Origin of the sequence: Inhella proteolytica, from assembly GCF_016093275.1 — a bacterium.
Classification (GTDB): domain Bacteria; phylum Pseudomonadota; class Gammaproteobacteria; order Burkholderiales; family Burkholderiaceae_C; genus Inhella; species Inhella proteolytica.
Window position 1 is genome coordinate 53,041 of the sequence record NZ_JAEDAK010000011.1, and the last position, 55,714, is coordinate 108,754.

General features: G+C 70.0%; 50 protein-coding genes and 1 riboswitch (2 of these 51 running past the window's edge). Of the genes, 28 read left to right on the forward strand and 22 right to left on the reverse strand.

What is annotated here, in order from left to right; all coding sequences use genetic code 11:
• The 5 genes from I7X39_RS15645 to I7X39_RS15665 all read left to right on the forward strand — a co-directional run.
• A protein-coding gene (locus I7X39_RS15645; RefSeq protein WP_198112094.1) for a M3 family oligoendopeptidase crosses the window boundary here: on the forward strand, positions 1–116 show its 3' end. The gene continues 1,744 nt to the left of window position 1, outside the view; the window shows 116 of its 1,860 coding nt (coding positions 1,745–1,860); its start codon lies beyond the left edge, outside the window; its stop codon occupies positions 114–116.
• Positions 113–619 (forward strand): DUF1697 domain-containing protein, encoded by a 507-nt coding sequence (locus I7X39_RS15650; RefSeq protein WP_198112095.1) that lies wholly within the window; start codon positions 113–115, stop codon positions 617–619. Before I7X39_RS15645 ends, I7X39_RS15650 begins: the two co-directional genes overlap by 4 nt.
• Entirely contained in the window at positions 616–1,134 is a 519-nt protein-coding gene (locus tag I7X39_RS15655) for a GNAT family N-acetyltransferase (protein ID WP_198112096.1), read from the forward strand. The genes I7X39_RS15650 and I7X39_RS15655 overlap by 4 nt, the downstream gene beginning before the upstream one ends.
• Before the next feature lie 79 nt (positions 1,135–1,213).
• The gene (locus I7X39_RS15660) at positions 1,214–2,221 is read left to right on the forward strand and encodes an alpha/beta hydrolase family protein (RefSeq protein WP_198112097.1); all 1,008 of its coding nucleotides are present in this window, start codon (positions 1,214–1,216) and stop codon (positions 2,219–2,221) included.
• Positions 2,222–2,238: 17 nt separating this feature from the next.
• Positions 2,239–2,430: riboswitch (yybP-ykoY riboswitch) on the forward strand.
• 4 nt (positions 2,431–2,434) lie between these two features.
• A complete protein-coding gene (locus I7X39_RS15665) occupies positions 2,435–3,001 on the forward strand; it encodes a TMEM165/GDT1 family protein (RefSeq protein WP_198112098.1) in 567 nt (188 codons plus the stop codon).
• Positions 3,002–3,056: 55 nt separating this feature from the next.
• Here the strand turns inward: I7X39_RS15665 and I7X39_RS15670 are convergent, their stop codons facing one another.
• On the reverse strand, positions 3,057–5,228 hold the full coding sequence (locus tag I7X39_RS15670; protein ID WP_198112099.1) for a S8 family serine peptidase: 2,172 nt from the start codon (positions 5,226–5,228) through the stop codon (positions 3,057–3,059).
• Between the two features lie 203 nt (positions 5,229–5,431).
• Here I7X39_RS15670 and I7X39_RS15675 point away from each other — a divergent pair, with 203 nt between their 5' ends.
• From I7X39_RS15675 to I7X39_RS15700, 6 genes are all read left to right on the forward strand, one after another.
• Positions 5,432–6,847 carry a DUF1800 domain-containing protein gene (locus I7X39_RS15675; protein ID WP_198112100.1) on the forward strand — a complete coding sequence of 472 codons (1,416 nt, stop codon included), beginning with the start codon at positions 5,432–5,434 and terminating at the stop codon, positions 6,845–6,847.
• 15 nt (positions 6,848–6,862) lie between these two features.
• Positions 6,863–8,083, forward strand: coding sequence for a DUF1501 domain-containing protein (locus tag I7X39_RS15680; protein WP_198112101.1), 1,221 nt, complete (start codon positions 6,863–6,865; stop codon positions 8,081–8,083).
• A 73-nt stretch (positions 8,084–8,156) separates the two neighbouring features.
• Positions 8,157–8,906, forward strand: coding sequence for a substrate-binding periplasmic protein (locus I7X39_RS15685; protein ID WP_198112102.1), 750 nt, complete (start codon positions 8,157–8,159; stop codon positions 8,904–8,906).
• Positions 8,907–8,940: 34 nt separating this feature from the next.
• Positions 8,941–9,987 carry a tRNA 2-selenouridine(34) synthase MnmH gene (gene mnmH, locus I7X39_RS15690; protein WP_198112103.1) on the forward strand — a complete coding sequence of 349 codons (1,047 nt, stop codon included), beginning with the start codon at positions 8,941–8,943 and terminating at the stop codon, positions 9,985–9,987.
• A 5-nt stretch (positions 9,988–9,992) separates the two neighbouring features.
• Complete coding sequence (locus tag I7X39_RS15695) at positions 9,993–10,463, forward strand: GNAT family N-acetyltransferase (RefSeq protein WP_198112104.1); 471 nt, start codon at positions 9,993–9,995, stop codon at positions 10,461–10,463.
• Between the two features lie 21 nt (positions 10,464–10,484).
• On the forward strand, positions 10,485–11,216 hold the full coding sequence (locus I7X39_RS15700) for a hypothetical protein (protein WP_198112105.1): 732 nt from the start codon (positions 10,485–10,487) through the stop codon (positions 11,214–11,216).
• Here I7X39_RS15700 and I7X39_RS15705 read toward each other — a convergent pair.
• The 3 genes from I7X39_RS15705 to I7X39_RS15715 form a co-directional block, all read right to left on the reverse strand.
• Complete coding sequence (locus I7X39_RS15705; protein ID WP_198112106.1) at positions 11,213–12,517, reverse strand: MFS transporter; 1,305 nt, start codon at positions 12,515–12,517, stop codon at positions 11,213–11,215. The two genes, I7X39_RS15700 and I7X39_RS15705, sit on opposite strands and share 4 nt — an antisense overlap.
• Before the next feature lie 1,468 nt (positions 12,518–13,985).
• Positions 13,986–15,563, reverse strand: a complete 1,578-nt coding sequence (locus tag I7X39_RS15710) for a methyl-accepting chemotaxis protein (protein ID WP_198112107.1) — start codon at positions 15,561–15,563, stop codon at positions 13,986–13,988.
• A gap of 121 nt (positions 15,564–15,684) precedes the next feature.
• Entirely contained in the window at positions 15,685–16,254 is a 570-nt protein-coding gene (locus I7X39_RS15715; protein WP_198112108.1) for an NADPH-dependent FMN reductase, read from the reverse strand.
• A 341-nt stretch (positions 16,255–16,595) separates the two neighbouring features.
• Here I7X39_RS15715 and I7X39_RS15720 point away from each other — a divergent pair, with 341 nt between their 5' ends.
• The 4 genes from I7X39_RS15720 to I7X39_RS15735 all read left to right on the forward strand — a co-directional run bounded on the left by I7X39_RS15720 (position 16,596) and on the right by I7X39_RS15735 (position 19,897).
• Positions 16,596–17,441: a putative selenate ABC transporter substrate-binding protein gene (locus I7X39_RS15720; protein ID WP_198112109.1), complete on the forward strand. Its 846-nt coding sequence runs from the start codon at positions 16,596–16,598 to the stop codon at positions 17,439–17,441.
• A gap of 2 nt (positions 17,442–17,443) precedes the next feature.
• Positions 17,444–18,259: an alpha/beta hydrolase gene (locus I7X39_RS15725; RefSeq protein WP_198112110.1), complete on the forward strand. Its 816-nt coding sequence runs from the start codon at positions 17,444–17,446 to the stop codon at positions 18,257–18,259.
• A 136-nt stretch (positions 18,260–18,395) separates the two neighbouring features.
• Entirely contained in the window at positions 18,396–19,133 is a 738-nt protein-coding gene (locus I7X39_RS15730) for an ABC transporter ATP-binding protein (protein WP_198112111.1), read from the forward strand.
• Complete coding sequence (locus I7X39_RS15735) at positions 19,130–19,897, forward strand: ABC transporter permease (protein WP_198112112.1); 768 nt, start codon at positions 19,130–19,132, stop codon at positions 19,895–19,897. The genes I7X39_RS15730 and I7X39_RS15735 overlap by 4 nt, the downstream gene beginning before the upstream one ends.
• A gap of 52 nt (positions 19,898–19,949) precedes the next feature.
• Here I7X39_RS15735 and I7X39_RS15740 read toward each other — a convergent pair whose 3' ends face one another.
• Positions 19,950–21,143 (reverse strand): NF038122 family metalloprotease, encoded by a 1,194-nt coding sequence (locus I7X39_RS15740; RefSeq protein ID WP_198112113.1) that lies wholly within the window; start codon positions 21,141–21,143, stop codon positions 19,950–19,952.
• 214 nt (positions 21,144–21,357) lie between these two features.
• On the opposite strand from I7X39_RS15740, the gene I7X39_RS15745 reads away from it, so the two are divergent.
• Positions 21,358–22,341, forward strand: coding sequence for an ABC transporter substrate-binding protein (locus I7X39_RS15745; protein WP_198112114.1), 984 nt, complete (start codon positions 21,358–21,360; stop codon positions 22,339–22,341).
• On the opposite strand, the gene I7X39_RS15750 is transcribed toward I7X39_RS15745, so the two are convergent.
• Positions 22,342–24,633, reverse strand: coding sequence for a putative bifunctional diguanylate cyclase/phosphodiesterase (locus I7X39_RS15750; protein ID WP_198112115.1), 2,292 nt, complete (start codon positions 24,631–24,633; stop codon positions 22,342–22,344).
• A gap of 154 nt (positions 24,634–24,787) precedes the next feature.
• Complete coding sequence (locus tag I7X39_RS15755; protein WP_198112116.1) at positions 24,788–25,339, reverse strand: HutD/Ves family protein; 552 nt, start codon at positions 25,337–25,339, stop codon at positions 24,788–24,790.
• A gap of 33 nt (positions 25,340–25,372) precedes the next feature.
• Between I7X39_RS15755 and I7X39_RS15760 the strand changes: the two genes are divergently transcribed.
• Both I7X39_RS15760 and I7X39_RS15765 read left to right on the forward strand, forming a co-directional pair.
• Positions 25,373–27,301, forward strand: a complete 1,929-nt coding sequence (locus tag I7X39_RS15760) for an acyl CoA:acetate/3-ketoacid CoA transferase (protein WP_198112117.1) — start codon at positions 25,373–25,375, stop codon at positions 27,299–27,301.
• A gap of 27 nt (positions 27,302–27,328) precedes the next feature.
• A complete protein-coding gene (locus I7X39_RS15765; protein ID WP_198112118.1) occupies positions 27,329–28,429 on the forward strand; it encodes a 6-carboxytetrahydropterin synthase in 1,101 nt (366 codons plus the stop codon).
• Here I7X39_RS15765 and I7X39_RS15770 read toward each other — a convergent pair whose 3' ends face one another.
• Genes I7X39_RS15770 through I7X39_RS15810 form a run of 9 tightly spaced genes read right to left on the reverse strand, consistent with a single transcriptional unit; the run spans position 28,430 to position 38,117 of the window.
• Positions 28,430–30,841: a putative bifunctional diguanylate cyclase/phosphodiesterase gene (locus I7X39_RS15770; RefSeq protein ID WP_198112119.1), complete on the reverse strand. Its 2,412-nt coding sequence runs from the start codon at positions 30,839–30,841 to the stop codon at positions 28,430–28,432.
• The gene (locus I7X39_RS15775) at positions 30,841–31,416 is read right to left on the reverse strand and encodes a methylamine utilization protein (RefSeq protein WP_198112120.1); all 576 of its coding nucleotides are present in this window, start codon (positions 31,414–31,416) and stop codon (positions 30,841–30,843) included. The genes I7X39_RS15770 and I7X39_RS15775 overlap by 1 nt, the downstream gene beginning before the upstream one ends.
• A gap of 39 nt (positions 31,417–31,455) precedes the next feature.
• Positions 31,456–32,514: a DNA polymerase III subunit delta gene (holA, locus tag I7X39_RS15780; protein WP_198112121.1), complete on the reverse strand. Its 1,059-nt coding sequence runs from the start codon at positions 32,512–32,514 to the stop codon at positions 31,456–31,458.
• Positions 32,514–33,008: an LPS-assembly lipoprotein LptE gene (locus I7X39_RS15785; RefSeq protein ID WP_198112122.1), complete on the reverse strand. Its 495-nt coding sequence runs from the start codon at positions 33,006–33,008 to the stop codon at positions 32,514–32,516. Before I7X39_RS15785 ends, holA begins: the two co-directional genes overlap by 1 nt.
• Positions 33,008–35,662, reverse strand: coding sequence for a leucine--tRNA ligase (gene leuS, locus I7X39_RS15790; protein WP_198112123.1), 2,655 nt, complete (start codon positions 35,660–35,662; stop codon positions 33,008–33,010). Before leuS ends, I7X39_RS15785 begins: the two co-directional genes overlap by 1 nt.
• A gap of 34 nt (positions 35,663–35,696) precedes the next feature.
• Positions 35,697–36,128 (reverse strand): ExbD/TolR family protein, encoded by a 432-nt coding sequence (locus I7X39_RS15795; RefSeq protein ID WP_198112124.1) that lies wholly within the window; start codon positions 36,126–36,128, stop codon positions 35,697–35,699.
• Positions 36,125–36,772 carry a MotA/TolQ/ExbB proton channel family protein gene (locus I7X39_RS15800; RefSeq protein WP_198112125.1) on the reverse strand — a complete coding sequence of 216 codons (648 nt, stop codon included), beginning with the start codon at positions 36,770–36,772 and terminating at the stop codon, positions 36,125–36,127. The genes I7X39_RS15795 and I7X39_RS15800 overlap by 4 nt, the downstream gene beginning before the upstream one ends.
• Positions 36,769–37,578, reverse strand: coding sequence for a 4-hydroxy-tetrahydrodipicolinate reductase (gene dapB / locus I7X39_RS15805; protein WP_198112126.1), 810 nt, complete (start codon positions 37,576–37,578; stop codon positions 36,769–36,771). Before dapB ends, I7X39_RS15800 begins: the two co-directional genes overlap by 4 nt.
• Positions 37,578–38,117 carry an outer membrane protein assembly factor BamE gene (locus I7X39_RS15810; RefSeq protein WP_198112127.1) on the reverse strand — a complete coding sequence of 180 codons (540 nt, stop codon included), beginning with the start codon at positions 38,115–38,117 and terminating at the stop codon, positions 37,578–37,580. Before I7X39_RS15810 ends, dapB begins: the two co-directional genes overlap by 1 nt.
• A gap of 119 nt (positions 38,118–38,236) precedes the next feature.
• On the opposite strand from I7X39_RS15810, the gene fur reads away from it, so the two are divergent.
• Complete coding sequence (gene fur / locus I7X39_RS15815; protein WP_198112128.1) at positions 38,237–38,662, forward strand: ferric iron uptake transcriptional regulator; 426 nt, start codon at positions 38,237–38,239, stop codon at positions 38,660–38,662.
• Positions 38,663–38,664: 2 nt separating this feature from the next.
• On the opposite strand, the gene hprK is transcribed toward fur, so the two are convergent.
• The 3 genes from hprK to hpf all read right to left on the reverse strand — a co-directional run bounded on the left by hprK (position 38,665) and on the right by hpf (position 40,608).
• Complete coding sequence (gene hprK / locus I7X39_RS15820) at positions 38,665–39,627, reverse strand: HPr(Ser) kinase/phosphatase (protein WP_198112129.1); 963 nt, start codon at positions 39,625–39,627, stop codon at positions 38,665–38,667.
• Between the two features lie 31 nt (positions 39,628–39,658).
• Positions 39,659–40,129, reverse strand: a complete 471-nt coding sequence (locus I7X39_RS15825) for a PTS sugar transporter subunit IIA (protein WP_198112130.1) — start codon at positions 40,127–40,129, stop codon at positions 39,659–39,661.
• 134 nt (positions 40,130–40,263) lie between these two features.
• The gene (gene hpf, locus I7X39_RS15830; RefSeq protein WP_198112131.1) at positions 40,264–40,608 is read right to left on the reverse strand and encodes a ribosome hibernation-promoting factor, HPF/YfiA family; all 345 of its coding nucleotides are present in this window, start codon (positions 40,606–40,608) and stop codon (positions 40,264–40,266) included.
• Between the two features lie 450 nt (positions 40,609–41,058).
• Here hpf and corA point away from each other — a divergent pair, with 450 nt between their 5' ends.
• Together corA and I7X39_RS15840 are read left to right on the forward strand one after the other, a co-directional pair.
• Positions 41,059–42,027: a magnesium/cobalt transporter CorA gene (gene corA / locus I7X39_RS15835; RefSeq protein ID WP_198112132.1), complete on the forward strand. Its 969-nt coding sequence runs from the start codon at positions 41,059–41,061 to the stop codon at positions 42,025–42,027.
• Entirely contained in the window at positions 42,024–42,716 is a 693-nt protein-coding gene (locus I7X39_RS15840) for an HAD-IA family hydrolase (protein ID WP_310739934.1), read from the forward strand. Before corA ends, I7X39_RS15840 begins: the two co-directional genes overlap by 4 nt.
• Here I7X39_RS15840 and I7X39_RS15845 read toward each other — a convergent pair.
• Both I7X39_RS15845 and I7X39_RS15850 read right to left on the reverse strand, forming a co-directional pair.
• The gene (locus tag I7X39_RS15845; RefSeq protein ID WP_198112133.1) at positions 42,705–43,589 is read right to left on the reverse strand and encodes an EamA family transporter; all 885 of its coding nucleotides are present in this window, start codon (positions 43,587–43,589) and stop codon (positions 42,705–42,707) included. The two genes, I7X39_RS15840 and I7X39_RS15845, sit on opposite strands and share 12 nt — an antisense overlap.
• Positions 43,586–44,506, reverse strand: coding sequence for a LysR family transcriptional regulator (locus tag I7X39_RS15850; RefSeq protein ID WP_198112134.1), 921 nt, complete (start codon positions 44,504–44,506; stop codon positions 43,586–43,588). Before I7X39_RS15850 ends, I7X39_RS15845 begins: the two co-directional genes overlap by 4 nt.
• A gap of 111 nt (positions 44,507–44,617) precedes the next feature.
• On the opposite strand from I7X39_RS15850, the gene I7X39_RS15855 reads away from it, so the two are divergent.
• Positions 44,618–46,804, forward strand: coding sequence for a malate synthase G (locus I7X39_RS15855; RefSeq protein ID WP_198112135.1), 2,187 nt, complete (start codon positions 44,618–44,620; stop codon positions 46,802–46,804).
• Between the two features lie 30 nt (positions 46,805–46,834).
• On the opposite strand, the gene I7X39_RS15860 is transcribed toward I7X39_RS15855, so the two are convergent.
• Positions 46,835–47,197 carry a TraR/DksA family transcriptional regulator gene (locus tag I7X39_RS15860; RefSeq protein WP_232351988.1) on the reverse strand — a complete coding sequence of 121 codons (363 nt, stop codon included), beginning with the start codon at positions 47,195–47,197 and terminating at the stop codon, positions 46,835–46,837.
• Between the two features lie 358 nt (positions 47,198–47,555).
• Here I7X39_RS15860 and I7X39_RS15865 point away from each other — a divergent pair, with 358 nt between their 5' ends.
• The 6 genes from I7X39_RS15865 to I7X39_RS15890 all read left to right on the forward strand — a co-directional run.
• On the forward strand, positions 47,556–50,324 hold the full coding sequence (locus I7X39_RS15865) for a TonB-dependent receptor (RefSeq protein ID WP_198112136.1): 2,769 nt from the start codon (positions 47,556–47,558) through the stop codon (positions 50,322–50,324).
• Between the two features lie 263 nt (positions 50,325–50,587).
• Complete coding sequence (locus tag I7X39_RS15870; protein ID WP_310739935.1) at positions 50,588–51,793, forward strand: NAD(P)/FAD-dependent oxidoreductase; 1,206 nt, start codon at positions 50,588–50,590, stop codon at positions 51,791–51,793.
• Positions 51,794–51,798: 5 nt separating this feature from the next.
• Complete coding sequence (locus I7X39_RS15875; protein WP_198112138.1) at positions 51,799–52,554, forward strand: class II glutamine amidotransferase; 756 nt, start codon at positions 51,799–51,801, stop codon at positions 52,552–52,554.
• 105 nt (positions 52,555–52,659) lie between these two features.
• A complete protein-coding gene (locus I7X39_RS15880) occupies positions 52,660–53,835 on the forward strand; it encodes a sensor histidine kinase (RefSeq protein ID WP_198112139.1) in 1,176 nt (391 codons plus the stop codon).
• Positions 53,832–54,599: a LytR/AlgR family response regulator transcription factor gene (locus I7X39_RS15885; RefSeq protein ID WP_198112140.1), complete on the forward strand. Its 768-nt coding sequence runs from the start codon at positions 53,832–53,834 to the stop codon at positions 54,597–54,599. Before I7X39_RS15880 ends, I7X39_RS15885 begins: the two co-directional genes overlap by 4 nt.
• A gap of 89 nt (positions 54,600–54,688) precedes the next feature.
• Positions 54,689–55,714, forward strand: partial view of a sensor histidine kinase gene (locus tag I7X39_RS15890; protein ID WP_198112141.1) — the 5' portion only. 45 nt of this gene lie beyond the right edge of the window; 1,026 of the gene's 1,071 nt are visible here — the first part of the coding sequence; the start codon lies at positions 54,689–54,691; its stop codon lies beyond the right edge, outside the window.

A 55,714-nucleotide genomic window follows, 5' to 3' on the forward strand; every position in this document is an offset into this window, starting at 1 on the left:
ACGCCGCACTGAAGCGCGCCGGCCTGGACATGGCCAGCCCCGCGCCTTACCGCACCCTGGTGGCGAAGATGAACGCGATCATGGACGAGATGGAAACGCTCTTGGCCCAGCCTTGAGCACGACCCACATCGCCCTGCTGCGTGCCGTCAACGTCGGCGGCACCGGCAAGCTGCCCATGGCCGAGCTCAAGGCCATGGCCGCTGAGCTCGGCTTCGCGAACCCGCGCACCTACATCGCCAGCGGCAACCTGCTGTTCGAGTCGGCGCTGCCCGCACCGGAGGCCGGCGCGCGGCTGGAAGCGCGCCTGGCCGCCTACGCCGGCAAGCCGGTGGGGGTGCTGATGCGCAGCCCCGCCGAGCTGCGCGAGCTGCTGGCGCGCAACCCCTTTCCGCAGGCGGAAGGCAACCGCCTGCTCATCACCTTCCTGCCCGCCCCGCTGCCCGAGCCCCTGGTGGCCAAACAGGCCAAGGACGAGGCCTGGCGCCTGCTCGGTCGCGAGCTCTGGGTGCATTACCCCAGCGGCATCGGCAGCTCCAAGCTGCGCATCCCGGCAGCCGAAGCCGGCACGGCGCGCAACCTCAACACCGTGCAGGCGCTGCTGGGCCTGGCCGCCCCATGAGCCCGATCGAGACCCCGCGCCTGCGGCTGCAACCAATGGGCCTTCAGCACGCCCCCTTCATGCTGCGTCTGCTCAACGAACCGAGCTGGCTGCAGTTCGTGGGCGACCGCGGCGTGCGCAGCCTGACCGACGCCGAGCGCTACATCCGTGAGGGGCCGATGGCGAGCGTGGAGCGCCACGGCTTCGGCTTCGGCGTGGCCGAGTGCCGCCGCAGCGGCCAGGCTCTGGGGATGTGCGGCCTGACCCAGCGCGACTACCTGGACGCCCCCGACATCGGCTTTGCCTTCCTGCCCGAGCACTGCGGCCAGGGCCTGGCCCACGAGGCCGCCGCGGCCACGCTGCAGCATGGCCTGCAGGTGCTCAAGCTGCCACGCATCCTGGCCACCACGCGCGATGAAAACCTGGCCTCGCAGAAGCTGCTGACCAAGCTGGGCCTGCGCTTCGAGCGCCACTTCCCGCACCCGGACGGCAGCCGGCAGCTGCGCCTGTACGCCATCGCGGGCCCGGCGGATTGAGCCGGGCGGAGGCGTGCGCCTCACGTTTCTTTGCAATCGGGGGGCGCCAGCGCACCAGCGCTGCGCGATGCTGGGCGCCATGCCGAACCGCCGCACCGCCCTGGCCCTGACCCTGTCGCCCCTGCTGGCCGCCGCCCAGCCGCCGCGCGAGCGCATGCCGCCGCTGCGCCGCGTCTTCCCCGATGAAGACACGCTGGAGCTGCGCTGGACCGACCCGGCGCGCGGCCGCGAGATCCCCTTGCGCCTGCGCCTGCCGCCTGGCAGCGGGCCGGTGCCGCTGGTGCTGTTCTCGCACGGCCTGGGCGGTGGACTGGCGGCGGGCAGCCTGTGGGCGCAAGCCTGGGCGGCCGCGGGCATCGCCACCCTGCATCTGCAGCATGGCGGCAGCGACACCGGCGTGCTGCGCCAGGGCCTGAAGGCGCTCAAGCAGGCCGCAAGCCCCGAGCAGTTGCGCGCGCGCGTGCAGGATGTGAAGGCCGTGCTCGACTTGCTGCCCGAGCAGCAGCGCCATGACGAGCGCCTGCAGCGCCTGCGCCTGGACGCCCTCGGCATGGCCGGCCATTCCTTCGGCGCCCACACCACCCTGGCCCTGGCCGGCCAGCGCTTTCGCGGCCGCGCCATGGGGGCGGACGAACGCCTGCGCGCCTTCGCCGCCTTCAGCCCTTCACCCGGCACGGCCGGGGTGGCGCCGGCGGAATCCTTCGGCGGCATCCGCAAACCCATGCTCTGCCTGACCGGCAGCCTGGACGGCGACCCGCTCGGCGACGGCAACAACGACGCCCGCGAAACCCGCGGCGACTGGCGCCGTGCCGTCTACGCCGCGCTGCCGGCTGGCGACAAGGCCGAGCTCTGGCTCGATGGCGCCGACCACATGGTGTTCGGCGGCATGGACCTGCAGCGCCTGCCGACCCGCCTGCGCGAACGCCCGGCCCAGGCCGAGGCGCAGACGGCGCGGCACCAGGCCCTGATCGCCGCGGTGACGACGGATTGGTGGCGCGCGCAGCTGCTGGGCGACGCGGCGGCGCGCGAGCGCCTGGCCCGGCCACCGGCCAGCCTGGGCGCCCAGGACGAATGGCGGCGCGGCTGAGCGCCTACACTGCGCGCCTTTCCGTCATTGGGGAGTAGCCGCCCTGTCAGGTCCAACCGGCAGGGGCACGCGTCAACACACTGGGTTCGATGAGCCCTGGCGCGTGCGGCAGGGGTTTGACACCCGTCTGGCAAGACCTTTGACCGGATGCCTCCGCCGTGGGCCGGGAGGCGTCTGGTCACAAGGCATCCGCCGGCCCCTTGGAGTTCTCGAATGGAAGCCTTTCTCGTCAGCACCGGCCTGGTGGCCCTGGGTGAAATGGGCGACAAGACCCAGCTGCTGGCCATGCTGCTGGCGGCGCGCTTCAAGCGCCCGGCGCTGATCGTGCTGGGCATCCTGGTGGCCACGCTGGCCAACCATGCACTGGCCGGCGCTCTTGGAGCGATGGTGGCCCAGGCCCTGGGGCCGCAGTTGCTGCGCTGGATCATCGGCTTGGGCTTCCTGGCCATGGCCGTGTGGATGCTCGTGCCCGACAAGGCCGACGATGAAGGCGTGGAGGGCAGCGCGCGCCGCATGGGCGTGTTCGCCACCACCGTCATCGCCTTCTTCCTGGCCGAGATGGGCGACAAGACGCAGATCGCCACCGTGGCCTTGGCCGCGCGCTTCGAAGGCGCGCTGGTGGCCGTGGTGGCCGGCACCACGCTGGGCATGCTGATCGCCAACGTGCCGGCGGTCTACCTGGGCCACCGCTTTGCCAGCCGCATCCCGATGCGCTGGGTGCATGGCGTGTCGGCCCTGATCTTTGCGCTGCTGGGCCTGGCCACGCTGCTCTGGGCATGAAAAAGGCCGCCCCAGGGGCGGCCTTTCCGGTCGAGCGCGCTGTCTTGATGCGCGCTTACTTGATGCGCACGTAGAGCATGGCCTGGGCCAGCACCTGGGCGCCGGCCTTGACCTGCAGCACCGCCTGCTTGTTGCCCATGGCCGCGCCCTGCGCCGCGCTCATGCCGATCTGCACCGTGGTGCTGGCCCCCGCCGCCAGGGTGATGGGCGCGTTGCTGACGCTGAAGCCCACGCCGCTGCCCTGCGCCTCGACGATGGCCAGGCTCAGGGTTTGCGCCGCACCGCTGGTGTTGGTGAGCGTCACCGTGCGGCTCATGGCCTGGCCGCTGCCGCTGGGCACGGGGCCGAAGCTCAGGCTGACCGGATCCAGGCTGACCGCCGCGCCCAGGGCTGCGGGCAGGTTGACCCGCCCGGTCCCGACCAGGTTCGCGTTGCTCAGGATCTGCGTGCCCGTCAGGTCCTTGATGACCTTGCGGTCGGCGGTGTTCACCAGCGCGGAACGCACCTGCACCGCGCTCCAGTCCGGCTTGGCTTGGCGCAGCAGCGCGGCGCTGCCGGCCAGATGCGGGGTGGCCATGGAGGTGCCGTTGAAGAAGGCGAAGCAGGGCGCACCGCCGCAGTAGGCGCGCGGGATGGAGGAGACGATGTTGACGCCCGGGGCCATCACGTCGGGCTTGATGCGGAAGTCCACATCGGTCGGGCCCTCGCTGGTGAAGTCGGCCACGAGGTCGTTCTTCGCCGCATTCGCCTGGTAGGTGCCGAACTGCGGCAAGGTGGTGCTCACGCCGTCGGCGGCCTTGAAGGCGGCGACGTCGAGCTGGTCCACCATGTAGGCGGGGATGCTGGGCTGGGGCAGGCCGTCGCCGTTCTGGCCCATCACCATCAGGCCCGGCACGCGGTTCACCACCACCGCGCCCACGCCGCCGGCGGCCTGCACATTGCGCACCTTGACGCTGAAGTCGCAGGTGCCACGGGTGATCAAGGCGATGCGGCCGTTGAGCGAGCCGGCGGCGAAGGGGCTGCAAGCCTCGGAGAGCCCGTTGTATGGGCTGCTGGCGTCGTTCAGCACCGCCAGCGGGGCGGTGGCGGGGCCGGCGCCGAAGTCGCCCTTGGTGCTGGCGTAGGGGGTGGCGTTCAGCTGCACCAGGTGCACGATCTCGTGGCCCACGCTGCTGGCGCCGGCGGTGAGCGCACGCTCGGCCGAGCCGGGCGAACCGACGGTGCGCTCGCCCGGGCCGTCATTGCCGGCCGCCACGGCGACGATCATGTTGGCCTGGTCCAGGTTGTCCACCGCCACGGTCAGCAGGTCCTGCACACCCTGTGCGCCGCCGCCCAGGCTCATGTTGGCCACATCGAAGCCGTCCTGGTAGGCGGCCTCCAGGGCGTTGAGGATGTCCTCACTGCGCGCATTGCCCACATCGGCGGGGAAGACGTTGTAGTTGCCCAGCAGCGCGCGCGGCGCTACGCCGCTCATCGCATAGGGCAGGGCCACGCCGTCCACCGTGGTGGGGGTCTGGTAATTGCAGGCCACGGTGCCGGCCACATGGGTGCCGTGCGAATCGATGGCCTCGGCCGTGTAGCCGCGCGAGCCGGCCTTCATGTTGAAGACCTTGGCGGCGATGACCTTGTTGTTGGTGAAGCGGCGGTCGCCCAGCTGGGCCTGCGCGGCATAGCCGGCGTCGCTGAAGCAGGGGTGGCCGACGTCAATGCCCGAGTCGACGATCGCCACCTTGACGCCCGCACCGGCCTGGTTGCTGCCGCCCAGGCTGGCCCAGGCCTGTTCGGCCCGGATGACGGCGAGGTCCGGGTCGGTACCCACCGGGTAATAGATGCCCTGGTACTGCGCCGTCTTCACCAGCGGGGAAGCCTGCAGCTGGGCCAGGCTGGCGCCGTTGAGCTTCACGGCCACGGCGTTCAGCGCCAGATCGAACTCGCCGCTCACGGCGGCCTGCGGCAGGTTCTGGCGCAGCCAGGCCTTGAAGTCATTGCGCAAGGCCGAGAGCTGGGCGCGGTAGGCCTTGGTGCTGGTGTTGCCGAAGTCGATCTTCTTGCCCTTGGCGGGCTTGGTTTTCACGTACGTGGCCAACGGCTCGCCGTGCAGTTGCACCAGGGCGATGCTGCTGTCCTGGGTCGGGCCCTTGCCACGTTCGGTGTTGGGTGCGGCCTGGGCGGCGGTGCTCAGGGCGACGGCGAGGGACAGGGCGCTGAGGGCAAAAAGACGCGGCATCGAAGCCTCCTGATGGGCGAAGGCCGTGAGATTAGTCACGACTTGTTTCCGCGAACCCCCTGTTCGCGCGGGGCGGAGGCCGTGTTTGCGGGCAAGTCCCGAGCGGGTTGCGGAGCAGGGCTGTCGGGTGCTGGCGGCGCGGTTGACATTTCTTTGCGCGCCAGCGGCATTGACGGCGGGAACAAGGGCGCGATGCTTGCGCCATGAAGCTGCGTCGCCGCCCCCTGCTTGCCGGCCTGGCCGCCGCCCTGGCCCTGCACCCCGCCCGTGCCTCCACCGCGCCCCTTGAAACCCTGCACGCCTGCAACCGCCTGGGCTACGGCCCGCGCCCGGGCGATCTGGCACAAGGGGGCCGCTGGCTCGAACGGCTGGAGCAGCAACTGCAGCCGCAGCCCCTGCCCGCCGCGCTGCAGCAGCGCCTGGATGCCCGCCCCGCCGTGAACCTGGCCGAGCGCGCCGAAGCCTTCCGCCAGCTGCAGCGCCAGCAGCGTGCCGAGGACGAGAACCCGCGCCGCGAGCTGATCCGCCAGGCCCTGCACGAGGCCGCCGAGGCGCGCCTGCTGCGCGCGCTGGCCAGCCCCAACCAGCTCGAAGAGCGCCTGGTGGACTTCTGGTTCAACCACTTCAACGTCTTCTTCGACAAGGGCCTGTGCCGCATGCTGGTGGCGGACTACGAGGCGCGCGCCATCCGCCCCCATGTGTTCGGGCGCTTTCGCGACCTGCTCGGTGCCGTGGCCACCCACCCGGCCATGCTGTTCTACCTGGACAACGCGCAGTCCACCCGCGCCGGCTTCCAGGGGTCGGGCGGTGGAGGGGGGGGCAGCCGCGGCCTGAACGAGAACTACGCGCGCGAGCTGATGGAGCTGCACACCCTGGGCGTGGGTGCGGGCTATGGCCAGCAGGACGTGACCGAGCTGGCGCGCGTGCTCACCGGCTGGACTTTCCGCCCGCGCGACCTGCAATTCGTCTTCGACCCGCGCCGCCACGACGAGAACCCCAAGACCTGGCTGGGCCAGACGGTGCCCGGGCGTGGCCGCGCGCAGGGCGACTGGGTGCTGGACCAACTGGCCCGCCACCCCGCCACCGCGCAGCGCATCGCCTTCAAGCTCGGCCAGCACTTCCTGGCCGACGAACCGCCCGCCGCAGCCGTGGCGGCCGCGCGTGCCGCCTTCCTGGCCAGCGACGGCGACCTGCGCGCCACCGTGGCGGCCTTGCTGCGCCACCCGGAGGCACGCGACCCAGCCCGCTACGGCGCGCAGTTCAAGACGCCGCAGCGCTTCGTGATCTCGATGCTGCGCGCCTGCGCCCTCACGCCCGAGGACTGGACGCCCACGCTGCAGGCCCTGCGCGCCCTGGGCCAGCCGCTGTTCGGCTGCGTCACCCCCGATGGCTACAAGACCGTGCGCAGCGCCTGGCTGGACCCCGAGGCGCTGGCGCGCCGCGCCGAGCTGGCGGCGCGCGTGGCGCAACGTGCGCGCCTGGGTGCGGAGGCGGCGGAACAGCTGCTGGAGACGCTGGGCCCGGCAATCGGCAGCGCCGCACGCGCGGCCATCGCCCAAGAACCGCCGCAGCTGCGCGCCGCGCTGATCCTCGGCTCGCCCGATTTCCAAAACTGCTGAAGGGAAGGTCCGAGCATGAGCCTGCACCGCCGCCATCTGCTGCTCGCCAGCCTGCCCGCCGCCTTGCTGAGCCCGCGCGCGCGCGCCGCCGGTGCGCCCCCCAAGCGCTGGATCGTCGTGCTGCTGCGCGGCGCCATCGACGGCCTCTCCGTCTGCGCGCCGTACGCCGAGCCCGACTACGCGCGCGAGCGCCCCGGCATCGCCCTGCCGCCGCCCGGGCAGGAGGGCGGGCTGCTCGACCTGGATGGCCGCTTCGGCCTGCATCCGGCGCTGGCACCCCTGCAGCCGCTCTGGGCCGCCGGCCAGTTCGGCTTCGTGCAAGCCTGCGGCGCGCCCACCAGCAGCCGCAGCCACTTCGAGGCGCAGGACGAGCTGGAAGCCGGCACCCCGGGCGTGAAGACCACGCCGGACGGCTGGCTGGCGCGCCTGCTGCAGGGCGACGAGGCCGGTGTGCAGGCCGTCTACACCGCCCCCACGCGGCCCAAGCTGCTCAGCGGCCCGGCCAGTGCGCGCGTGGCCGCGCTGCCCGGCGCCACCCGCGCGCCGGAACGCCCGGCTCTGGGCGCGGCACTGGACCGCCTGTACGCACAAGACCCGCAGTACGCCGCCACCTGGCAGGCTGCACAAAGCGGGCGCAGCCAGATGGCCGGCGCGCTGGAAGCCGGCCAGGGCATGAACGGCAGCATGGCCGGCGGCGACCCGACGGCCGACCGCGGCGCCCCCGGCGCCAACACCCTGCCCGCCACCGCCCGCCGCCTGGCCCAGGTGCTGCGCGCCGACCCGACGCTGCGCTTCGCCTGCGTGGAGCTGGGCGGCTGGGACACCCACGCCCGCCAGGGCGCCGCGCAGGGCCAGCTGGCCGGCCGTCTGGCCCCGCTGGGTCAGGGCCTGGCCACGCTGGCGCAGTCCTTGGGCCCGCTGTGGGCCGATACCGTGGTCACCGTCATCAGCGAGTTCGGCCGCACCGTGGCCGAGAACGGCACCGGCGGCACCGACCACGGCCATGGCAACGCGCTCTGGCTGCTGGGCGGCGCCGTGCGGGGCGGCCAGGTGCTGGGCGCCTGGCCGGGGCTGGACAGCGCCGCGCGCTTCCAGGGCCGCGACCTGGCCGTCACCACCGACTACCGCGCCGTGCTGGCCGGCGTGGCCGCGCAGCACCTGGGCCTGCGCGACGCCACGCTGGCCCGGCTCTTCCCCAGCTACGCCGGCGCCCCCATGCCCGTGCTGCGCGCCTGAAGGGCGAACCCGGCTTGACGCCCGCCCGCGCGGGCGTTTCACTGCGGCGCATCGCCTGCCAGGAAGGGTCCGCATGCCGATCAACCGCCGCCACTACTGCCTAGGGATGGCCGCCAGCCTGGGCGGCACGGCGCAGGGGCAGACCACGGTGCAGATCGCCTTCGATTCGCAAAACCCGCCCTTCATGTACCAGGCCAAGGGCGAAGGCGCCGCGCGCGGCGTCTACCCGATGCTGCTGCGCGCCATCTTCAAGCAGCTGGGCGAACCCCTGCAGCTGCTGCCCATGCCCTGGGCGCGCGCCCTGGGCGGGCTGGACCGCGCCGAACATGGCGTGGGCGGCCTGTACGCCAACCGCGAGCGCCTGGCCAAGTTCGACTACGGCCAGCCCATCCTCACCGAGACCGTGCGCATCTACGCCCAGCGCGGCCGGCTCAAACAGTTCAACGGCCTGGACGACCTGCGGGGCCTGCGTGTGGGCGTGCTGCGCGGCTGGAGCTATGGCGACGAGTTCGACACCGCCCGCAAGACCGGGCTGATGAAGGTGGAGGACGTGACCGACGACCGCGCCAATTTCGGCAAGCTGGAGCGCGACTTCCTGGACGTGGTGCTCAGCGTGGAGCAGACCGGCGAGCAGGTCATGGCCAGCGGCGAATTCCCCTCGGTGCGCGTGCTGCCCAACCCGCTGACCGAGAACCCCGCCTATGTGGCCTTTCACAAATCGCGCCAGCAGCAGGGGCTGCTCGCGCGCATCGACGAGGTGGTGGCGCAGCTGCGCCGCAGCGGCGAGCACGCGCGCCTGGTGGCGCAGGGCCTGAAGGACTGACGGGCTTTAGGCCCCAGGCGCGACACTTGCGCCCATGACTGCCCCCGAAGAAGCGCTCGGCATCCGCCCCTTTGCCAGCTACGCCCGCATCATCGATGCGCGCACGCCCAAGGAGTACGCCGAAGACCACATCCCCGGCGCCATCAACCTGCCCATCGTCAGCCAGGATGAGTTCGCCGAGGTCGGCACCCTGCACCGCACCAACCCGCACCAGGCCTACGTGATCGGTGCGCAGTACGCGCTGCGCAATGTGGCGCGCTACATCGGCGAGGTCATCGCCCAGCATGGCCCGAAGGACCGGCTGCTGATCTACTGCTTCCGGGGCGGCAAGCGCAGCCGCGCCTGGGCCGACCCGGTGCGCAACATCGGCTACCCGGTGGACGTGCTGCCCGGCGGCTGGAAGGCCTACCGCGCCTGGGTGCGCGAACAGCTCGATCAATGGCCCGCCAAGCTGCAGCTGCGCGTGCTGGGCGGCAGCACCGCCTGCGGCAAGACGCGGCTGCTGCAGGCTCTGGCCGCCGAGGGCGCGCAGGTGCTGGACCTCGAAGGCATCGCCCGCCATCGCGGCTCGCTGCTCGGCGCCCTGCCCGGCCAGCCCCAGCCCACGCAGAAGAGCTTCGATTCCGAGCTGCTGCAGGCCCTGCAGCGCCTGGACCCGGCGCGCCCGGTGTGGGTCGAGGCCGAGAGCAAGAAGATCGGCAACGTGCAGCTGCCCACGCCCCTGCATGAGGCCCTGCGCGCCGCGCCCACCTGGCGCGTGGCCGCCCCGCTGGCCGCGCGCGTGCAGGTCTGCCGCGAGGACTACGCCCACTTCGCCGCCGCGCCGCTGGAGATGGTGGCCAAGCTCGAACCCCTCAAGCCCCTGGTGGGCGGCGAAACCCTGGCCCACTGGCGCGCGCTGGCCGAAGCCGGCGACAGCGATGCCCTGTTCGCCAGCGTGATGGAGCGCCATTACGACCCCTGCTACGAACGCTCGCTCAAGCGCGAGCACACACTCACGCCGGTGGAACTGGCGGGGGTGGATGAGGCCAGCTTGCGGGCGGCGGCGCGCGCCTTGATCGCGGCCGAGGTGCCCCGCTGACGCGGATGCCCATCGCCCTCAGGGCGGCGCACCCGCAGGACGCCGAAGCGGTGGCACAGGTGCTGTGCGAGTCGCGGCGCGTCTTTCTGCCCTTCGCACCGATGGCGCATCCGCCCGACGAGGTGCAGGCATGGATCGCCTCGGCCCTGATTCCGGGTGGCGGCGTCACCATCGCCACCCGCGCGGGCCAGGCCGTCGCCATGCTCGCGCTGTCAGGCGACGACCCATGCCGCTGGATCAACCAGCTCTGTGTGATGCCGGGCCACACCGGCCTGGGCTTCGGCGCGCAGCTGCTGCGCTTCGCCCATGACACGCTGCCACCGCCCATCCGCCTCTACACCTTCCAGGCCAACAGCGGCGCGCGTCGCTTCTACGAGCGCCACGGCTACCAGGCCATCGCCTCCAGCGACGGCGCCGGCAATGAAGAGCGCAGCCCCGATGTGCTGTACGAGTGGCGCGGCGGCGGCCCAGGATGAAACCGACAAACCATGCATGAGATGAACGATTCCAACCGCCACCCGCAAAGCACCGGGTCCGACTCCTTGCCGCGCCTTAGCGCAGCGCAGCTGAACTTCACGGGCTCGCCCCACTATGTCAACCGCACGGCCCGGTTTGTCCTCGCCGTGCCGGCGCTAGCGGGTGGCGGCGAACCCCTGCTCATTCCGCAGGGCGACCCTCGCGCGGGGCAGGTGCTCAAGAAGGACAGCTCGGGTCGGATCGGGCGCGGCGTGGTGTTCTTCAACGGCACCGACCGCGCGTGGCAGGCCGCGCGCGGCGATGGGCGCGAGGCCATCCTGTTCAACGACATCGGGGCGGATCAAGCCAAGCTCCTGCAAGAGCGCCTGCTTGCGTTGACTCCGCAGGGAGCGCCCTTGACCCTGGCGTCGATCAAATCCTTGCTCCACTACGCACAGCAGGAACTTGGACTGCTCGACTGTTATCACAAGCGCCTGGACTCGGTGCAACGCGACATGGTTGCGATCTCGCCCGCAAACCCGCATTACCTGCAGGTCAGCAAACCGGTTCGCCACCGTGCCCTGTGGGTTCAGCGACCCTTCAGCTTCGATGGACCGGTGCTGCAGCATTACCCCGAAGGCGCCGTGCTGGTGACGGACGAACGCCATGTCTGGGGCGTGGCTGCTGCGGTGTTCCTGCGCAACTACCGGCAGTTGGAAGGCGCCAAGGAGCGCGCACTGGGCTCGGTGACTGAGCTGCGCGCCTGGCCCTAAGCTGCTGCCGCAGCCGCCTGCCCGCGCGCCAGGTTCAAGGGCTTCAGCAACAGCAGCCCCGCCACGAAGAACAGCCCCGTCGACACGATCGCCAGCCGGTGGTTGCCGCCGGCCAGCAGGGTCACCAGCCCGTAGGTCAGCGGGCCCAGGATGGCGGCCAGGCGCACCGCAAAACCCCAGAGCGCGAAGAACTCGGCGCGTCGCGCGGCCGGGGCCAGCAGACCGGCGATCGCTCTTCCAGCCGACTGGCTGCTGCCCATGCACAGGCCGGCCAGCACAGCCGCCACCCAGAACAGGCCCGGCCCCTGCGCCAGCGCGGCCAGCACCGTCATCGCGATCCAGCCCACCAGGGTGATGCCCAGCGCGAGCCGGTGGCCGATGCGGTCCTGCACATGGCCCCAGGCCAGCGCGCCCAGCATCGAGGCGATGTTGACCAGGAACACCAGCATCATGGTCTGCGCCTGCTTGAAGCCCAGCACCTGCTCGGCATACACGGCCGCCAGCGCCACCACCACCGCCACGCCGGCCTGGTAGGCCACGGTGCAGGCCAGCAGCCAGCGGAAGTCGGCAAAGCGGCGCGCCTCCTGCCAGGTGTGGCGCAGGCGCGCGATGGCACCCTGCAAGCCCAGATGCGTCGCCGCCTGCGGCTGCGCGCGCTCGCGCAGCAGCGCGAAGGTGCCCAGCGCGGCGAGCGCAAAGATGCCGGCGGTGATCAGCATCGTCACCGGCACGAAGCGCGCCGCCGGCTCGCCGCGCGCCTGCGCCGAGAGCACATAGGCCAGGCTCAGGCCGAGGGTCAGCATGCCGCCGCAGTAGCCGAAGCTCCAGCCCCAGCCCGACACCTTGCCGTAGCTGCCCGGCCGCGCCAGCTCGGGCAGAAAGGCCGCGATCAGCGCCTCGCCCCAGGCGTAGAACAGGTTCGAGAACAACACCAGCAGCAGGGCCAGCGCCACATCGCCCGGCCCCACCCAGGCCAGCGCCGCGGTGGCCAGCACGCAGGCCGCGGTGCTGATGGCCAGCAGCGGCTTCTTCGCCCCGCGCAAGTCCGCCCAGGCACCGAGCGCCGGCAGCGTCAGCATGGCCAGCAGGCTGGAGAGTGCCAACGCGGCCGTCCACGCAAACGTGGCCCAGCCTGCACCGCCTGCCACGCCGCCGACGAAATAGGCGCTGAACACGGCCGTGAGCACCACGGTGGTGTAGCCCGAGTTGGCGAAGTCGTACATCGCCCAGCCGAGCACTTCGCGGCGGCGGACGCCGGGGTTGAGGGCGGGGTGGGAGGTGCTGGCTGCTGCTTGGCTCATGGCGCGATCGTCGCAGGGGCCGGTTGCCACTCGGTGCAGCCCGTGGGGTCTTCAACCCCACACCCCGACCCGCATTTCTTTGCTGCGTCAAAGAAACGCGGGGCAAAGAAAGACGCTGAATGCACGCAGCCGACCTAGGGTCGGCCGCGACTGCACGGCTGGCTCACATGGCTCCCACACCCCTCCTGGGACTGCGAAAACCTGCCCGCTAAGCTGGCCGGAGTACCGGCCGACTAGACCACCGCAAACCATCGCGGGCTTTCTGCGATGACCGGAGCCCCAATGAGCGAGATGGGATGGGTTGGATCTCAACCAAAAGTAAGTCGCGCGCCTTGTCAACAGATGGCCCCGCCCAGTCAATGGCCATGGGCCTGGCAATCTTGCCCACGAGCGCCTTGGATCCCAGTTGCAGAGCACAAGAGGCCACTATGAACCAATGCAACTTCGTTTGCCTCACTGCCGATGTTTGGGTGATTGATGCAAGGCTTGTACGGAGCGACCGGAGAGGGCTCCTGTTGCAGCCGCCCCCGTTCCCAGAAATCCTGCGCGTCTTGATCGGCTCCGCCAAAGTCCACAACGTTCGGACGGAAGCAAGGCAGGGTCACGCGGGACAGACGCACCAGCCACGGCGTGCAGTCGTTCGGTTCGACGTCTCCTCCTGCTCCTTGGATCTCTTCTTCAACTCGGCTGCCGGCGTCCGGGCCCAGTGCTTACACAGCGTTGAACTTGGCATGCAAGCACTTGATCTCGCCCGAGATGGGTTTCGGGAAAGGGCGCTTGATGCCTTGTGCAACTGGTCCAGCAGTCACATGCAAGCGATGGAAGCCTGCGCCTCCCTCACCGATTCGGCAGCCAAGCTTTGGGTCAGACAAGGACAGTGGGTCAGGACAGCAAAGGTCAATGAACGCCCACTGTGCATTGCGAAGTGGCAAGCGGCACTGCAGCACGCATCGTTGAAGCAAAGACGACTCATTCGGTACGGCAGCAAGATCCCGACCTTGCCAGCACAGTTGGAGTACATCGGCGCCTGGGTCGGGGCGGGCGGGACGACGCCTGGAAAGCCTCCCGAATGCCGCTCCCTCCAGATTCACCGATTCGGGTTCACCTGACTCGCGCCCGAACTGGCGCCGAGGCGAGCGACCCGGCTATGCACAAATCAAGATCAGCCTCTGGGTGCAGCGAGGGCGGCGAGCCGTGCTGATTGGGGCTCCATTCATCGCAGCAAGCCCGTGATGGTTTGCGGTGGTCTAGTCGGCCGGTACTCCGGCCAGCTTAGCGGACAGGTGTTCGCAGTCCCAGGAGGGCTGATGGAGCCATGTGAGCCAGCCGTGCAGTCGCGGCCGGCCCGAGGCCGGCTGCGTGCATTCAGCGCCTTTCTTTGTCCCGCGTTTCTTTGGCGCAGCAAAGAAATGCGGGTCGGGGTTCGGGGGTGAAGCCCCCGAGGGCTGCACCGAACATGCAACAGCCCTTAGCCCTCGGCCACAGTCCTATCCCCAGGATGCAAGCGGAACAGCCGCATCGACCCACTCACCTCATCCACCTGCCCCTGCAGACTCTGCGCCGCCGCCGCAATCTGCTCCACCATCGCCGCGTTCTGCTGCGTGATGCCGTCCAGATGGCCGACGGCGTCATTGATCTGGCGGATGCCGCCCTGCTGCTCTTGCGCCGCGTGGCGGATTTCACCGAGCAGGGTCTTCAGGCCCTGCACCGCCCCCAGCACTTCTTCCATGCGCCCGCGCGCCTCGTTGGTGCGGCCGGTTCCGGCGTCCACGCATTCGTTGCTGGAGTTGATGAGGCTGCGGATCTCGCGCGCGGCGGTCGTCGTGCGCTGGGCCAGCGAACGCACCTCGGCGGCGACGACCGCGAAGCCGCGGCCGGCCTCGCCGGCGCGGGCGGCTTCTACGGCCGCGTTCAGGGCCAGGATGTTGGTCTGGAAGGCCACGCCTTCGACGACCTGGATGATGTCGGCGATGCGGCGCGAGGCCTGGGCGATCTGGTTGACGGAGTCGACCACCGCGTGCACGGCAGCGTCGCTGCGCTCGGCCAGTTCGGCGGTGCGGTCGGCCTGGGTGGCGCCCTGCACGGCCTGGTCGGCCGTCTGCTGCACGGTGGCCTGGATCTGCGCGACCGAGGCCGCGGTTTCCTCCAGGCTGCCGGCCTGGGATTCGGTGCGGGCGGAAAGGTCCAGATTGCCGCTGGCGATCTCGTGCGCGGCGGTCTGCACCTGGTCGATGCCGGCGCGGGTGTCCATCACCACCGCGCGCACATTGGCCGAAAGGCGGCGCAGCGCCAGCTGCAGATGCAGGATGGGCTCCTGCGCGCCCACCGCCACCTTGTAGGACAGGTCGCCCGAGGCGAGGCGGTTGGCATCGTCGGTGACGCGCACCAGCGGGCCGAGCAGCAGGCGCTGCTGCGCCAGCGTCCCCAGGCCCAGGCCGGCCAGCAGGGCCAGACCGGTCCAGAGCGACATCAGCCCGAATGCCTGCGCGCAGCCCAGCGCCGGCAGCAGGGCCAGGCCTTGCAGGAGCGCCAGCTGGCCGCGCAGGCCGGGGCGCAGGGCGCGGCCCAGGCGGCCCCACAGGTCCACGCGCAGGATCTCGCCTTCGGCCAGCGCATGCACGGTGCGGCCCTGCTGCTGCTCTTCCAGCATGCGGCGGTACAGGGGCTCGGACTGGGCGACCGATTCGCGGCTGGGTTCGGTGGCCACGGCCAGGTAGCCGGTGATGCGTTCGCCCTGGCGCATGGGCGTGGCGTTCAGGCGGATCCAGACATGGTCGCCATTGGCCCGCCGGTTCTTCAGGATGCCGCTCCAGGGCTGGCCGGATTGCAGCGTGCGCCACAGGTCCTCGAAGGCCTGGCGCGGCATGTCGGGGTGGCGCAGCAGGCCGTGGGTGGCGCCCAGCAGGCTCTCGCGCGGGTGGCCGCTGAGCTGCACGAAGGCCGGGTTGCAGTAGACGATGCGGCCTTGCGGATCGGTCACCGACACCAGGGTCTGGCCGGCGGGAAACGGGGCCTCGCGCCCACTGGCGGAGACGTTCTTGTGCATGCGCGAACTCCAAAGCGCTGCGGACGGCGAGCAGCCGTCCGCAGGGGAGTCGAGCATAGCGAGGGTGGGCGCGCGCCCGGCTCGGTGCCTGCCCGGGAGCAGCCGGGCGGAGCGTGAAGAATCAGCGCGCGAGCTGATTGGTCAGCGCGGCCAGCGCCTGCAGCACGCCGTCCACCGCTTTTTCCGCGCGCGCGTCCTGCAGCTGGCCTTGCGCATCGAAGGCCTGGTCGGCCCGGCCCAGCGCGAACTGCTGCGGCTGCACCAGCATCTGGAAATTGCCCTGCACGAACAGGCGCAGCTGGTTGAGCGCACGCAGGCCGCCGTACTGGCCGGGCGAGCTGGACATCAGCGCCGTGGGCTTCATGGCGGTGCGGTTCTCGCTCAGGCGGCTCAGCCAGTCCAGGCTGTTGAAGAGCAGCGGCGGCGGGTAGGAGTTGTACTCGGGCGTCACGATCAGCAGTGCCTGGTGCGCCTGGATGGCGTCCTGCAGCTGCTGCACGGCGGCGGGCACGCCCTGCTCGGCCTCGAGGTCGCCGTCGTAGATCGGCAGCTGCAACGCGCGCAGATCGAACACGGTGGCGGCGCCAAAGCCGAGCTGCGTGGCCCGTGCCGCCGCATGGCGGGCCAGGGCGTGCGCATAGGAACCCTGGCGCAGGCTGCCGGGCAGGACGAGGAGTTGGGGGGCGTTCATGACGCGCAGTCTGCACCGAAGGAGGCTGTCGGGCCTGGGGACTACCCCGCGCCGGATGCCAGTCAGGGGCCAGACGAGGCGCCGGCGAGGCCGTGGGGCGGGCCCCACAACGAGGCGGCAACGACATATTGGCCCTGACTGGCTCCGGCCCGGAAGGTTCGGTCGCCAAGGGGCCCGCTGCGGCGTTGCCAGCGCTTGCCGGACGCGAGTCCGGCTGCGCGCCGGCGCCTTGCATCCGGCCCCTTGGCGGCCGAACGCGGGGCAGTCCCCAAGCCCGACAGCCTCCTTAGCGCCTTGCGTTCCAATCCAGGGCTTTCCCCTTTGCCTTTACGGAGCTCTTGATGCTGCGTCGCAACCTGATTGCCCTCTCCCTGCTGGCGGCCCTGGGTGCCGCCCATGCGCAAACCGCGGTGTTCCGCGTCACCGCCATCCCCGACGAATCCCCCACCGAGCTGGCACGCAAGGCCGCGCCCCTGGTGGCCTATCTGGAGAAGCAGCTCGGCCAGAAGGTCGAGTTCACGCCGGTGACCGACTACGCCGCCGCCGTGGAGGCGCTGGTGAACCGCAAGGTCGATCTGGCCTGGTTCGGCGGCTTCACCTTCGTGCAGGCCCACAGCCGCTCGGGTGGCAAGGTCATCCCGCTGGTGCAGCGCGAAGAGGACGAGAAGTTCCGCTCCGTCTTCATCAGCCGCGACCCGGCGGTCAAGACCCTGGCCGACCTGAAGGGCAAGGACCTGAGCTTCGGCTCGCAGAGCAGCACCAGCGGCCACCTGATGCCGCGCCACTTCCTGCTGCAGCAGGGCCTGGAGCCCGAGAAGGCCTTCCGCCGCGTGGCCTACAGCGGCGCGCACGACGCCACCATCGCCGCCGTGGCCAGCGGCAAGGTGGCGGGCGGCGCGCTCAACATCTCGGTGTGGCAGAAGTTCGTCGACGACAAGAAGGTCGACCCCGCCGAGGTGCGCGTGATCTACACCACGCCGCCCTATTACGACTACAACTGGAGCGTGCACGCCGAGCTGCCCAAGTCGGTGCGCGACAAGCTGTCCGCCGCCTTCCTGGCCCTGAAGCCCGGCACGCCGGAGGCCGACGAGATCCTCAAGCTGCAGCGCGCCACCCGCTTCGTGCCCACCCAGGTGCAGAACTACCAGGGCATCGAGGCCGCGGCGAAGAACGCCGGGCTGCTCTGAGCATGCAGCGCCGCGCCTTGCTGGGTCTGCTGCCGGGCGCGGCCTGGGCCCAGACCCGTCTGAGCACCGTGGACCGCAACCGCCTGCAGCTGCTCGGCCCCTGGGCCATGCCCGGTTTGGGGCGCCAGCGCGGCGTGCGCGTCTACCTGCCGCCCAGCTACCTGCTGGACCCGAGCCGACAGTTCCCGGTCATCTACTTCCACGACGGCCAGAACGTCTTCGACGAGGCGACCAGCTACGCCGGTGAGTGGGGCGCCGACGAAACCTTGGACCGGCTGGCCGCGCAGACCGGCTTCGAGGCCATCGCCGTGGCCATCGACCACGGCGGCGAGCAGCGCCTGCGCGAGCTCAACCCCTGGGACCAGCAGGGCCAGGGCGCCGGCGAAGGCTGGGCCTACCTGCGCTTCATCGTCGAGGTCGTCAAGCCGCTGATCGATGCGCGCTTCCGCACCCAGCGCGGCGCGGCGCACACGGCCATGGTCGGCAGCTCGATGGGCGGGCTCATCACCCATGCCGCGCTGCATCGGCACCGCGAGGTGTTCGGCCTGGGCGCGGTGTTCTCGCCCTCGTTCTGGGTCGCCCCAGGGGCCTTCGATTTGCCCGAGCTCATGCCCCTGCGGCCCGGCCAGCGCATCTACCTGTACGCCGGCACCGAGGAGAGCCCCGAGCTGGTGCCGCAGTGCCGCCGCATGGCCGCGCTGCAGCGCGCGCAAGGGGCGGCGGTGCAGTTGCAGGTCACGGCCGGCGCCGGCCACAACGAGGCCGCCTGGCGCAAGGCCTTGCCGATGGCGCTGTACTGGTTGTTCGAGCTGGGCTGAAGCGCTGCCAGCGGAATCCGGTACGCGGCTGCGCGTGGCGGTGGCGCGCGGCGAACGGGTGGGCCCGCGCTCCATGCCAAGGCGAGGCCGAGCCCAGGCCCGACAGCCCCCAGCGGACCCGCACAATCCGGGCCCCATGCTGCTTGAACTCGACGACCTGAGCCTGCGCTTCGGCGCCCTGCCGGTGCTGCAGGGCCTGAGCCTGAAGCTGCAGCCTGGCGAACGCCTGGCCCTCCTGGGGCCCTCGGGCTGCGGCAAGAGCACCGTGCTGCGCGTGCTCAGCGGCCTGCTGGCGCCCGGTGGCGGCCAGCTGAAGCTGGCGCGGCCACTGCGCTTCGGCTCGATGTTCCAGCAGCCCACGCTGCTGCCCTGGGCCCGCGTGCAGGACAACGTGGCCCTGCCCCTGCGCCTGCAGGGCATGGCGAAGGCCGCCGCGCGCGCCCAGGCCCTGCCGCTGCTGGAGCGCGTGGGCCTGGCCGGCTTCGCCCAGGCCCTGCCGCACGAACTGAGCGGCGGCATGCAGATGCGCGCCGCCTTTGCGCGCGCCCTCGTCAACGCGCCCGATGTGCTGCTGCTGGACGAACCCTTCGGCGCGCTCGACGAGATCACCCGCGAGCGCCTGGGCCAGGAGCTGCTGGCCTGGTGCGCGGCGCGACCCGAACTGGCCGTGGTGCTCGTCACGCACTCCGTCTTCGAGGCCGTGGCCCTGGCCGATCGCGTGCTGGTGCTGGGCCCGCGCCCGAGCCGGGTGCTGCTGGAGCTGGACATCCGGAGGGAGCGAACCTCAACGGACTGGACCCGCCAGGACGCCTACTTCGCCCTCGTGCGCCAGGCCCAGCAGGCGCTGGCCGATGCGCTGCGGGAGGCCGCATGAAGCAGGCGCTGAAGCACTGGGCCCCCGCCGCGCTGCTGCTGTTGGGTTTGGGCCTGTTGTGGGAATGGGCCTCGCGCAGCGGCGCCGTGCCGCCCTATCTGCTGCCCGCGCCCAGCCGCATCGCGGCGGTGCTGGCGGAGGACTTCGCCAGCTTCGCGCCCGCCTGGTGGTTCACGCTCAAGGTCACCTTCGGCGCGCTGAGCCTGGCTTGCCTGAGCGGGCTGCTGGGCGCCGCGGCCTTCGCGCTGACGCCGGCCCTGGAGCGCGCGCTGCTGCCGCTGGCGGTGGCGCTGCAGGTCACGCCGCTGGTGGCCATCGCCCCGCTGATCCTGATCTATGTGGACGACCCGCTGGCCGCGTTGCTGGTGTGCGCCTGGGTGGTGGCCTTTTTCCCCATCCTGGCCGGCACCTTGTCCGGCCTGCGCGCGGCCGATGCCGGCCTGCAGGAGCTCTTTCGCCTGTACCGCGCCAGCCCGCTGCAGCGCCTGCGCTGGCTGCTGCTGCCGGGTGCCGCACCCTACTTCCTGGCCGGCCTGCGCGTGGGCGCGGGCCTGGCGCTGATCGGCGCCGTGGTGGCCGAGTTCGCCGCCGGCGCCGCCGGTCACCAGACCGGCCTGGCCTCGCGCCTGCTCGAAGCCATGTTCCGCACCGACATGCCGCGCATGTTCGCCGCGCTCTTTCTGATCATGGTCAGCGGCCTGGGCCTGCAGGCGGCCGTGGCGCTGCTGGAGCGCCTGTGGATCGGGCGCTGGCATGGGCGTTGACCACCAAGAAAAAGGGGCGCCTAGGCGCCCCTTGCGTCGCTGAGGATCCGGTTCAGCCTGCCTTGCGGCGACGCGCAATCCCCATCAGTCCGACCGCAGCCAGGCTCAGGGCCAGCATGCCGGGTTCAGGAACAGCGAAGGTGTCGATGTTCACGAGTTCAGCCGTCGAGAAGCGGCGCTCGTTCAGCCACATCACGTCATAGGCCACGTTCCAACCCATGGCGTCAAAGGCGGCCAGGTCGAGCGAATCGATGTATTGCTGCTGACCGAAGGCCGACGTGGGATCCATCACGCCCAGCTGGGGGTCACCGCTGTGCGCGTCTTTCCAGTGCGAGGCCTGGCGGCCATCACCGAAGTTGCGACCGGTCGCCATGAAGGCGTCGCCGTCGTAAATGCTTTGGCCGCCATCGATCGAGAAGAACGGGTTGCCACCAATCGCCCAGTCGCGCACGCCTTGGTCGGCGCTCTCTTCCGAGTAGCGGAACAGATCCCAGACGGACATGATGGCGAAGTTGCCCAGATTGGCACCCAGATTGGTATTGCCGTCATAGGTGTCGACGCCGCTGCGGAAGCCCAGGGCATGGCCGATCTCGTGGATCGCGACGCCCAGGAAATCCATCTTGCCGGCATCGATGCCGTTGGTGGGGTCGAAGTCGAAGGCGAAGTTGCTGCTGAAGGTGACGATGCCGTCGCGCTGATTGGTGGCCGCAGCACCGGTGTAGGTCGGGGTGATGCCCAGGGCCTTGAGCAAGGAGGTGTTGGCGCTGAAGGCCGAGTTGTTCGCGCCGGCATCGGCATCCAGCACACGGGTCAGCGGGCTGGTGTTCACGCCATTGCCATTGGCTTTCGGGGCGGAAATGAGGGCATCAACTGCCTGGCCGCCGACGAAGCCCGAGGCGCGCGAAGCCACCAGGCTGTCACGGGCAATGGAGTCCAGCTTGGAGTTGCCGGCACTGCGAAGCGCGTCCAGCAGCGGCCCCACATAGGACACATTGGTGGTGCTGCCCGTCGAGCCGATGACGCCTGCACCCAGTGCCGCGTAGTTCACTTCCAAGCGCACCGTCACATCGTTGGTGAGCGCCTTCTCCCAGAAGCGCGCGGCCTGCGTGAAGCCCTTGTGGATGTCGGTGCCAGCGGTCACGCCGCCCACATTGATCAGTTCGATCTTCAGGGCAGCGGCAGGGGCGGCGTACAAGGCCAGGGTGGCGGTGGCGGTCAGCGCCAACAGGTTCTTCTTGAGGGACATGGTGAGCTTCTCTTTTGAGCGATGGGCGCGGCCTGCGCCCGGACGGACCAGAAAGATGGACTCGTTAGCAAAATGCGGACCAGCATTGGCAAATCAATGCCTTAACCCACCTGATTGAGGGGCGTGTAAGGCGCGGCGACACCGGGTTCCCACCAGGCCCATCCGGGAGCGAGGGCAGTGGTTGAATGCGGGCTCTTGCACCTTCCAGCCTGCCATGCTGAACCGCCGTCACCTGCTCGCCAGCCCCCTGCTCGCCGCCCCGGCCTTCATCCGCGCCCAAGGCGCCAGCCAGCCCGAGAAGATCGTCTTCGCCACCAACTGGAAGGCCCAGGCCGCGCATGGCGGCTTCTACCAGGCGCTGGTGGATGGCACGTACGCCAAGGCCGGGCTGCAGGTCGAGATCCGCCAGGGCGGGCCGCAGGTGAACAACCGCCCGCTGCTGCCGGCCAAGAAGATCGACTTCCTGATGACGGGCAATCTGCTGCACGCCTTCGACAACGCCAAGATGGGCGTGCCCACCTTGAGCGTGGCGGCGGTGTTCCAGAAGGACCCGCAGGCGTTGATGGCGCATCCGGGCCAGGGGTATGAATCCTTCGAGGCGTTGAAGAAGGCGCCGCGCATCTGGATTGCCAAGGACGCGCAGTACAGCTGGTGGCAATGGCTGAAGCGCCGCCACGGCTTCCGCGACGAGGCGCTGCGCCCCTACAACTACACGCTCGGCCCCTTTCTGGCGAACAAGCAGTCGGTGCAGCAGGGCTACTCGGTGGCCGAGCCCATCTACGTGAAGCAGCAGGGCGGCTTCGACCCGGTGGTGCACCTGCTGGCCGACCAGGGCTGGAGCACGCCCAGCACCCTGATCGACGCCCATGCCGACACGGTGGCGCAGCGCCCCGACCTGGTGCAGCGCTTCGTGGACGCCAGCCTGGCGGGCTGGCAGGCCTATCTGGCCGGCAGCCCGGCCCAGCGCGCCGCGGCCGACACCCGCATGCGCCAGGACAACCCCGAGATGAACCAGGCCGAGCTGGAGGCCAGCCACGCGCTGATGGTCAAGCAGCAGCTGGCGGGCGCCCGCCCCGGGCCCCTGAGCCTGGCGCGCGCCGACGCCTTCTTGCAGGACATGGTCAAGACCGGGCTCTACAAGGCCGGCGAGGTGGATCTGAAGAAGGTCGTCAGCGAGCGCTTCGCGCCGAAGAGCTGATCAACGGCTTTGCAGCTGGGCGCGCAAGGCGCGCCCAAGTGCCGCCTCGGCGGCCAGGAAGGGCCCGAGCTGGGCCGTCGTCAGGATCTCGCCGCGCTCGCGCGCCTGCAGCAGCCACTCGGCCTGGCGCAGCACCTCGGCATGGCGCTGGCGCAGCGCGTCGATGCGCGGCGTGTCCAGCGTCGGGCTGTGCAGCCACTCGGCCAGGCGGGTGGCGGCCAGAGGCTGCGGGGCCTGCTCGCGCTGGCCCTGCAGGTAGCGTGCCACGGCGCGCACGCAGGCGCGGTGGTCCATGTAGACGCGCAGCAGCGGCAGGTTCTCGCGGCTGACCATCTGCAGGCCCTGCCACTCCAGTGGCGGGTTCCATTGGTCCACCCAGCGCGGCAGCTCGGCGGCCGGCATGGGGCGGGCGATGCCATAGCCCTGCGCCAGCTCGCAGCCCAGCTGCAGCAGCACGGCGCCGTGCTCGGTGCTCTCGACGCCCTCGGCGATCACCTCGCGGCGGAAGGCCGCCGCCAGGCCGATGACGCCATCCAGGATGGCGAGGTCGTCGGCGTCGTCCAGCATGTCGCGCACGAAGCTCTGGTCGATCTTGAGCTGGGCCACCGGCAGGCGCTTCAGGTAGGTCAGCGAGGAGTAGCCGGTGCCGAAGTCGTCGAGCGCGAACACCAGGCCGCCGCCGCGCCCTTCCACCATGGTGCGCGAGACGCCCACCAGGTCTTCCAGCGCGCTGGTTTCCAGCACCTCCAGCTGCAGGTCCTGCGGGTACAGGCCGGGGTGGCGGGCAATGGCGGCCAGCACGCGCGCCACGAAATCGCTCTGCTGCAGCTGGCGCGCCGCCACGTTGACGCTGACGGGCAGGTGCAGGCCCTGCTCGCGCCAGTCGCTCATCTGCTGCAGCGCGGCCTCGATGACCCAGTGGCCGAGATCGCAGATCAGCGGGTGGTCCTCGATCAGCGGCAGGAACTGCCCCGGCGCCAGCAGGCCGCGCTGCGGGTGCTGCCAGCGCACCAGGGCCTCGGCGCCGATGACTTTGCCGGTGCGCAGATTGACCTTGGGCTGGTAGTGCAGGATGAACTCGCGCCGCTCCAGCGCCAGGCGCAGGCTCTCGACCGATTCGAGCTGGCCGCGCACCTGGGCGGCTTCTTCGATGTCGAACACGTGGTAGCGGTTCTTGCCGCTCACCTTGGCCTGGTACATGGCCTGGTCGGCCTGGCGCAGCAGCTGGTCGGCGTCCACGTCCTCCGCCTGCGGATAGAAGGTCACGCCCAGACTGCCGGACACCTGCACGCTCGCGCCGTCGAGCGCAAAGGGCTGGGCGATCTCGCGCAGCATGCGCGTCAGCAGGGCGTCGCAGGTGGGCTCGTCGGGCAGGTCCAGCAGCACCACCACGAACTCGTCGCCACCCAGGCGGGCCAGCGTGTCACCCTCGCGCAGCACCTGGCGCATGCGGGTGGAGAGCTCGACCAGCAGGCGGTCACCGGCGTCGTGGCCATGCTCGTCGTTCACTTCCTTGAAGCCGTCCAGATCCAGATAAGCGATGGCGATGCGGCCGGCATGGCGCGGCGCCATCGCCATGGCGTGCTTGAGCCGATCGGCCAGCAGCACGCGGTTGGGCAGGGCGGTGAGGGCGTCGTAGTGGGCGATGTGCTCGAGCCGCTGGGCCTGTTCCTTCAGCGCCGTGATGTCGGTCATCAGGCTGATGTAGTGGGTGATCTGGCCCTGCTCATTGCGCACCGCACTGATGGTTTCGAGCGAGGCGAACAGCTCACCGCCCTTGCGGCGGTCCCAGATCTCGCCTTGCCACTGGCCCTGCTGCTGCAGGTCCTGCCAGAGGCGCTGGTAGTACTCGGGCGGATGGCGGCCGGAGTCAAGCAGGCGCGGCGAGCGGCCCATCAGCTCGTCGCGCGAGTAGCCGGTGACGCGCGTGAAGGCCTCGTTGACGTCGACGATCAGGCCGGAGGCGTCGGTGATCATGATGCCCTCGCGCGCGTGCGTGAACACGCCGGCGGCCAGCTGCAGGCGCTGCACGGTCTCGCGGCGCTCGCTCTCCAGCCGGTGCAGGCGGCGCTGGGTGTCGAGCAGCCGGCCCATCAGCGAGTCGGGCGGGGGTTCCTCGGCCAGCGGCACATGGCTTTCGAACTCGGCGCGGCTGAGCTCGGCAATCTGCGCCTCCAGCTCATCCAGGCTGCCGCCCATGCGCAGGCGCAGGCGCCGTGCCTGGCGCAGGCGGCGCAGGGCCCCCAGCAGCAGCAGGGCCAGCAGCAGGCCCGGCAGCCAGATCCAGCTCATCGGGTCCGGCTGCGCGCAGCGCGCAGGCTCAGGGGATTGGGGAGACGCCGCATCAGCGATGAGGGTTTTCGCGCAAGGGTGAGAACCGATTTGGGGGGCGTTTGTAACCCGTGGGGCGGGGCGGCCACCCCCGGGGCGGCCCTGGCTTGGTCCCTCAGCCCACTTGGGCGCCGAGCCAGTAGGCCGGCTGCGCGTCGTCAAGCTGCAGGCGCAGCGGGCTGGCGGGCAGGTCCAGCGCCAGGCTCCAGGCCGGCAAGGCGTGCACCGTGCCCGCGGCGTCCAGCAGGCGCGCCGGCGCCACGGTGAAGCAGGCGCGCCAGGGCCAGGGGGCGTCCCACTCGACGTCGCTGCGCACGCGCTGCAGCGTGCCGCTGCGCTCGCGCAGCATCAGGTTGAGGTCGCGCGTGGCGCCGCCCAGCAGGCGGCAGCCAGGGGCGGCGGCGCCATCGAACGCCAGGGCCTCGCTGGCCGGCGTCAGCTGCAGCGCCTGGCCGTCCAGCGTCAGCTCCACGCCCGGGCCTTGCAGCACCGCGAAGTGGCGCTGCACGCCCGGGAAAGACGAGAAGGGCCCGTCCTGCTCGATGTCCGCCAGGCTGACGCGCAGTCGCCAGTCAGCGCCGGCGGGTTCGGCAAAGAGCTCGCGGGTCTGCCCACCGCCATTGCGCCAGGGGGTGGGGGGGATGGAGTCGGCCAGAAGGATCTGCATGGGGCGAAGCGTAGCGGCGCTACGCTTGCGCGCATGAATGCAAGCGCCCGCGAACTGCTGCAAGGCCTGCGCGCCTACGAGCATGGCAAGGTGGTGTCGGCCGACGAGGCCGTGGCCCTGATCCAGGAGGGCGACACCCTGGCCACTTGCGGCTTCGTCGGCATCGGCTTCGCCGAGACCCTGGCACTGGCGCTGGAGCGGCGCTTCGAACGCAGCGCCGCACCGCGCGATCTCACGCTCGTCTACGCTGCCGGCCAGGGCGACGGCAAGACGCGCGGGCTGAACCACCTCGGCCACGAAGGCCTGGTGAAGGCCGTGGTGGGCGGCCACTGGGGCCTGGTGCCGCGCCTGCAGCAGCTGGCGGTGAGCAACCGCATCGAGGCCTGGAACCTGCCCCAGGGCGTCATCACCCATCTGTTCCGCGACATCGCCGCCGGCAAGCCCGGCCATCTGTCGCGCATCGGCCTGGGCACCTTCGTGGACCCGCGCCACGGCGGCGGCCGGCTGAACGAGCGCACGCAGCTGGAGCGCGTGCGGCTGATGGAGATCGACGGCGAGGAATTCCTGTTCTACAAGGCCTTCCCGATCCACGTCGCCTTCGTGCGCGCCAGCACCGCCGACCTGGACGGCAACCTGACGATGGAGCGCGAGGCGCTGACGCTCGAAGGCCTGTCCGTCGCCACGGCCACGCACAACAGCGGCGGCATCGTCATCGCCCAGGTGGAACGACTGGCGGAACGCGGCAGCCTGAACCCGCGCCAGGTCAAGATTCCCGGCGTGCTGGTGGACTGCGTGGTGCTGGCCGAAGCGCCCGAGCAGCATCTGCAGACCTTTGCCACGCCCTATTCGCCCGCCTTCGCCGGCGAGCTGCGCGCGCCGGCCTCGCAGCTCAAGCCCATGCCCCTGAACGAGCGCAAGGTCATCGCCCGGCGCGCCGCATTGGAGCTGCGCGCCGGCCAGGTGGTGAACCTGGGCATCGGCATGCCCGAGGGCGTGGCCGCGGTGGCGGCCGAGGAGCGCGTGATCGACCTCATCACCCTCAGCACCGAACCCGGCGTGATCGGCGGCATCCCCGCCGGCGGGCTGGACTTCGGCGCCGCCGTCAACACCCAGGCCATCATCGACCAGCCCTACCAGTTCGACTTCTACGACGGCGGCGGCCTGGACCTGGCCGTGCTGGGGCTGGCGCAGGCCGATGCCGAAGGGAACGTCAACGTCAGCCGCTTCGGCCCGCGCCTGGCCGGGGCGGGCGGCTTCATCAACATCTCGCAGTCCGCCAAGCGCCTGGTGTTCGCCGGCAGCTTCAGCGCGGAGGGCCTGCGCAAGTTCGTGCGCCAGGTCGAGCACCGCACTTTCAGCGGCCGCCACGCCGCGGCGCGCGGCCAGTCGGTGCTGTACGTGACCGAACGCTGCGTGCTGCGCCTGCGCCCCGAAGGCCTGGAGCTGACGGAGCTGGCCCCCGGCCTGGATCTGGAGCGCGACGTGCTCGCGCAGATGGACTTCCGCCCCCTGCTGCCGCACGACCCCTTGCCGATGGACGCGGCCTTGTTCGGGCCCGCGCCGATTGGCCTGCGCGAGCGCCTGCTGGCCCTGCCGCTGGAGCAGCGCCTGCACTTCGACGCTCAGCACGGCGTGCTCTTCGTCGACCTCTCGCGCCTGCGCCTGCGCACGCCCGCCGAGGTGGCGCAGCTGGCCGGCGTGCTGCAGGCGCGCCTGGAGGCGATTGGGGCGCCGGTCGACGGCGTCATCAACTACGAGCAGTTCGAGCTCGACCCCGAGGTGGCCGACCTGTGGGCCCAGCGCGCCGCCGAGCTGGCGCAGCGCCATTACCGCCGCGTCACACGCTACGGCGGCTCGGCCTTCGTGCGCGCGCGGCTGACGCAGGCGCTGGCGCTGCGCGGCCTGCCGGCGAACCTGGTGGGCACCGCCGATGAGGCCATCGCCCGCCTGCGCCAGAGCTGAAGGCCGCTGAGGCCGACAATCGGCCCCATGCTTTTGACCCTGCACAGCGCCGCCACCGGCTTCGAGGCCGCCTGCCACATCCCCGCCCTGCCCGAAGGCCACCGCGCCCGCAAGCTGCACGGCCACTCCTTCTTCGCCCAGGCGCGCTGCCTGCTGCCGGCGGGCTGGGCGCCGTTCGCGGGCGGAGAGGTGCACGAGCTGCGCGAACGCCTGGAGGCGGCCGCCGCGCCGCTGGACCACGCGCTGCTGAACGAGCACCTGGACAACCCCACCGACGAGAACCTGGCACGCTGGCTGCGCGAGCGCCTGCTGGCCGACAGCCTGCCCGGCCTGCAGCAAATCAGCGTCTACAGCACCAGCCACAGCGGCGTGGACGTGGACGCGCGGGGCCAGGCCCATGTGTGGCGGCGCTACCGCTTCCAGAGCGCGCATTGGCTGCCCAACGTGCCCATGGGCCACAAATGCGGACGCCTGCACGGCCATGGCTTCGAGGTCATCATCCACGCCAACCAGGACCTGGGCGGGCGCGATCTGGCGATCGACTACGACCAGCTCGACGCCCTGTGGGCGCCGCTGCACTTCGAGCTCAACTACCGCTGCCTGAACGAGCTCGAAGGCCTGGAGAACCCGACCAGCGAGATGCTCTCGCGCTGGATCTGGAACCGCCTCAAGCCCCTGCTGCCGGCGCTGAGCTGGGTGACGGTGTTCGAAACGGGCTCCAGCGGTGCCAACTTCGACGGCGCACGCTTTCGCATCTGGAAGGAGTTCACGCTCGATTCCGCCGTGCGCCTGCGCCGCGCCCCCAGCGCCCACCCGCTGGCCGGCGTGCACGGCCACACCTTCACGCTGCGCCTGCATCTGCAGGCCGAGCTGCACCAGCTCTACGGCTGGGCGGTGGACTTCGGCGACGTGAAGGAGCGCTTCAACCCGGTGTTCAAGCGCCTGGACCACCACCCTCTGCACGAGGATCCGGCCTTGCAAGATGGCGACTGCGCCACCCTGGCCGCGCACATCCTGCGCGAGGCGCGCGCCGTGCTGCCGGAGACGGACCGCGTGGACCTGTACGAGACGCGCGGCTGCGGCGCCGTCGTCAGCCTGGGCGACACCAGCGACTTGATCCCCGTCTGATCAGGTCGTCGTCAGCGGCCCGAGTGCGCTGTCGCGGAACTCGGGCGCCCGCCAGGCCTGCCACCAGCCCGGCAGCTGACCGGCCGGCATGGGTTTGGCCAGGTGGTAGCCCTGGGCCTCGTCGCAGCCCCAGTGGGCCAGCAGGGCCAGGGCGGTGGCGGTCTCGATCCCCTCGGCCACCACGGCCAGGCCCAGGTTGTGCGCCAGGTCGATGGTCGAGCGCACGATCTTGCGGTCATCGGCCTCGCGCTCCATCGCCATCACGAAGCTCTGGTCGATCTTGAGCTCCTGCACCGGCAGGTTCTTCAGGTAGGCGAGCGAGGAGTAGCCGGTGCCGAAGTCGTCGATGGCGAGGCGAAAGCCCATCGCGTGCAGCTGCTCGGTGGTGGCCAGGGCGCGCGCCGGGTCGTCCATGATGGCGCTCTCGGTGATCTCCAGGCACAGCTGCTCGGGCCGCGCGCCCTCCTGCTGCAGCATGGTGCGGATCTTGTCGGGCAGCTCGGCGTCCAGCAGGTCGCGCGTGCTCAGGTTGACGCTGATGCGCAGCGGGCAGCCCAGGGCCTCGGCCTCGACGGCAAAGCGCGCGCTGGCGCGCAGCACCCAGGCGGTGAGCTGGCGCACGAAGCCGGTCTGCTCGGCAAAGGGGATGAAGAGCCCGGGCGGCACCAGGCCGCGCGTGGGGTGCTGCCAGCGCACCAGGGCCTCGGCGCTGTGCACCTCGCGGGTGTGCAGGTCCAGCTTGGGCTGCAGAAAGAGGCGCAGCTCCTCCTGCTCCACCGCGCGGCGCAGCTCGGTCAGCAGGCCCAAAGACTGCTGGCTGCCTTCGTCCATGGCCGGGTCGTAAAGCAGCACGCCATGCTGGCCGCGCTTGGCGGCGTACATGGCCAGCTCGGCATGGCCGAGCAGGGCGTCGGCATCGCGCGCGTGGTCGGGAAAGAGCGCGATGCCGATGCCGGCGCTCACATCGATGGTCTGTTCGCCGATGGACAGCGGCCGCTCGAAGCCCTGCGCCATCTCGCGCGCCAGGCCCAGGGCCTGGCTGGCGGCGGCGCCCTCGAACAGCAGCGCGAACTCGTCACCGCCCAGGCGCGCCAGCAGGTTGCGGCTGCCGGCCTGGGCCTGCAGGCGCTCGGCCACGCGCTGCAGCAGCTGGTCGCCCACCGCATGGCCGAGCACGTCGTTGACATGCTTGAAGCGGTCCAGGTCCAGCATCAGCACCGCCATGCGTTCCTGCGGGTGCTCGCGCAGCCAGGTGCGCAGTCGCTCGACGAACTGGGCGCGGTTGGGCAGATCGGTCAGCGGATCCCAGAAGGCCAGGCGGTGCACATCGGCCTCGCGCGCCTTGATGCCCTGGCGCATGGTCTCGAAGGCCTGGGCCAGCTCGCTGACTTCACCGAGATTGCGCGGCGCCTGCACCGGGCAGTCGTAGTCGCCACGGCCCAGGCGTTCGGCGCTGCGCGCCAGCGCACCGATGGGCCCGCTGATGCGCCGCGCCGTCACCACGCTGCCGATGGCAAAGGCCACCACGCCGGCCAGGGTCAGGGCCAGCAGGGTCCAGCGCAGGCTGTTGTAGGGGCCGATGGCCTCGCTCACCGAAGCGGTCAGCAGCGCGCTGAGCTGCACGCCGCTGGCCGCACCGCGCACGCGCAGGTCGAACAGGCGGCCACGGCGCTCGTCGCCATCGGGCAGGTTCAGGCGGCGCGCCTGGTTCTGGCCCATTTCCGCCTGCGCCGCCTGCTCCATCAGCATGGGGGCCTTGTCGGCCTCCAGGCTCAAGGGCTTGCGCCAGGGGCCGCCGCCGCGCACCAGCAGCAGGGCGTCCACATTGGTCAGGCCCTTCAGATCGGCCAGCACGTCTTCATCCAGCGCGAAGCCCATCAGCACCGCCCCCAGCGGCCCGGGCGCGCGCACCGGCACGCGCACCAGCTGGTAGGGCTTTTCGTCCACCAGCACCAGGCGGGAGTCGCCCTCGGCGGGCGCGCCCTCGGGCAGGTCGGCGGCCAGGCCCACGAAGCGCCCGGGCTGCACCCCGGCGCCGGCCACCAGGCGGTGCTCCAGGTCCTCGAAGGCGACCAGCGCCGCGCCCACCCGCTCGGCGTGGTTGGCCAGCGCGTCGCGCAAGGTCTCGGTGCCGGCCTCCTGGTGCATCAGGCCGACGGCGCTGCGGAAGCCGTCGTCGGCGGCCAGCAGCACGGCGATGTCGTGCTGCCGCAGCACGCGCTGGAACAGCAGGCGCTCCAGGCGGTGGCCGGCGGTTTTCAGATCGGCGTCGATCGAAGCCTCGGCATTGGCCTGCACCGAGCGGTTGACGAGCACCACGCTGCCCAGCTGCACCAGCAGCAGCAGGCCCAGAAAGAGGGCGACGATGCGGCCTTCGAGCCGGCGCAGATCCAGGAAGGCGGGGCGTTGCATCACAGGCGCAGGCTCCGCTGCGTGCTGCCCGCCGGCAGGGCCTCACTGCTCAGCACGGGCTCCTTGCGGCTGGGGTGCCAGGCGCGCAGGCGCAGGTTCGCGGCCTTGGCCGGCAGCTCCAGCGTGGCGCGGCCCTGCGCATCGGTGACGGCGAACAGCGGCGTGTCGACGACGACGATGTGGGCGCTCATGCGGTCATGGATGTTGCAGCCCACCGCCACCACGCCGGCCTTGTCGAACAGCACCGGGTTGGCGGTCTCGCCCAGGTAGAGCTTGAGCTCGAAGCTCTTGGCGGCGGAGTAGGAATACACGTGGTGGCGCACCGGGTCCTCGTTCGGGAAGCGCACCTCGGTGCCGGTCTGCACCACCAGCAGCTGCGGGCGGAACTGGCGGTCCTTTTGGGCCAACTCGGCCTGGGTGCCGGCGCGCGCGCGGGTGGGCAGTCCTTCGCCCTCCACCGCCACCACGGCGCCCGCCAGCGGCTGGCCCTGGGCATTGCTGACCTGCACGCTCAGCGGCTCGGCGAGCGCCAGGGGGGTCAGGAAACTTGCTGCAAGGGCCCACAGTCCGCGCATGTCCGCACTCTCCTCCAGAGAGCCAGACGATAGCGGGATTCAGGCGCGCAGGCGCCGCCCGCTCAGGGCTTCCACGGCCTGCAGCACCCATTGACGCAACGCCGCCCAGCCGTCCTGAGGCCAATCGGGTTCGCGCAGGCCCTTGGCGATGCCATCCACCTTGTGGGCGTTCACCAACAAGGCGTCCAGATGGCCCAGACTCAGGCGCGGCAGCGCGCGCTCGAACCACTTTTCCTTCGGGCCCCACACACGCGCCTCGCGCAGCGCCATCGGCAGGGGCTTGCCGTCGGCCATCGCCCGCTTGGCGCGGCGCAGCGCGCGCACCTCGTCGGTCAGCAGCCAGTGCAGGCGCACCACCGCCTCGCCCTCGGCCTCCAGGCCTTCGAGCAGGCGCAGGCAGCGTGCGGCGTCGCCCGCCCACAGGGCCTCGGAGAGCTGGGCAGCTTCGAAGCGGGCCACATCGGTCACCGCGGCCTCGATCAGCTCGGCGCTCAGCACCTGGCCGGGGTGCAGCAGAGCCAGCTTGTCCAACTCCTGCTGGGCGGCGAGCAGATTGCCCTCCACCCGCTCGGCCAGCAGGCTCAGCGCCTGCTGCCCCTCCGGACCTTCGGCCAGCTGCAGGCCGGCCCGGCGCGCGCGCGCCGCCAGCCAGGCCGGCAAGGCGCGGCGCTCGATCGGGTCGGCGCGCAGGCTGATGCCGGCGCCGTCCAGCGCCGTGAACCAGGCGCTGCCCTGCTGCGTCTTGTCCAGGCGCGGCAGGCTCACCAGCACCAGCAGGTCCGGCCCGGCCTGCTGGGCCAGCTGCTGCAGGGCCTCACTGCCTTCCTTGCCTGGCTTGCCGCCGGGGATGCGCAATTCGACGATGCGCCGGCTGGCGAACAGCGAGAGCGCCGCCGATTCACCCAGCACGCCGCTCCAGTCGAAGGCATTGCCCTGCACGGTGAAGACCTGGCGCTCGTCAAAGCCCTGGGCGCGTGCGGCGGCGCGAATGGCATCGAGTGCCTCGTTGGCCAGCAGGATCTCGTCGCCATGCACGAGGTAGACCCCGCGCAGGCCCTTGGCGAGCTGCTTGTCGAGGTCTTCGATGCGGGCTTGCATCAGCGCAAACGGACTGCGGCGAGCCGGCGCAGCAGCAGGTTCACGGCCTCGACCTGCATGGCACGGCGCAGATCGGCCTCCTCGTACTCCTTGGCCAGGGTGGCGGCCTCGGTGGTGCTGAGGTCACGCACCAGGCGCAGCTGGGTGGCGGGCAGCAGCACGTCCTCGGCCGGGGTGATGAGGCGGTAATCCAGCACCAGATGCAGCTGCCATTCGCGCACCTGGCCGGCCGCCGTGCTGGCCACGGCCAGCTTGTGGTGCGACTCCTTCAGCGCTTCCAGCACCACCTGCGCCTGGGCGCGCTGGGCCGTGAGCTGCAGCGGCAGGCGGGGCAGCTGGGCTTCGAGCGCCTCGCGCAGCGGCGAGCGCGCGTCAAAGCCCGCCAGGTGCAGGCGCTCGAAGGCAAAGCTGGGCGCGCCGCGCAGGCGAAACCCACAGCCCGCCAGCCCCGCCCCGACCAGCAGGGCCAGGGCGCCGCGTCGTGGCACTGTCATCAAAGCACCAGGTTGACCAGACGACCTGGCACGATGACGATCTTCTTGGGCGCCGCGCCGTTGCTGAACTTCAGGAAGTCCTCGCTGGCCAGTGCGGCGGCCTCGATGGCGGCCTTATCGGCCCCGGCGGGCACCTTGATGCTGCCGCGCAGCTTGCCGCCCACCTGCAGCATCAGCTCGATCTCGTCCTGCACCAGCGCGGCCTCGTCCACCTTGGGCCAGGGGGCGTCGAGCAGGTCGCCCAGCTCGGCCGCGAAGCCCAGCTCCTCCCACATCACATGGGTGATGTGCGGGCAGGCCGGGTAAAGCGCACGCAGCAGCACCGAGACGCCCTCGCGCACCACCGGCGCGTCGCCGGCCGCGCTGCTCTTGAAGCCTTCCAGGGCGTTGAGCAGCTTCATCGCGCCGCTGACCACGGTGTTGTATTGCAGGCGCTCGTAGTCGTGGCTGACCTGGCGCAGCACCAGGTGCACCTCGCGGCGCAGGGCCTTGGCCTCGGCGGAGAGGGCGCTGAAGTCGCTGCCGGCCGCCTTCAGGGTGGCGCCCTGCTTCTGGCCGAAGTTCCACACCCGTTTCAGGAAACGGTGCGCGCCTTCCACGCCGGCGTCGTTCCACTCCAGCGTCTGCTCGGGCGGACTGGCGAACATCACGAAGAGCCGCGCCGTGTCGGCGCCGTACTGGTCGATCAGCGCCTGCGGGTCGACGCCGTTGTTCTTCGACTTCGACATCGTGCCGATGCCGTTGTACTCGACCATCGAGCCGTCGGATTTCAGCTTGGCGCCGGTGACACGGCCGTCTTCGCCGAACACGTTCTCGACCTCGTGCGGCCAGAAGTACTCGATGCCACCCTTCTCGCCCTTGCGGCTGTAGATGTGGTTGAGCACCATGCCCTGGGTCAGCAGCTTCTTGAAGGGCTCGCTGACCTTGACGAGGCCGAGGTCGCGCATCACCTTGGTCCAGAAGCGCGCGTACAGCAGGTGCAGGATGGCGTGCTCGATGCCACCGATGTACTGGTCCATCGGCATCCAGTACTGCGTGCCGCCAGCCACCATCGCCTCGGTGTTGGTCGGGTCGCAGTAGCGCATGAAGTACCAGGACGAATCCACGAAGGTGTCCATGGTGTCGGTCTCGCGCGTGGCCGGTTTGCCGCACTTCGGGCAGGTGCAGCGCAGGAAGTCCTCGCGGGCCTTCAACGGGTTGCCGCTGCCGTCGGGGATGCAGTCCTCGGGCAACACCACCGGCAGGTCCTTCTCGGGCACCGGTACCGGGCCGCAATCGTCGCAATGGATGATGGGGATCGGCGTGCCCCAGTAGCGCTGGCGGCTGATGCCCCAGTCGCGCAGGCGGAAGGTGGTCTTCTTCTCGCCCAGGCCCTTGGCGGCCACCAGATCGGCCACCTTGGCCACGGCCTCGGCAAAGCCCAGGCCGTTCAGCACGCCCGATTCGATGCAACGGCCGTTCTGCTTGTCGGCGTACCACTCGTGCCAGGTCTTGGCGTCGTAGTCCTGGCCGTTGACGTCGATGACCTGCTTGATGGGCAGGCCGTACTTGTTCGCGAACGCGAAGTCGCGCTCGTCGTGCGCGGGCACGCCCATCACGGCGCCGTCGCCATAGCTCATCAGCACGTAGTTACCGATCCACACCTCGACCTGCGCGCCGGTCAGCGGGTGGGTGACGAACAGGCCCGTGGGCTCGCCCTTTTTCTCCTGCGTGGCCAGCTCGGCCTCGGTGGTGCCACCGGCCTTGCACTCCTCGATGAAAGCGGCCAGCTTGGGGTTCGTGGCGGCGGCGTGGGCGGCCAGCGGGTGTTCGGGCGCCACGGCGCAGAAGGTCACGCCCATGATGGTGTCGGCACGCGTGGTGAAGACGTAGAGCTTGCCGTCCTGGATCAGTTGGCCGTCGGCGCCGCGGATCTCGTGCGGGAAGGCGAAGCGCACGCCCACGCTCTTGCCGATCCAGTTCTCCTGCATCAGGCGCACGCGCTCGGGCCAGCCGCTCAGGTAGTTCGGGTCCTCGGGGTTGGCCACCGCGCTCAGCAGCTCATCGGCGTACTTGACGATGTTCAGGTAGTAGCCGGGGATCTCGCGCTTTTCCACCGGCGCGCCGCTGCGCCAGCCCTTGCCGTCGATGACCTGCTCGTTGGCCAGCACGGTCTGGTCCACCGGGTCCCAGTTGACGACCTGGGTGCGGCGCTCGGCGATGCCGGCTTCCAGCATCTTCAGGAACAGCCACTGGTTCCACTTGTAGTACTTCGGGTCGCAAGTGGCGACCTCGCGGCTCCAGTCGATCGCCAGGCCCATGGCCTGCATCTGGCCCTTCATCACCGCGATGTTGGAGTAGGTCCACTGCGCGGGCGGCACCTTGCTCTTCAGCGCGGCGTTCTCGGCCGGCAGGCCGAAGGCGTCCCAGCCCATCGGCATCAGGACGTTGTAGCCCTGCATGCGCAGCTGGCGCGCCAGCATGTCGTTGATGGTGTAGTTGCGCACATGGCCCATGTGCAGCTTGCCGCTGGGGTAGGGCAGCATGGAGCAGGCGTAGTACTTGGGCTTGCTCTGGTCTTCGACGACCTTGTAGGCGTCGATGGCCGCCCAGTGGGCGTGGGCACGCGCTTCGATGTCGCGCGGCGAGAACTCGGTGGAGGCGGTGGTGCTCATAGGGGCGCGATTGTCCTATGGCACCAACCTTCCCTTAGCGTGGCGCGGAGGCCGCCGTGGCGGTGACGAAGGCCAGGCGGTTCAGCTTGGCCGCCTGCAGCGCGTCCAGCAGCTCGGCCACGCGGCCGTAGGGCACGGCCTGGTCGATGGCGAGCTGCACCTCGGCCTCGGGCTGGGCCTGGGCCAGCTGCAGCAGGCGCGCGCGCAGCTGGGGCAGGTTCAGCACGTCCTGGTTCCAGAGCAGCCGGCCCTGCGCGTCCAGGCTCAGCTGCAGCGGCTGCTCGGTGCGTTCCAGGGCCTGGGCGGCCTCGGCCTTGGGCAGGTCCAGCTGCAGGCCGGAACTCATCAGGGGCGCGGCGATCATGAAGATCACCAGCAGCACCAACATGACGTCGATCAACGGCGTCATGTTGATCTCGCTCATCGGCGCGCCCGGGTCGCGGCGCTCCAGGCGGCCGAAGCTCATGGCCGGCTCTTTAGGAATTCGCGCAGATCGTGCGCAAAGCCTTCCAGCTCGGCCTCGCAGGCGGCCACGCGCTTGCCGAACCAGTTGTAGGCCAGCACGGCGGGAATGGCCACGGCCAGGCCGGCGGCGGTCATCACCAGGGCCTCGCCCACCGGGCCGGCGATGCGGTCGATGCTGGGCAAGCCGCCCGCGCCCAGCCCGAGCAGCGCCTGGTAGACGCCCCAGACGGTGCCGAACAGGCCGACGAAGGGCGCGGTGGCGCCCACCGAGGCCAGCAGCACCTGGCCGAACTGCAGGCGCGCCACGCTCTGGTGCAGGGCGTCGCGCAGCTGGCGCGTCAGGCGCGCCTCGTTGCCGGCGCCTTCGCCCAGCGAACCGGCCGGCAGCGGCGCGCGGCCGGCGTCGATCAGGGGCAGCAGGATGCGCTCGGCATCCAGGGCCTGGGCCTGGCTACGCGCACTGTCCCAGTCGGGTGCGGCCCAGAACAACGGCAGGGCCCGGGCCAGGCTGCGGCGCGCACGCGTGAGCGTCACGCTGCGCCAGAGGATCAGCGTCCAGCTGCTGACCGACATCAGCAACAGCGCCAGGGCCACGGTGCGACCGACGCTGTCGCTGCCCGCCCAGAACTGGAGCCAGCTGCTCATCTCAGCTGCAGCGCGTCGGCCATGCCGTAGAAGCCGGCCGGCTGTTTCGAGAGCCAGCGTGCCGCCAGGAGCGCCCCTTGGGCGTAATGGATGCGGCTGCTGGACTTGTGGGCAATCTCGATGCGCTCACCGGCACCGCAGAACATCACCGTGTGGTCGCCGACGATGTCGCCACCGCGCACGGTGGCGAAACCGATGCGGCCGGCTTCCCGCGCACCGGTGTGGCCCTCGCGGCTGTAGACCGCCACGTCGGCCAGGCGCTGCCCCTGCGCCTGCGCGATCACCTCGCCCATCTGCAGCGCGGTGCCGCTCGGCGCATCGACCTTGTGGCGGTGATGCGCCTCGACGATCTCGACGTCATAGGCACTGCCCAGCTGGCGTGCCGCCTGGGCCAGCAGATTCATCACCACGTTGACGCCCACGCTCGTGTTGGGCGCACACAGCAGGGGGATCTGCGCCCCGGCGGCCTGCAGTTGCGCGCGCTGCTCAGCACTGAAGCCGGTGGTACCGATGACCATGGGCAGACGGCGCTGCACGCACAAGGGCAGCAGTTGCAGGCTGCCCTCGACCCGCGAGTAATCGATCAGGACCTCGGCGTCCTGCAGCGCCTGGCCGGCATCGGCCGTGAAGCGCACGCCGCTGCTGCGGCCCATGAAGGCGGCGGCGTCTTCGCCCAAGCGGGCCGACTGGGCATGCAACAGGGCGCCGCTGAGTTGCAGATCCGGCGCGGCCAGGATCTCCTGCACCAGCATCTGGCCCATGCGGCCGCTGGCACCGGCCAGGGCCACGCGCAAGGGTGCGGCCATCAGCCTTTTTCCAGCGGGGGGAAGGCGCGGGTCGGGCCGCCGGTTTCGGCGCTTGGCGGGGCCGGGCGCACGGGCTTGGGCAGCGCGCTGCGCTCGGCCTCGTTCAGCTCCAGCTTGGGCGCGTTGCCCTTGGGCTTGAAGGTGTTGATCGAGGCGACGAACTCCTTCTCGGTGGGCAGGTCGCCGGGCACTTCGAAGCTCTTGAGCTTGTCGCCCTCGAACAGGGCCACCAGGCGGCGCGCTTGCGGTGCGGCACCCTGGCGGCGGATGGTGAACACGTAGTCCCAGCGGTCGGCGTGGAAGGCGTCGGTCAGCATGGGCGAACCGAGCAGGTCGCGCACCTGGTCGCGGCTCATGCCGGGCTTGACCTTCTCCGCGGCTTCCTTGGTGACCACATTGCCCTGCACGATCTCGACGCGGTAGAGCGGCACCACCGCCATGAAGCGGTCGTCATGCCCGACCCAGGAGCTGCAGGCGGAAAGGCCGGCCAGGGCGGCCAGACCCAGGGTGGGGCGCAGAAGGCGGAACGAAACAGGCATGGGCGTCAATCAAGGGCTTGGACCGGGCAGGGCCTCAGTCCGGGTGCCGGGCGGCCCGGAGGGCTCGCTGGCTATGATCGAACGATTCTAGGCGGCCCCTCCAGCGCCCCCGCCCGGCCATGACGCACAGCGACGAAATCAAGAACAGCGGCCTCAAGGCCACCCTGCCCCGCATCAAGGTGCTGGAGGTCTTCCAGCGCGCCACGCGCCGCCACCTCAGCGCTGAAGATGTCTACAAGGCCCTGCTGGCCGAGGATGCCGACATCGGCCTGGCCACGGTGTACCGGGTGCTGACCCAGTTCGAGCAGGCCGGCCTGCTGACGCGCAACCATTTCGAGGCCGGCAAAGCGGTGTTCGAGCTCAATCAGGGGCACCACCACGACCACCTGGTGTGCCTGAGCTGCGGCAAGGTTGAGGAATTCTTCGACGAAGCGATCGAACAGCGTCAGCACGCCATCGCGCGCGAGCGCGGCTTCGAGCTGCAGGAGCATTCGCTCTCGCTGTACGCGGTCTGCATCCAGAAGGACTGCCCGAACCGCAAATAGCGCTACAGGCTTTCTTCGCCGCCGCGCTCCAGCGCGCGTTGATGGCGCTGGATGAACTCCTGGTAGGTGTCGATGCCGCGCAGTTGCAGGATGGAGTTGCGCACCGCGGCCTCCACCAGCACGGCCAGGTTACGGCCGGCGTCCACGGCGATCACCACCTTGCGGGTGGGCACGCCCAGCACATCCTCGTATAGCGGCTCATAGGGGAGGCGCTCGAACTCGCGCTCCAGGGTCTCGCGCCGCACCAAGTGCACGATGAGCTTGAGGCGCATCTTGCGGCGCACCGCGGTCTCGCCAAAGATGGCCTTGATGTCCAGCAGGCCGATACCGCGCACTTCCAGCAGATTGGCCAACAACTCGGGACAGCGCCCCACGATGACGTCCTGGGCGATGCGGAAAAAGTCCACCGCGTCGTCAGCCACCAGACCGTGGCCGCGCGAGATCAGTTCCAGGCCCAGTTCGCTCTTGCCCAGGCCGGATTCGCCGGTCAGCAGCACGCCCAGGCCGAGGATGTCCATGAACACGCCGTGGCGGGTGGTGCGCACTGCGCAGATCTGCGCCAGGTAACTGCGCACCACGTCGATCACATAGCCGGCCGAGGCCTCGGTGGTGAAGAGCGGAATGTCCGCGCGGTCGCACATGGCGACGAGCTTGGGTGGCGCGGCGCTGCCATCGGCCACGATGATGACCGGCGGCTCCAGCGTGACGATGCGCGAGACGCGGCGCTCCAGCACCTCGTCGCTGGCTTCGGTGAGGTATCTGACCTCGCGCGTACCGACGATCTGCACCCGGTAGGGGTGGATGTAGTTCAGGTAGCCGACCAGATCGGCCGCCGACTGCGCCTCGCGCAGCGCGGCCTCGGCGAAGCGGCGTTCCGGGTGGGCATGGCCAGCCACCCAATGCCAGCGCAAGGCCTCGCGGTGCTCTTCAAACAGCCGGTCGGCGCTGATCGATACGGGTTTCATGCCGCCAGTATCGGCGCGCCAGGAAACGCGTTCAGGCGGCGGAGCGCACCGGCTGCCAGTCGCTGATCAGGCGATGCACCACGGCGGGGTCGGCCTCGGTCTTGAGGCGCTCGCGCAGATCCTTTTCGCTGAGCATCTCGGCGATCTCGGACAGGATTTCCAGATGGCGCTGCGTGGCCGCCTCCGGCACCAGCAGCACGATCAGCAGGCTGACGGGTTCGTCATCCGGGGCGTCAAAGCCGATCGCCTGCTGCACGCGCAGCACAGCCGCCAGAGGGTTCTTCAGGCCCTTGATGCGGCCATGCGGAATGGCCACGCCGTGCCCCAGGCCGGTGGAGCCGAGCCGTTCGCGCGCAAACAGGTTGTCGGTGACCACCGCGCGGGCCACGCCCTGGTGGTTCTCGAACATCAATCCGGCCTGTTCAAACAGACGCTTCTTGCTGGTCGCTTCAACGTCCACCTGCACGTTCTGTGCGGGCAGGATGGCGGCGAGTCGGTTCATGGTCTTGGCTGGGCGGGGTCAGGAATCGACCCAAGAAGGACGCGAATTATAGAAATCACCCCCCGCTGCTGCGTCGAGTGGACTCTCCCAACAAAAAAGCGGCCCGCAGGCCGCTTTTTCGTGCTTGGGTGAATTCAACCCGCAGCCCCCACGTCCATGCGCTTGGCAGAGGCGTGGTTATGGTCTTGCAGCATCTCCTTGTGCCGACAGACTTGGCGATCCAGCTTGTCCATCAGCTGATCGATCGCAGCGTACAGATCCTCGTGAGACTGCTCCACAAAAATGTCCCGACCTTTGACGTGTAGGGTGACTTCGGCGCGTTGCCGACGGTCCTTCTCCTTTTGCTTTTCCACCGTGAGCAGGACGTTGATGTCAACGACCTGATCAAAGTGGCGGGTCACCCGGTCCAGCTTGTTGACCACGTATTCACGCAGTGCTGGCGTCACCTCGAGGTGATGTCCGCTGATCGTCAGGTTCATAAAGGAGCCTCCTTTCAAGGCTTGGGCACAAAAACGCGCTGTGGCGCCGCGGGTCTCGACGCGGCGCGGCACAGCGCGGATAGGCGACCGGAGGGACGGGGCTGCAGCGTTTGGCTTGGCCCGATGCCCAGCCGCCGAGGGGGCTGGGAGAGACGGCGTGACAGCCGTCAAAGAGGGGGCATCGAACTGCAACATGACTCCGGTAGCGAGTCCAGTGTGCCCACATCGGCACGCTGCGGCAAGCCCCAATCACCTTTCGAAACCCCCTAGTTCTGAGCCAAATCAAAGCGGGATTTCGGCCGCCATAATGGCTCGTTTTCCAGCTCGGAGCCCTCTCTTGGACAGCGATCACCCTCGGTGACCGTCCGCCCCGCTGCAGGCGTGTCGGCGTGACGGTGCCCCCTCCCACCCGCCCCCGGTTCGCGCCGAACCCCGTACCCCGCAGCGCCGATGCTGAACATCTTTTCGCTTGAGAACGGCCGCCTGGCCGGCTTGGCCCCGGACAGCTTTGATGCGCCGGATGCCGCGCGCCTCAAACCCATCTGGATCGACCTGGAAGACCCGAGCGCCGACGACAAGCGCTGGGTGGCCGCGCATTTCGGCCTGCTGATCCCCGAGGACGCGATCGACGACGACCTCGAAGAATCCGCCCGCTTCTACGAGGAAGACGACGGCCAGCTGCACATCCGCTCCGACTTCCTGCGCCTGGACGACGAAGGCAATTCGCGCAACGTGCGCGTGGCCTTCATCTTGCACCGCAACACCCTGTTCTCGATCCGCAAGGAAGACCTGCCCGTGTTCCGGCTGCTGCGCTTGCGCGCACGCCGCACGCCGGCGCTGATCGACGACGCCAAGGACGTGCTGCTCAAGCTCTACGACGCCGACGCCGAGTACAGCGCCGATGCGCTCGAGGGCATTTACGACGCGCTCAATGCCATCAGCGCGCGCGTGCTCAAGGAGCAGGTGGACGACCAGACCGCCGGCGAGGTGCTGACGGCGATCGCCCGCGAGGAAGACTTGAACGGCCGCATCCGCCGCAATGTGATGGACACGCGGCGCGCGCTCAGCTTCATGATGCGCAGCCGCATGCTCAGCGCCGAGCAGTTCGAGGATTCGCGCCAGATCCTGCGCGACATCGACTCGCTCGACAGCCACACCGCCTTCCTGTTCGACAAGATCAACTTCCTGATGGATGCGACCGTCGGTTTCATCAACATCAACCAGAACAGGATCATCAAGATCTTCTCGGTGGCCTCGGTGGCCCTGCTGCCGCCCACGCTGATCGCCTCGGTGTACGGCATGAACTTCAAGTTCATGCCGGAACTGGACCAACCCTGGGGCTATCCCTTTGCCCTGGGGCTGATGTTGGTGTCGGTGGCGGCACCGTTCCTGTACTTCCGCCGCAAGGGCTGGTTGTGACGGCCATCCGCGCGCTGACCCTGGATCTGGACGAGACGCTGTGGCCGATCCAGCCCGTGATCGAGCGCGCCGAGGCCGAACTGCATGCCTGGCTTCGGCAGCACGCGGCGGCCACGGCGGCGCGCTTTGACGTCCCGGCCCTGCAGGCCCTGCGCGATGCGGTGGCGCTCGAGTTCCCGGACCGCGCGCACGACTTCACCTGGCTGCGCCGCGAGTCCATCGAGCGTGCGCTGGTGTTGGCGGGCGACGCGCCGGAGCTGGCCGAGCCGGCCTTCGAGCACTTCTTCGAATGGCGGCACCGCGTGGTCCTGTTCGACGACGCGCTGCCGGCGCTCCAGCGCCTCTGCGGCCGCTACCCGATCCTGGCGCTGACGAACGGCAATGCCGAGCTGGCACGCATCGGCCTGGCGCCTTACTTCGTCGGCCGGCTGAGCGCGCGCGAATTCGGGCGCGGCAAGCCGCATGCGGACTTCTTCCATGCCGCCTGCTCGCAGCTGGGCCTGACCCCAGACCAGGTGCTGCATGTGGGCGACGACTGGGCGCTGGACATCGAAGGCGCCCATGGCGCCGGCCAGCCCAGCGCCTGGATCTGCCGCCCGCACCATGCGGCCAAGCCGGCCTGGGCCCAGGCCAAGCCCTGGTTCGAGGGCGCCGACCTGTTGCAGCTTGCCGATCGCCTAGGCGCCTGAAGCCAGCATCGCCACCCCAGCGGCGATGCAAAGCGCGCCGAGCGCGCGCGCGACTCGATCGGACTCCTGTAGCAGATGGCCGCCGATCAGCGCGGCGAACAGCATCGAGCATTCGCGCGCCGGGGCGACGGTGGACAGCGGCGCCGATTGCAGCGCCCACAGCACCAGGATGTAGGCCAGCGGGCTGACGCTGCCGACGATCAGCACCGCCTTCCAGTCGGCCGCCCAGGTGCGCGCCAGCGTGCCGGCCGGGCGCCGCGCCAGAAAGGGCAGCAGCAGCGGCAGGCGCAGCACATTGCAGAGGTAGTCGAGCAGCAGCGGGCTGACGGCGAGCACCTTGACGCCATAGGCGTCGATGACGGTGTAGCCGGCGATCAGCGCCCCGGTCAGCGCACCCCAGCGCAGACCAGCCCGCACCGGGGGCGTGAGCGCGCGCCGGCGCAGCAGGCCGGACAACAGCAACACCCCGAACAGCAGCGTGGCAATACCCGCCCAGCCCCAGGGCCCCGGGCGTTCGCCCAGGAGCAGCACGGCGGCCAGGCTGGACAGCAGCGGGCCGCTGCCGCGCGCCACCGGGTAGACGACGGTCAGGTCGGCCTTGCGGTAGCCGATCAGCAGCGCGCTGAAGTAGCCCAGGTGCACGACCGCACTCAGCGTCACCACGACCCAAGCTTGCCAGCCCCAGGCGCCCAGCTCGCGCCAGGCCACCCACAGGCCCAGCGGCGCCCAAAGCGTGATGACGGCCAGCGCGCACAGGGCCTGGAAGGCGATCTGATCGCCCTCCCCACCGCTGCGCGCCTTTTTGGCGGCGATGTTCCAGCCGGCGTGCAGCAGCGCGGCCAGCAGCACCAGGACCAGGGCCTGCGAGCTCAAGCCGGCGACCCAGTGCGCAGCCAATACTCGCTGCGCGCGTAATGGGCGCGCAGATGCTCGACCCACAGGCGCACCCGCAGCGGCTGCAAGGAGCGCTCGGGGGTCACCGCGTAGATGCCATTGGGCGGCGCCGCGAAGGCATCCAGCACCGAGACGAGGCGGCCGGCCTGGCAGTCGCCCGCCACCTCCCAGCTGCTACGCCAGGCCAGGCCCAGGCCCTGCAGGCACCACTCGTGCAATACCTGGCCATCACTGCAATCCAGCCGGCCGCCCTGGCGGTGGTAGTGCATCTGCCCGTCGATGCGGAAGGCCCAGCCGCGCGTCTGGCTGGCGTCCGAGCTCAGCATCAGGCATTCGTGCTGCAGCAGCTCGCGCGGGTGCTGGGGGGTGCCGGCACGCGCCAGGTAGGCCGGCGCGGCCACCACCAGGCGGCGGTTGTCCGCCAGGCGCTGGCTGACCAGGCTGGAATCGGGCAGATCGCCCACGCGCACGGCGCAGTCGTAGCCCTCGTGCACCAGGTCGATGACGCGATCGGCCAGATTGAGGGACACGCGCAGCTGGGGGTGCTGGGCCAGGAAGCCGGGCAACAGGGGGGCGACATGGCGGCGGCCGAAACCGGCCGGCGCGGTGAGGCGCAGATGGCCGCTGGCCTGCGCGCCGCCAGCACTGACCAGGCTCTCGGCCCCTGCCAGTTCGGCCAGGATGCGCTGGCAGTCTTCCAGGTAGTTCTGCCCCTCGGGCGTGAGCGTGAGCTTGCGCGTGGTGCGGTGCATCAGGCGCACGCCCAGGCGCGCCTCCAGAGCGTCGATGCGCCGGCCGATCACCGCGGGCGCCACATCTTCCAGCGCCGCCGCGGCCGTGAAGCTGCCCCGCGTGGCCACGGCCACAAAGGTCTCGATTTGGGTGAAGCGGTCCATGGCGGGTCGATTATGTGCATCTCAGTCACAAATGAACCGCATGGAAGGGGCTTAATCCCCGCAGCCGATCGCACTAAATTGCGGCCAAGCCCGCTGTTTCGGAGATTTTTCATGACCCACCCCATCGCCATCCACCGCCTGCAAGTGGCCGCCCCGCTGAAGCGCTTCATCGACGAGGAGGTGCTGCCCGGCACCGGCCTGTCCAGCGACCAGTACTGGGCCGGCTTCGACGCCATCGCCCACGAGCTGGCGCCCAAGAACGCCGCCCTGCTGGCGGAGCGTGAGCGCCTGCAGGCCGAGTTGGACGCCTGGCACCGCGCCCACCCTGGCCCCATCCGCGACATGGCGGCTTACCAAGCCTTCCTGAAGCAGATCGGCTACCTGGTGGAACCGCCGGCCAGCGTGCAGGCCGAGACCGCCCATGTGGATGCCGAGCTGGCCCAGCAAGCCGGCCCGCAGCTGGTGGTGCCGGTGATGAACGCCCGCTACGCGCTGAACGCCGCCAATGCGCGCTGGGGCAGCCTGTACGACGCGCTCTACGGCACCGATGCCATTCCCGAGACCGAAGGCCGCGAGAAGGCCGGTGCCTACAACCCGGTGCGCGGCGCCGCCGTGGTGGCCTTCGCGCGCCAGTTCCTGGACGAAGCCGCGCCGCTGGCCGGCGGCAGCCACGGCAGCGCGCGCGCCTATGCGGTGGTGAACGGCCAGCTTCAGGTGGATGGCGTGGGCGCCCTGAAGGACCCGGCGCAGTTCGTCGGCTATCGCGGTGAGCCTGCCGCGCCAACCGCCGTGCTGCTGCGGCACCACGGCCTGCACATCGAGATCCAGATCGACCGCAGCCATCCCATCGGCAAGACCGACGCCGCCGGCGTGGCCGACGTGGTGCTGGAGGCAGCGCTCTCCACCATCCTGGACCTGGAGGACTCGATTGCGGCGGTGGACGCTGAAGACAAGGTGCAGGCCTACCGCAACTACCTCGGCATCCTCAAAGGCACGCTGAAGGAGACCGTGGCCAAGGGCGGCAAGACGATCGAGCGCACGCTCAACCCCGACCGCGTCTACACCGCAGCCCAGGGCGGTGAGCTGGTGCTGCCGGGCCGCTCCCTGCTGTTCGTGCGCAATGTCGGCCACCTGATGACCAACCCTGCCGTGACCCTGGAGGGCGGCCGCGAGATCCCCGAGGGCATCCTGGACGCGCTGGTGACGGTGGCCATTGCGCTGCACGACGGCAAGGGCCCGGTGAAGAACAGCCGCGCCGGCTCAATCTACATCGTCAAGCCCAAGATGCACGGCCCCTCCGAGGTGGCCTTCGCCTGCGAGATCTTCAGCCGCGTGGAGCAGCTGCTCGGCCTGGCGCCCAACACGGTCAAGCTGGGCATCATGGACGAGGAGCGCCGTACCTCGGTCAACCTGGCCGCCTGCATCGCCGCGGCCAAGAGCCGGGTCGCCTTCATCAACACCGGCTTCCTGGACCGCACTGGCGACGAGATGCACACCGCCATGCGCGCCGGCCCGATGCGCCGCAAGGCCGACATGAAGAGCTCGGAGTGGATCCAGGCCTACGAAAAGCTCAACGTCAAGGTGGGCCTGGCCTGCGGTCTGCGCGGTCGCGCCCAGATCGGCAAGGGCATGTGGGCCATGCCGGACCTGATGGCCGCCATGCTGGAGCAGAAGATCGCCCACCCCAAGAGCGGCGCCAACACCGCCTGGGTGCCCAGCCCCACCGCCGCCACCCTGCACGCGCTGCACTATCACCGTGTGGACGTGCCGGCCCTGCAGCGCGAGATCGAAGTCCAGGGCTTCAGCGCCGACGAACGCGCCGCCCTGCAGACCCAGCTGCTGACCGTGCCGGTGGCCGCCGAACCCAACTGGAGTGCGGCCGAGCGCCAGCAGGAGCTGGACAACAACGTGCAGGGCATCCTGGGCTATGTGGTGCGCTGGGTCGAGCAGGGCGTGGGTTGCTCCAAGGTGCCAGACATCCACAACATCGGCCTGATGGAAGACCGCGCCACCTTGCGCATCTCCAGCCAGCACATCGCCAACTGGCTGCTGCACGGCGTGGTGACGGAAGCCCAGGTGCGCGAGACCTTCGCGCGCATGGCGGCCGTGGTGGACGGCCAGAACGCCGGCGACCCGGCCTACGCGCCGATGGCGCCGACGTTGGGCACCGCCCAGGTGTCACCCGCCTACCAGGCGGCGCTGGACCTGGTGTTCAAGGGCGTGGAGCAGCCGAGCGGTTACACCGAACCCCTGCTGCACGCCTGGCGCCTGAAGGTAAAGGCCGCCGCCGCGGCCTGAGGACGACGCCCCCGGCCTCGGCCGGGAGCTTCAAACGGCTTCGCTGCGCTGCTGGCAGGCCACGCAGCGCAGCGCGGCCGGCTGGGCCTTGAGCCGGTCGAAGGGAATGCCGGCACCGCAATCGACGCACTCGCCGTAGCTGCCGGCGCGCAGGCGCAGCAGGGCCTCGCCGAGCTCGCGCTCCTCCACCATCAACCGGTCCGCACGCTCCAGCGCCACCTCCCGGTCGCCCTCATGCTCGCGCGGGGCGTCGGGGTCGTCGCTGAGCAATTCGGCGGCCTGCTGCACCCGGCCGCCCGCATCGGGCGGCGCCCGGCGCTGCAACTCGCGGTGCATCTGCACCAGCTCGGATTCCAGCAGCGCACGCTGGGCGGGGGTCAGACTCGAACTCATGGTGAAGCCTCCTGGTGGGCCGGATGCTCTCAGGGGCAGGAGCGGCCCGTCTTGTGCCAGGTCAAGACCGATGGCTGCGCGTCGCCTTCCCGGCGATAGTTGCGCGCAAACAACAACCCAAGTTCATCGCTTACCAGTTGTTTGGCGATTTTGCCAGCGGTTAAATGCATTATGAGAGCAACTTTTTGCAATTGAATGTGGCCCGGATCGGACGCCAAGAGTCATGGCGTTACTCCCGACACGGGTCCTCCACCCCCTCTCCCAGAATCCGGCCCGCTCGTACGGGCGGCCATGAGCAGCCCTCAGCCAGACCGGAGCACCTCACCCCAGGTGCTCTTTTTGTTTTCTTGGAGATCGCATGTTTAAGCACTCGAAGCTGGCGGTTGCCGCCTTGATCGCCATGGGCAGCCTGTCGGCCCTGGCTCAGTCCGATTCGCCGGCGCAACTGGAACGCATCGAAATCACCGGTTCCAGCATCAAGCGCATCGCCAGCGAAGGCGCATTGCCGGTGCAAACGCTGACGGCCGAGCAGATTCGCGCCACCGGTGCCACCAACGTGGCCGACGTGATCCAGCGCCTGCCGTCGATGCAGGGCTTTCAGGTGGCCGACATCGCCATCGGCACCAACTCGGGCGGCATCTCCACCGCTTCGATCCACGACATCGGCGCTTCGTACACCCTGGTGCTGCTGAACGGCCGCCGCATCGCCCCGACGGGTTCGGGCAGCACCATCAACCTGAACGCCATCCCGATGAGCGCCATCGAGCGCATCGAGATCCTGACCGACGGCGCCTCGGCCCTGTACGGTTCGGACGCCATCGCCGGCGTGGTGAACTTCGTGCTCAAGCGCAATGCCAAGGGCGGTGAGATCACCGTCCAGGCCGACGTGCCCACCGAAGGCGGCGGCGAATCCGCCAACGCCAGCATCAGCTACGGCTTCGGCGACATCGCCCAGGACCGCTTCTCGCTCGTGGCCACCTACCGCCGCGACCAGCAGAAGCAGATGAAGTCGGGCGACCGCGAGTTCGCCAAGTCCGCCTACCTGCCGTTCAATTGGCAGGGCAAGGACTACATCTACGACCGCACCAGCACCTTTGCCATCCCGGCCAATGCGTCGGTCACCTTCAACACGCCGGCTGGCAAGACCGCCCTGCCCACCTACGCCTTCAACCCCTACCAGAAGGCCAATGGCGGCAAGTGCGCCGAGAACAACGTCTACAGCCTGGCCAACGCGGCCAGCGCCACCTCGGTGGCCGAGAACTGCGCGTTCGACTTCGTCAGCACGATCGACATCTACCCCGAGCAGACGCGTGACGCCTTCTTCCTGTCGGGCCAGCTCAAGGTCACCGACAACGTGCGCCTGTTCACCGATGCGGCCTACACCCGCCTGGATCTGATCGCCCGTATCGCGCCGAACCCGATCCCGGTGGCCATCCCCACCAGCTCGCCGCTGTACACCCAGTACGTGCTGCCGTACCTGAACGCCGAGCAGGCCAGTCGCGTGCGCGCCGTCACGGCCAACTACCGCGCGGTCGACTTCGGCACCCGCGACTCCCAGACCATCACCGACTCCAAGCACGTCGTGCTGGGTGCCGACGCCGACATCGGCAACTGGAACATGAGCGGCGCGTTCACCTGGTCGCAGAACTCGATCGACGAGCGCTACATCAACGGCTACTTCAAGGATGCCGAGTTCCGCTCGATGGTGGCGGCCAATGCCTTTGACCCGTTCAAGATGCCGGGTCAGCAGTCGGCTGCCACCAACACCCTGATCGCCAACTCGATCTACAACGGCACCATCCGCACGGCCGACACCACGCTCAAGGCCGCGGACTTCCGCGTCTCCGGCGAGCTGTTTGACCTGCCGGCAGGCCCGGTGGCACTGGGTGCCGGTGGCGACTTCCGCAACCTGCATTACAAGCAGGATCCGTCCGCCGATGCCCTGGCCGGCAAGATCTACAACTACGCACCCTCCACTGCGTACGACATGGACCGTGACAGCTACGGCGTGTTCACCGAGCTGCTGGTGCCCGTCACCAAGAGCTTCGAGCTGACCACCGCCCTGCGTTACGACACCATCAAGGCTGTCAACGACGCCATCAAGAACCGCACGGTGGGCAAGGACGAGAGCTCCAGCACCTACAAGGTGTCGGGCCGCTACCAGTTCAGCAAGGAAGTGCTGCTGCGTGGTTCCTATGGCACGGGCTTCAAGGCGCCCTCGATGCTGGAAATCGCCCAGCCCCTGGTGCCCAACGGCGTGACTGCTGCGAGCTACGAGTGCCCGGCCCCGCTGCGCGGCGAAGACGCGGACGCCTGCAAGGCCGGCAAGCTGCAGTACAGCCAGCTGAGCGGCGGCAACGAGAACCTGAAACCCGAGAAATCCAAGCAGGGCACCTTCGGTGTGCGCTTCGAGCCCACCAGCGACTTCGGCATCGGCTTCGACTTCTGGCAGGTCAAGATCCGTGATGCCGTTTCGGGCGTCAGCGCCAACCTGGCCTTCTCTGACGCGGCCAAGTACCGCAGCCTGTTCACGAAGTACAAGACCCCGGCCGAGACTCAGAACTACTGGACCTTCATCAGTTCGTCCACCAACATCGGCAAGACCATTAACCGTGGTATCGACTGGGACGTGGTGTCGCGCTACAAGACCGATCTGGGCCAGTTGACCCTGGGCCTCACCGGCACCTACATGATCAAGAGTTCGTACACCCGCCCGGGTACGGACAACGATTTCACCGACAGCATGGGCCGCTACGGTGAGAACGCTGCGGTGACCTTCCGCAACATCATGCGCGCGACCGCCAAGCTGGAGTCGGGTGCGTTCAGCAACACCCTGACGCTGAACTACCGCTCGGACTACAAGGACATCACCACCACGGTGCGTGACGTCGCGACCAACCGCAACGTGCTGCTGTCGATCGATGTGCCCGAGTACTACACCTGGGACTGGCAAGGCAGCTACCGCTACAGCAAGGCGCTGGAACTGCGCCTGGGCGTGAAGAACATCGGCAACAAGGCGCCTCCGTTCACCCTGCGCGACTCCTCGGGTCACCAGGTGGGCTACGACCCGCGCTACGCCGATCCGAAGCTGCGCACCGTGCAGTTCACGGGCACCTACAAGTTCTGATCGAGCGATCAGCACACCCCCAAAAGGCCGGCTCTGCCGGCCTTTTTCTTGCTCGCCATGATCGTTCGCCTCGGGCACCCAGGCGCTGGACACCATTCCGGGCTACTACGACGTGTTCGGCCGCTCCTACTTCGCAGGCGCCAACATCAGGTTCTAAGCCGGGACATCTGTCCTTCGAGGGCCGCAGCGCTGCAGGGTGCTGCGGCCCTTTTTCATGCCACCCCTGCGAGAGAATGCCGCCCTTCCGCCTCCTTGCCGCCCCCGTGAACGACTCCGCGCTCGATGTCCTGGTGATCGGCGCCGGCCCTGCCGGCAGCGCCGCCGCGCGCCATCTCGCGCTGGCCGGCCTGCGCGTGCAGATGGTCGACGCGCAGCCGATCGGGCGCGACAAGGTCTGCGGCGACGGCCTGATTCCCGATGCCCACCAGGCGCTCGCGCGCCTGGGCCTGCTGGACGCCGTGATGGCGCGTGCGCAACGGGCGCAGGCAGTGGGCTGCATCGGCCCGCGCGGCGGCCGCATCGATGTGCCCGGCGCCCTGGCCGTGCTGCCACGCCAGCAGCTGGACGAGCTGATGGCGCGCGCCGCGCTCGACGCCGGCGCGCAGTTCCTGCAGGCCCGCTTCGAGGAGCCGCTGCTGGACGCGCAGGGCCAGGTGCTTGGCGCGCGCCTGCGCCAGGGCGATCAGACCCAGGAGCTGCGCGCGCGCTGGACCCTGCTGGCCACCGGCGCCCAGCCCAAGGCGTTGCAGGCGGCCGGTCTGTGCACCCGCCACACGCCCAGCGGCGTGGCCCTGCGCGGGTACGTGCGCGCGCCCGCCCTGGTGGGGCAGATCCGCGCGCTGGAGGTGGTGTGGAACCAGGCCGTGCGGCCCGGCTACGGCTGGATCTTTCCGGCCCCAGGCGGCGTCTTCAACATCGGCGTCGGCGTCACCGATTCGCATTCGGCTCTCCACGGCAAAGGCCAGAAGAAGGACGTCAATCTGCGCGCCATCTTCGACGCCTTCGTCGCCGCGTACCCGCCGGCCCAGCGCCTGCTTGCCGAAGGCGAGTGGGTGGGCGAGCTCAAAGGCGCACCGCTGCGCTGCTCGCTGAGCGGGGCCCAGTTCAGCCGGCCCGGCCTGATGGTGGTGGGCGAGGCCGCGGGCTCAACCTACTCCTTCACCGGCGAGGGCATCGGCAAGGCCATGCAGACGGCGTTGCTGGCGGCCGACGCCATCCTGGCCCGCCACGCGGACGAGGCGGCCACGCGCGCCCAGTACGAGGCCGGCCTGGCCGAGCTGGTGCCGCGCTACCGGCTCTACGAACGCGCCAACCGCGTCAATGCCTTCCCCTGGCTGGCCGACCTGCTGATCTGGCGCGCCCGCAAGAGCCCGCGCCTGCTGCGCCGCATGAGCGGGGTGCTGGAAGAAACCAGCAACCCGGGCAACCTCGTCAGCCTCAAGGGCTTTGCCCGGTTGTTCCTGGAGTAGGGCCGATGTGCCAGCTGATGGGCATGAACGCCAACGTCCCGACGGACGTGATGTTCAGCTTCGCCGGTCTGGCGCAGCGCGCCGAGGAGCACAAGGACGGCTTCGGCATCGCCTTCTTCGAGGACAAGGGCCTGCGTCTGTTCGTCGACCCCGCCAGCGCCCGCCACTCCGTGCTGGCCGAGGCCGTGCAGCGCTATCCCATCCACTCCGAGGTGGTGATCGCGCACATCCGCAAGGCCACCCAGGGCCGCGTGGCGCTGGAGAACACCCATCCCTTCCAGCGCGAGCTCTGGGGTCGTTACTGGGTGGCGGCGCACAACGGCAATCTGGTCGACTACCAGCCGCGCCTGCACGGCGCCTTCCGCCCGGTGGGCGACACCGACAGCGAGCGCGCCTTCTGCTGGCTGATGCAGGAGCTGGCCAAGGCGCACTGCCAGGTGCCTTCCGTCGCCGAGCTGACGCTGACCCTGCGCGAGCTGCTGCCTGAGGTGGCGGCCTTCGGCACCTTCAACCTGCTGCTTTCCAACGGCCAGGCGCTGTGGGCGCATTGCTCGACGCACCTGCACCTGCTGGAACGCCGCCACCCCTTCGGCCCCACCCATCTGGCCGATGCCGACCTCAGCGTGGACTTCGCCGCCCACACGCGCGAGACCGACCGGGTGGCCCTGCTGGCCACCCAGCCGCTGACGCGGGACGAACCCTGGCAGGCCCTGGCACCCGGCGAGCTGGTGGTGCTGCAGGGCGGGGTGCGCGTCGTGTGAACGCCGCGCCGTTCACGCGCGCCTCACCGCTATCCACGCGCCCCGCGGCACCACTCGCGCGCCCCGGCCTGGGCACTCGCCCCGTGGCTTTCTAGAGTGGCCGCCATGACGCAAAGCTCCCCCCCCACCCCCCTGTCGGAAGGCAACCGCCTGCAGCGCGCCTACCACCGCTGGGCCCAGCCGCACTACGCGCGCATGGCGCCCGATCTGCGCGAGCAGGTCGAGGCCATCGACCGCCATCTCTACAGCCGGCAAGGCCTCGGCACCTGGCTTGGCGCGGTGGGCGCACTCGCAGGCACCGTGCTGGGGCTGCACGCCATCGGCGCGTCCTGGCTCACGGCCGGCCTGCTCGCGCTGCTGGGCTGGGGCCTGCTGCTGGCCATGGGCATGAACCTGTGGCTGCAGCCGGACAAGATCTCCAAGGCCTTCGGCTCGGTGCGCCGGGTCGTTCTGATGTTGATCCTGGCGCTGTCCGGCGCGCTGGTCGGCAGCCTGTTCGGGCATGCCCTCAAGCGCGGACACTTCGACTGGGCCGACTACCAGCTGCTGTTCGCCAACAGGCTGACCAGCTTCATTCCAGGTTTGGCCGTGGGCATGCTCGGTGCCTTCCTGGTGCTGTGGAGCGTGGCACGGGTGCGCAGCGGCGTGCTCCAGGGCCAGCGCGACCGCGCCCGTCTCGAGGCCGAACGGGACACCGCCGCCGCCCAGGCCCGCCAGGCCGAGCTGCGCCTGCTGCAGGCACAGATCCACCCCCACTTCGTCTTCAACACCCTGGCCGCCCTGCAGCACTGGGTGGACAAGGGCGACGCCCGCGCCGGCCCGCTGCTGCGCGATCTGACCGGATTCCTGCGCGGCTCCACCGAGATGCTGGGCCGCCCGCTGGTGCCGCTGGGCGAGGAGCTGGCCAGCGTGCGCCATTACCTGGCCATCATGAAGGCCCGCTGGGGCGAACGCCTGCGCTACGAGCTGACGCTCGACCCCGCGCTGGACGCCGAGCCCATCCCGCCGGGCCTGCTGCTGACCCTGGTGGAAAACGCCATCGAGCATGGCCTGGCGCCTTGCCTGGACGGTGGCCACCTGCACGTCCGCAGCCACCGCCTGGCCAGCGGCTGGCAGCTGCAGGTGCACGACGACGGCGCCGGCCTGCCCGCCGCGTGGCAGGAGGGCGTGGGCCTGGCCAATGTGCGCCAGCGCCTGGCGCATCACTACGGGCCCCGTGCCCAACTGCAACTGCAGCCCGCCACGCCCGGCTGCCTGGCCGAACTGACGGTGAACCCATGAACATCCTGATTGCTGACGACGAAGACGCCCCGCGCGAACAGCTGGCCGAGGCCCTGGCGCAGGCCTGGCCCGAGGCCCGCCTCGTGGCCCAGGCCCGCCATGGCGCCGATGCCTGGGACCAGTGGCTGGAGCACGAGCCGGACGTCTGCTTTCTCGACATCCGGATGCCGGGGCTCACGGGCATCGAGGTCGCGCAGCGCATCCACGGGCGCACGCCGGTGATCTTCGTCACCGCCTATGGCGACCACGCCCTCGCGGCCTTCGACGCCGGCGCGGTGGACTACGTGCTCAAGCCGGTGGACCCGGAGCGCCTGGCGCAGGCGGTGGCACGCGTGAAGCAGCGGCTGCAAGCTCCGCCCCCCGCCGCCCAGGCCGAGGCCTTGCAAGGCCTGCTGGCCCGGCTGGCGCAGGATCTGCACCGGCCGCCCCTGCCCGAGCACATCCAGGCCAGCGTGGGCAAGGAGGTGCGGCTGATCCGCCTGGTCGATGTCATCTACTTCGAGGCCGATGCCCGCTACACCCGGGTGGTGTACCGCCACGAGGGCGAGGACGCCGACGCGCTGATCCGCACCCCGCTGAAGGACCTGCTTGCGCAGCTCGATCCGCGTGCGTTCACGCAGGTGCACCGTTCGGTCATCGTGCGCAGCAGCGCCATGGCCAGCGCGGTGCGCGAGGACAACGGCAACATGCACCTGCGCCTGCGAGGCCGCCCCGAAAAGCTGCCGGTCTCGCGCCAGTTCCAGGCCCTGTTCAAGGGCCAGTGATGCGCGGCGGCCCGCCATTCATGCCGGCCGCCCGTGCACCCGCCGCACCGGCCGCCGCCGCAGCGCCCCCGCTGCCTAGACTGCCGTTCATGAACCCACCCGCCAAGCCCTGGTACCGCGACTGGACCCAATGGGTCTGCCCCGGGCCCAGCCGCGTCTTCACGGCAGCCGAGCTGGCCCGTGGCGGCCAACAGCCCTGGCCGCCCGGCATCGACGGCTACATCTACGCCAACGTGCTGGTGCTGGCGCTCCTCAACATCGGCCGCATGCCGCCCTGGGCCCTGCCGCTGGGCCTGGGCGTGCTGCTCGCCCTGTGTTGGGCGGCGCTGCGCATGGCGCGGGCCATTTGGGTGCAACCCACGCGCAAGCGCCTGAACCTGGGCATCGCCGTGGCGGCCTTCAGCTTCGGCCTGGGCGGCTTCACGCTGATGAAGACCCTGGGGCGGGACGACGCGATCCTGCCCTTCATGGGCCTGCTGGCGATGTTCGTACTGGCCACGTCGTCCTGGTGGTTCCTGAGCCTCTACCGCTCGCAGCAGATCGAGGCACGGCTGCAGGAGCTGGATGCACAGGACGAGCAATTGCGCCTCAGTCGCCGGCTCACCACCGCGCAAATCCACCCGCACTTCATCTTCAACACCCTGGCCTCGCTGACCCAGTGGGTCGAGACCCAGGACCCGCGTGCCGCCCCGCTGCTGCAGGACTTCAACGCCTACCTGCGCGCCACGCTGCCGATGTTCGAGCGCGAGGCCCAGCCGCTGCGCGAGGAGCTGGAGTTGGTGCGCCGCTACCTGGCCATCATGCAGGCGCGGCTGGGCGAGCGCCTGGCCTGGACGCTGGACCACGACCCTGCGCTGGACGAACTGCCCCTGCCCCCCGGCAGCCTGCTGACCCTGGTGGAGAACGCCATCACCCACGGCATCGAGCCGGCGCTGCGCGGAGGTCGCATCGAGATCCGGACCCGCCGCCTGGCCGATGGCCGGGCCGAAATGAGCGTGCGCGACAGCGGCGAAGGCCCGCCCGCCGACTTCCAGGAGGGCCTGGGCCTGAGCAACACCCGCGCCCGTCTACAGGCCCTGGCCGGCCCAGTGGCCGAGCTGCGGCTTACCCCCCTG

Excerpts from the sequence above, each read along its gene's own strand:
- I7X39_RS15665 (WP_198112098.1), top strand. The coding sequence starts at position 2,435 with ATGGAAGCCTTTCTCGTCAGCACCGGCCTGGTGGCCCTGGGTGAAATG.
- I7X39_RS15750 (WP_198112115.1), bottom strand. The coding sequence starts at position 24,633 with ATGAGCTGGATCTGGCTGCCGGGCCTGCTGCTGGCCCTGCTGCTGCTG.
- I7X39_RS15705 (WP_198112106.1), bottom strand. The coding sequence starts at position 12,517 with ATGAGCCAAGCAGCAGCCAGCACCTCCCACCCCGCCCTCAACCCCGGC.
- mnmH (WP_198112103.1), top strand. The coding sequence starts at position 8,941 with ATGACTGCCCCCGAAGAAGCGCTCGGCATCCGCCCCTTTGCCAGCTAC.
- I7X39_RS15850 (WP_198112134.1), bottom strand. The coding sequence starts at position 44,506 with ATGGACCGCTTCACCCAAATCGAGACCTTTGTGGCCGTGGCCACGCGG.
- I7X39_RS15765 (WP_198112118.1), top strand. The coding sequence starts at position 27,329 with ATGCTTTTGACCCTGCACAGCGCCGCCACCGGCTTCGAGGCCGCCTGC.
- holA (WP_198112121.1), bottom strand. The coding sequence starts at position 32,514 with ATGCAAGCCCGCATCGAAGACCTCGACAAGCAGCTCGCCAAGGGCCTG.
- hpf (WP_198112131.1), bottom strand. The coding sequence starts at position 40,608 with ATGAACCTGACGATCAGCGGACATCACCTCGAGGTGACGCCAGCACTG.
- I7X39_RS15735 (WP_198112112.1), top strand. The coding sequence starts at position 19,130 with ATGAAGCAGGCGCTGAAGCACTGGGCCCCCGCCGCGCTGCTGCTGTTG.
- I7X39_RS15740 (WP_198112113.1), bottom strand. The coding sequence starts at position 21,143 with ATGTCCCTCAAGAAGAACCTGTTGGCGCTGACCGCCACCGCCACCCTG.
- I7X39_RS15725 (WP_198112110.1), top strand. The coding sequence starts at position 17,444 with ATGCAGCGCCGCGCCTTGCTGGGTCTGCTGCCGGGCGCGGCCTGGGCC.
- I7X39_RS15875 (WP_198112138.1), top strand. The coding sequence starts at position 51,799 with ATGTGCCAGCTGATGGGCATGAACGCCAACGTCCCGACGGACGTGATG.
- I7X39_RS15775 (WP_198112120.1), bottom strand. The coding sequence starts at position 31,416 with ATGCGCGGACTGTGGGCCCTTGCAGCAAGTTTCCTGACCCCCCTGGCG.
- dapB (WP_198112126.1), bottom strand. The coding sequence starts at position 37,578 with ATGGCCGCACCCTTGCGCGTGGCCCTGGCCGGTGCCAGCGGCCGCATG.
- I7X39_RS15810 (WP_198112127.1), bottom strand. The coding sequence starts at position 38,117 with ATGCCTGTTTCGTTCCGCCTTCTGCGCCCCACCCTGGGTCTGGCCGCC.
- I7X39_RS15715 (WP_198112108.1), bottom strand. The coding sequence starts at position 16,254 with ATGAACGCCCCCCAACTCCTCGTCCTGCCCGGCAGCCTGCGCCAGGGT.
- I7X39_RS15825 (WP_198112130.1), bottom strand. The coding sequence starts at position 40,129 with ATGAACCGACTCGCCGCCATCCTGCCCGCACAGAACGTGCAGGTGGAC.
- hprK (WP_198112129.1), bottom strand. The coding sequence starts at position 39,627 with ATGAAACCCGTATCGATCAGCGCCGACCGGCTGTTTGAAGAGCACCGC.
- I7X39_RS15660 (WP_198112097.1), top strand. The coding sequence starts at position 1,214 with ATGCCGAACCGCCGCACCGCCCTGGCCCTGACCCTGTCGCCCCTGCTG.
- I7X39_RS15695 (WP_198112104.1), top strand. The coding sequence starts at position 9,993 with ATGCCCATCGCCCTCAGGGCGGCGCACCCGCAGGACGCCGAAGCGGTG.
- I7X39_RS15865 (WP_198112136.1), top strand. The coding sequence starts at position 47,556 with ATGTTTAAGCACTCGAAGCTGGCGGTTGCCGCCTTGATCGCCATGGGC.
- I7X39_RS15885 (WP_198112140.1), top strand. The coding sequence starts at position 53,832 with ATGAACATCCTGATTGCTGACGACGAAGACGCCCCGCGCGAACAGCTG.
- I7X39_RS15720 (WP_198112109.1), top strand. The coding sequence starts at position 16,596 with ATGCTGCGTCGCAACCTGATTGCCCTCTCCCTGCTGGCGGCCCTGGGT.
- I7X39_RS15755 (WP_198112116.1), bottom strand. The coding sequence starts at position 25,339 with ATGCAGATCCTTCTGGCCGACTCCATCCCCCCCACCCCCTGGCGCAAT.
- I7X39_RS15745 (WP_198112114.1), top strand. The coding sequence starts at position 21,358 with ATGCTGAACCGCCGTCACCTGCTCGCCAGCCCCCTGCTCGCCGCCCCG.
- I7X39_RS15795 (WP_198112124.1), bottom strand. The coding sequence starts at position 36,128 with ATGAGCTTCGGCCGCCTGGAGCGCCGCGACCCGGGCGCGCCGATGAGC.
- leuS (WP_198112123.1), bottom strand. The coding sequence starts at position 35,662 with ATGAGCACCACCGCCTCCACCGAGTTCTCGCCGCGCGACATCGAAGCG.
- I7X39_RS15670 (WP_198112099.1), bottom strand. The coding sequence starts at position 5,228 with ATGCCGCGTCTTTTTGCCCTCAGCGCCCTGTCCCTCGCCGTCGCCCTG.
- I7X39_RS15770 (WP_198112119.1), bottom strand. The coding sequence starts at position 30,841 with ATGCAACGCCCCGCCTTCCTGGATCTGCGCCGGCTCGAAGGCCGCATC.
- I7X39_RS15855 (WP_198112135.1), top strand. The coding sequence starts at position 44,618 with ATGACCCACCCCATCGCCATCCACCGCCTGCAAGTGGCCGCCCCGCTG.
- I7X39_RS15685 (WP_198112102.1), top strand. The coding sequence starts at position 8,157 with ATGCCGATCAACCGCCGCCACTACTGCCTAGGGATGGCCGCCAGCCTG.
- I7X39_RS15785 (WP_198112122.1), bottom strand. The coding sequence starts at position 33,008 with ATGACAGTGCCACGACGCGGCGCCCTGGCCCTGCTGGTCGGGGCGGGG.
- I7X39_RS15730 (WP_198112111.1), top strand. The coding sequence starts at position 18,396 with ATGCTGCTTGAACTCGACGACCTGAGCCTGCGCTTCGGCGCCCTGCCG.
- I7X39_RS15800 (WP_198112125.1), bottom strand. The coding sequence starts at position 36,772 with ATGAGCAGCTGGCTCCAGTTCTGGGCGGGCAGCGACAGCGTCGGTCGC.
- fur (WP_198112128.1), top strand. The coding sequence starts at position 38,237 with ATGACGCACAGCGACGAAATCAAGAACAGCGGCCTCAAGGCCACCCTG.
- I7X39_RS15655 (WP_198112096.1), top strand. The coding sequence starts at position 616 with ATGAGCCCGATCGAGACCCCGCGCCTGCGGCTGCAACCAATGGGCCTT.
- I7X39_RS15675 (WP_198112100.1), top strand. The coding sequence starts at position 5,432 with ATGAAGCTGCGTCGCCGCCCCCTGCTTGCCGGCCTGGCCGCCGCCCTG.
- I7X39_RS15880 (WP_198112139.1), top strand. The coding sequence starts at position 52,660 with ATGACGCAAAGCTCCCCCCCCACCCCCCTGTCGGAAGGCAACCGCCTG.
- I7X39_RS15860 (WP_232351988.1), bottom strand. The coding sequence starts at position 47,197 with ATGAGTTCGAGTCTGACCCCCGCCCAGCGTGCGCTGCTGGAATCCGAG.
- I7X39_RS15760 (WP_198112117.1), top strand. The coding sequence starts at position 25,373 with ATGAATGCAAGCGCCCGCGAACTGCTGCAAGGCCTGCGCGCCTACGAG.
- corA (WP_198112132.1), top strand. The coding sequence starts at position 41,059 with ATGCTGAACATCTTTTCGCTTGAGAACGGCCGCCTGGCCGGCTTGGCC.
- I7X39_RS15710 (WP_198112107.1), bottom strand. The coding sequence starts at position 15,563 with ATGCACAAGAACGTCTCCGCCAGTGGGCGCGAGGCCCCGTTTCCCGCC.
- I7X39_RS15700 (WP_198112105.1), top strand. The coding sequence starts at position 10,485 with ATGAACGATTCCAACCGCCACCCGCAAAGCACCGGGTCCGACTCCTTG.
- I7X39_RS15680 (WP_198112101.1), top strand. The coding sequence starts at position 6,863 with ATGAGCCTGCACCGCCGCCATCTGCTGCTCGCCAGCCTGCCCGCCGCC.